At 45.1% G+C, this 55,838-nt stretch carries 65 protein-coding genes, 1 pseudogene and 1 riboswitch (2 of these 67 only partly in view); of the genes and pseudogenes, 20 read left to right on the top strand and 46 right to left on the bottom strand.

Annotation, left to right across the window (positions count from 1 at the left end):
- The 4 genes from pucB to allC form a co-directional block, all read right to left on the bottom strand.
- Positions 1–71 carry the start of a xanthine dehydrogenase accessory protein PucB gene (gene pucB, locus MOB98_RS11105; protein ID WP_268360995.1) on the bottom strand. Its footprint begins 547 nt before the window's first position, so the window shows 71 of its 618 coding nt (coding positions 1–71); the start codon lies at positions 69–71; its stop codon lies off the left edge, out of view.
- Complete coding sequence (locus MOB98_RS11100) at positions 68–1,060, bottom strand: XdhC family protein (protein WP_268360993.1); 993 nt, start codon at positions 1,058–1,060, stop codon at positions 68–70. The genes pucB and MOB98_RS11100 overlap by 4 nt, the downstream gene beginning before the upstream one ends.
- A 227-nt stretch (positions 1,061–1,287) precedes the next feature.
- Complete coding sequence (locus MOB98_RS11095; RefSeq protein WP_268360992.1) at positions 1,288–2,538, bottom strand: pyridoxal-phosphate-dependent aminotransferase family protein; 1,251 nt, start codon at positions 2,536–2,538, stop codon at positions 1,288–1,290.
- Positions 2,539–2,554: 16 nt separating this feature from the next.
- Positions 2,555–3,793: an allantoate deiminase gene (allC, locus tag MOB98_RS11090; RefSeq protein WP_268360990.1), complete on the bottom strand. Its 1,239-nt coding sequence runs from the start codon at positions 3,791–3,793 to the stop codon at positions 2,555–2,557.
- A 212-nt stretch (positions 3,794–4,005) separates the two neighbouring features.
- Here allC and MOB98_RS11085 point away from each other — a divergent pair, with 212 nt between their 5' ends.
- A complete protein-coding gene (locus MOB98_RS11085; RefSeq protein WP_268360988.1) occupies positions 4,006–4,377 on the top strand; it encodes a hypothetical protein in 372 nt (123 codons plus the stop codon).
- 98 nt (positions 4,378–4,475) lie between these two features.
- Here MOB98_RS11085 and MOB98_RS11080 read toward each other — a convergent pair whose 3' ends face one another.
- Complete coding sequence (locus tag MOB98_RS11080; RefSeq protein WP_268360986.1) at positions 4,476–4,673, bottom strand: hypothetical protein; 198 nt, start codon at positions 4,671–4,673, stop codon at positions 4,476–4,478.
- On the opposite strand from MOB98_RS11080, the gene MOB98_RS11075 reads away from it, so the two are divergent.
- Both MOB98_RS11075 and MOB98_RS11070 read left to right on the top strand, forming a co-directional pair.
- Positions 4,665–5,000 (top strand): transferase, encoded by a 336-nt coding sequence (locus MOB98_RS11075; RefSeq protein WP_311766003.1) that lies wholly within the window; start codon positions 4,665–4,667, stop codon positions 4,998–5,000. The two genes, MOB98_RS11080 and MOB98_RS11075, sit on opposite strands and share 9 nt — an antisense overlap.
- Positions 5,001–5,137: 137 nt before the next feature.
- Complete coding sequence (locus MOB98_RS11070) at positions 5,138–6,004, top strand: endonuclease I family protein (protein WP_268360984.1); 867 nt, start codon at positions 5,138–5,140, stop codon at positions 6,002–6,004.
- A gap of 32 nt (positions 6,005–6,036) precedes the next feature.
- Here the strand turns inward: MOB98_RS11070 and MOB98_RS11065 are convergent, their stop codons facing one another.
- On the bottom strand, positions 6,037–7,140 hold the full coding sequence (locus tag MOB98_RS11065; RefSeq protein WP_268360983.1) for a sn-glycerol-3-phosphate ABC transporter ATP-binding protein UgpC: 1,104 nt from the start codon (positions 7,138–7,140) through the stop codon (positions 6,037–6,039).
- A 181-nt stretch (positions 7,141–7,321) separates the two neighbouring features.
- On the opposite strand from MOB98_RS11065, the gene frlR reads away from it, so the two are divergent.
- Positions 7,322–8,050, top strand: a complete 729-nt coding sequence (gene frlR / locus MOB98_RS11060; RefSeq protein ID WP_268360982.1) for a transcriptional regulator FrlR — start codon at positions 7,322–7,324, stop codon at positions 8,048–8,050.
- A 24-nt stretch (positions 8,051–8,074) separates the two neighbouring features.
- Here the strand turns inward: frlR and frlD are convergent, their stop codons facing one another.
- From frlD to MOB98_RS11025, 7 genes are all read right to left on the bottom strand, one after another.
- Positions 8,075–8,929 carry a fructosamine kinase FrlD gene (frlD, locus tag MOB98_RS11055; protein ID WP_268360980.1) on the bottom strand — a complete coding sequence of 285 codons (855 nt, stop codon included), beginning with the start codon at positions 8,927–8,929 and terminating at the stop codon, positions 8,075–8,077.
- A 12-nt stretch (positions 8,930–8,941) separates the two neighbouring features.
- The gene (locus MOB98_RS11050; RefSeq protein ID WP_268360978.1) at positions 8,942–9,844 is read right to left on the bottom strand and encodes a carbohydrate ABC transporter permease; all 903 of its coding nucleotides are present in this window, start codon (positions 9,842–9,844) and stop codon (positions 8,942–8,944) included.
- A 3-nt stretch (positions 9,845–9,847) separates the two neighbouring features.
- Positions 9,848–10,726: a carbohydrate ABC transporter permease gene (locus MOB98_RS11045; RefSeq protein WP_268360976.1), complete on the bottom strand. Its 879-nt coding sequence runs from the start codon at positions 10,724–10,726 to the stop codon at positions 9,848–9,850.
- Between the two features lie 56 nt (positions 10,727–10,782).
- Positions 10,783–12,051, bottom strand: coding sequence for an ABC transporter substrate-binding protein (locus tag MOB98_RS11040; RefSeq protein ID WP_268360974.1), 1,269 nt, complete (start codon positions 12,049–12,051; stop codon positions 10,783–10,785).
- Positions 12,052–12,131: 80 nt separating this feature from the next.
- Complete coding sequence (frlB, locus tag MOB98_RS11035) at positions 12,132–13,118, bottom strand: fructosamine deglycase FrlB (protein ID WP_268360973.1); 987 nt, start codon at positions 13,116–13,118, stop codon at positions 12,132–12,134.
- 214 nt (positions 13,119–13,332) lie between these two features.
- On the bottom strand, positions 13,333–13,707 hold the full coding sequence (locus MOB98_RS11030) for a nucleotide excision repair endonuclease (RefSeq protein ID WP_268360971.1): 375 nt from the start codon (positions 13,705–13,707) through the stop codon (positions 13,333–13,335).
- Between the two features lie 101 nt (positions 13,708–13,808).
- A complete protein-coding gene (locus tag MOB98_RS11025; RefSeq protein ID WP_268360970.1) occupies positions 13,809–14,927 on the bottom strand; it encodes an NAD(P)/FAD-dependent oxidoreductase in 1,119 nt (372 codons plus the stop codon).
- A 158-nt stretch (positions 14,928–15,085) separates the two neighbouring features.
- Between MOB98_RS11025 and MOB98_RS11020 the strand changes: the two genes are divergently transcribed.
- Together MOB98_RS11020 and MOB98_RS11015 are read left to right on the top strand one after the other, a co-directional pair.
- Entirely contained in the window at positions 15,086–15,235 is a 150-nt protein-coding gene (locus MOB98_RS11020; RefSeq protein WP_268360968.1) for a spore protein, read from the top strand.
- Positions 15,235–15,507, top strand: a complete 273-nt coding sequence (locus tag MOB98_RS11015; RefSeq protein ID WP_268360966.1) for a hypothetical protein — start codon at positions 15,235–15,237, stop codon at positions 15,505–15,507. The genes MOB98_RS11020 and MOB98_RS11015 overlap by 1 nt, the downstream gene beginning before the upstream one ends.
- A gap of 63 nt (positions 15,508–15,570) precedes the next feature.
- On the opposite strand, the gene glxB is transcribed toward MOB98_RS11015, so the two are convergent.
- From glxB to MOB98_RS10910, 21 genes are all read right to left on the bottom strand, one after another.
- Entirely contained in the window at positions 15,571–15,954 is a 384-nt protein-coding gene (glxB, locus tag MOB98_RS11010; RefSeq protein WP_003240869.1) for a methylglyoxalase, read from the bottom strand.
- A 109-nt stretch (positions 15,955–16,063) separates the two neighbouring features.
- Positions 16,064–16,342 (bottom strand): ArsR/SmtB family transcription factor, encoded by a 279-nt coding sequence (locus MOB98_RS11005; RefSeq protein WP_268367172.1) that lies wholly within the window; start codon positions 16,340–16,342, stop codon positions 16,064–16,066.
- 267 nt (positions 16,343–16,609) lie between these two features.
- Positions 16,610–18,007, bottom strand: coding sequence for a Fe-S cluster assembly protein SufB (sufB, locus tag MOB98_RS11000; protein ID WP_003228608.1), 1,398 nt, complete (start codon positions 18,005–18,007; stop codon positions 16,610–16,612).
- A gap of 20 nt (positions 18,008–18,027) precedes the next feature.
- Positions 18,028–18,471, bottom strand: a complete 444-nt coding sequence (gene sufU / locus MOB98_RS10995; RefSeq protein WP_003222809.1) for a Fe-S cluster assembly sulfur transfer protein SufU — start codon at positions 18,469–18,471, stop codon at positions 18,028–18,030.
- Positions 18,461–19,681 carry a cysteine desulfurase SufS gene (gene sufS, locus MOB98_RS10990; protein WP_268331905.1) on the bottom strand — a complete coding sequence of 407 codons (1,221 nt, stop codon included), beginning with the start codon at positions 19,679–19,681 and terminating at the stop codon, positions 18,461–18,463. Before sufS ends, sufU begins: the two co-directional genes overlap by 11 nt.
- On the bottom strand, positions 19,681–20,994 hold the full coding sequence (gene sufD / locus MOB98_RS10985) for a Fe-S cluster assembly protein SufD (protein ID WP_268362938.1): 1,314 nt from the start codon (positions 20,992–20,994) through the stop codon (positions 19,681–19,683). The genes sufS and sufD overlap by 1 nt, the downstream gene beginning before the upstream one ends.
- Positions 20,995–21,011: 17 nt before the next feature.
- Entirely contained in the window at positions 21,012–21,797 is a 786-nt protein-coding gene (sufC, locus tag MOB98_RS10980; RefSeq protein WP_003151872.1) for a Fe-S cluster assembly ATPase SufC, read from the bottom strand.
- A 192-nt stretch (positions 21,798–21,989) separates the two neighbouring features.
- Positions 21,990–22,127 (bottom strand): hypothetical protein, encoded by a 138-nt coding sequence (locus tag MOB98_RS10975; protein ID WP_003228600.1) that lies wholly within the window; start codon positions 22,125–22,127, stop codon positions 21,990–21,992.
- 192 nt (positions 22,128–22,319) lie between these two features.
- Positions 22,320–22,697, bottom strand: a complete 378-nt coding sequence (locus tag MOB98_RS10970; protein WP_003222796.1) for a carboxymuconolactone decarboxylase family protein — start codon at positions 22,695–22,697, stop codon at positions 22,320–22,322.
- 283 nt (positions 22,698–22,980) lie between these two features.
- Positions 22,981–23,805, bottom strand: a complete 825-nt coding sequence (gene metQ, locus MOB98_RS10965; protein ID WP_268362940.1) for a methionine ABC transporter substrate-binding lipoprotein MetQ — start codon at positions 23,803–23,805, stop codon at positions 22,981–22,983.
- Between the two features lie 13 nt (positions 23,806–23,818).
- Positions 23,819–24,487 carry a methionine ABC transporter permease MetP gene (gene metP / locus MOB98_RS10960; protein WP_268367394.1) on the bottom strand — a complete coding sequence of 223 codons (669 nt, stop codon included), beginning with the start codon at positions 24,485–24,487 and terminating at the stop codon, positions 23,819–23,821.
- Positions 24,480–25,505, bottom strand: a complete 1,026-nt coding sequence (gene metN, locus MOB98_RS10955) for a methionine ABC transporter ATP-binding protein MetN (protein ID WP_268367395.1) — start codon at positions 25,503–25,505, stop codon at positions 24,480–24,482. The genes metP and metN overlap by 8 nt, the downstream gene beginning before the upstream one ends.
- Positions 25,506–25,610: 105 nt before the next feature.
- Positions 25,611–25,717: riboswitch (SAM riboswitch) on the bottom strand.
- 114 nt (positions 25,718–25,831) lie between these two features.
- Positions 25,832–26,176: an SCP2 sterol-binding domain-containing protein gene (locus MOB98_RS10950; protein WP_268361360.1), complete on the bottom strand. Its 345-nt coding sequence runs from the start codon at positions 26,174–26,176 to the stop codon at positions 25,832–25,834.
- A 107-nt stretch (positions 26,177–26,283) separates the two neighbouring features.
- Positions 26,284–26,604: a thioredoxin family protein gene (locus MOB98_RS10945; protein ID WP_003222787.1), complete on the bottom strand. Its 321-nt coding sequence runs from the start codon at positions 26,602–26,604 to the stop codon at positions 26,284–26,286.
- A 1-nt stretch (position 26,605) separates the two neighbouring features.
- A complete protein-coding gene (locus tag MOB98_RS10940; RefSeq protein ID WP_268361361.1) occupies positions 26,606–26,968 on the bottom strand; it encodes a toprim domain-containing protein in 363 nt (120 codons plus the stop codon).
- Between the two features lie 77 nt (positions 26,969–27,045).
- Entirely contained in the window at positions 27,046–27,282 is a 237-nt protein-coding gene (locus MOB98_RS10935; protein WP_268361359.1) for a YusG family protein, read from the bottom strand.
- Positions 27,283–27,338: 56 nt separating this feature from the next.
- The gene (gene gcvH, locus MOB98_RS10930; RefSeq protein ID WP_003222781.1) at positions 27,339–27,722 is read right to left on the bottom strand and encodes a glycine cleavage system protein GcvH; all 384 of its coding nucleotides are present in this window, start codon (positions 27,720–27,722) and stop codon (positions 27,339–27,341) included.
- Between the two features lie 66 nt (positions 27,723–27,788).
- Positions 27,789–28,145 (bottom strand): arsenate reductase family protein, encoded by a 357-nt coding sequence (locus MOB98_RS10925; RefSeq protein ID WP_268361357.1) that lies wholly within the window; start codon positions 28,143–28,145, stop codon positions 27,789–27,791.
- A 108-nt stretch (positions 28,146–28,253) separates the two neighbouring features.
- Positions 28,254–30,038 carry an acyl-CoA dehydrogenase FadE gene (gene fadE / locus MOB98_RS10920; protein WP_268361355.1) on the bottom strand — a complete coding sequence of 595 codons (1,785 nt, stop codon included), beginning with the start codon at positions 30,036–30,038 and terminating at the stop codon, positions 28,254–28,256.
- Between the two features lie 14 nt (positions 30,039–30,052).
- Positions 30,053–31,228 carry an acetyl-CoA C-acetyltransferase gene (locus MOB98_RS10915; protein WP_268361354.1) on the bottom strand — a complete coding sequence of 392 codons (1,176 nt, stop codon included), beginning with the start codon at positions 31,226–31,228 and terminating at the stop codon, positions 30,053–30,055.
- Positions 31,229–31,238: 10 nt separating this feature from the next.
- Positions 31,239–33,608, bottom strand: coding sequence for a 3-hydroxyacyl-CoA dehydrogenase/enoyl-CoA hydratase family protein (locus MOB98_RS10910; protein ID WP_268361353.1), 2,370 nt, complete (start codon positions 33,606–33,608; stop codon positions 31,239–31,241).
- 174 nt (positions 33,609–33,782) lie between these two features.
- Between MOB98_RS10910 and MOB98_RS10905 the strand changes: the two genes are divergently transcribed.
- Complete coding sequence (locus MOB98_RS10905) at positions 33,783–33,929, top strand: YuzL family protein (protein ID WP_003240817.1); 147 nt, start codon at positions 33,783–33,785, stop codon at positions 33,927–33,929.
- A gap of 24 nt (positions 33,930–33,953) precedes the next feature.
- On the opposite strand, the gene MOB98_RS10900 is transcribed toward MOB98_RS10905, so the two are convergent.
- The gene (locus tag MOB98_RS10900; protein ID WP_268361352.1) at positions 33,954–34,862 is read right to left on the bottom strand and encodes a proline dehydrogenase; all 909 of its coding nucleotides are present in this window, start codon (positions 34,860–34,862) and stop codon (positions 33,954–33,956) included.
- A 94-nt stretch (positions 34,863–34,956) separates the two neighbouring features.
- On the opposite strand from MOB98_RS10900, the gene MOB98_RS10895 reads away from it, so the two are divergent.
- The 4 genes from MOB98_RS10895 (at position 34,957) to mdtP (ending at position 37,795) form a co-directional block, all read left to right on the top strand.
- Positions 34,957–35,202 (top strand): hypothetical protein, encoded by a 246-nt coding sequence (locus MOB98_RS10895; protein WP_003228567.1) that lies wholly within the window; start codon positions 34,957–34,959, stop codon positions 35,200–35,202.
- A 12-nt stretch (positions 35,203–35,214) separates the two neighbouring features.
- Entirely contained in the window at positions 35,215–35,547 is a 333-nt protein-coding gene (locus MOB98_RS10890; protein WP_166848625.1) for a spore coat protein, read from the top strand.
- 159 nt (positions 35,548–35,706) lie between these two features.
- The gene (mdtR, locus tag MOB98_RS10885) at positions 35,707–36,177 is read left to right on the top strand and encodes a MarR family transcriptional regulator MdtR (protein WP_268361349.1); all 471 of its coding nucleotides are present in this window, start codon (positions 35,707–35,709) and stop codon (positions 36,175–36,177) included.
- A gap of 1 nt (position 36,178) precedes the next feature.
- Positions 36,179–37,795 (top strand): multidrug efflux MFS transporter MdtP, encoded by a 1,617-nt coding sequence (gene mdtP / locus MOB98_RS10880; protein WP_268361347.1) that lies wholly within the window; start codon positions 36,179–36,181, stop codon positions 37,793–37,795.
- 36 nt (positions 37,796–37,831) lie between these two features.
- Here the strand turns inward: mdtP and MOB98_RS10875 are convergent, their stop codons facing one another.
- Entirely contained in the window at positions 37,832–38,215 is a 384-nt protein-coding gene (locus MOB98_RS10875) for a tautomerase family protein (RefSeq protein WP_268361345.1), read from the bottom strand.
- An 18-nt stretch (positions 38,216–38,233) separates the two neighbouring features.
- The gene (locus MOB98_RS10870) at positions 38,234–38,974 is read right to left on the bottom strand and encodes an SDR family NAD(P)-dependent oxidoreductase (protein ID WP_268361343.1); all 741 of its coding nucleotides are present in this window, start codon (positions 38,972–38,974) and stop codon (positions 38,234–38,236) included.
- A 133-nt stretch (positions 38,975–39,107) separates the two neighbouring features.
- Between MOB98_RS10870 and MOB98_RS10865 the strand changes: the two genes are divergently transcribed.
- On the top strand, positions 39,108–39,995 hold the full coding sequence (locus MOB98_RS10865) for a LysR family transcriptional regulator (protein WP_268361340.1): 888 nt from the start codon (positions 39,108–39,110) through the stop codon (positions 39,993–39,995).
- A 20-nt stretch (positions 39,996–40,015) separates the two neighbouring features.
- On the opposite strand, the pseudogene MOB98_RS10860 reads toward MOB98_RS10865, so the two are convergent.
- The 4 genes and pseudogenes from MOB98_RS10860 to MOB98_RS10845 form a co-directional block, all read right to left on the bottom strand.
- Positions 40,016–40,304 (bottom strand): annotated as a pseudogene (locus MOB98_RS10860) (YusU family protein).
- A 25-nt stretch (positions 40,305–40,329) separates the two neighbouring features.
- Positions 40,330–41,157 carry an ABC transporter ATP-binding protein gene (locus MOB98_RS10855; protein ID WP_268367396.1) on the bottom strand — a complete coding sequence of 276 codons (828 nt, stop codon included), beginning with the start codon at positions 41,155–41,157 and terminating at the stop codon, positions 40,330–40,332.
- Between the two features lie 216 nt (positions 41,158–41,373).
- A complete protein-coding gene (locus MOB98_RS10850) occupies positions 41,374–41,811 on the bottom strand; it encodes a YusW family protein (protein ID WP_268361336.1) in 438 nt (145 codons plus the stop codon).
- A gap of 109 nt (positions 41,812–41,920) precedes the next feature.
- The gene (locus MOB98_RS10845) at positions 41,921–43,717 is read right to left on the bottom strand and encodes a M3 family oligoendopeptidase (protein WP_268367397.1); all 1,797 of its coding nucleotides are present in this window, start codon (positions 43,715–43,717) and stop codon (positions 41,921–41,923) included.
- 132 nt (positions 43,718–43,849) lie between these two features.
- On the opposite strand from MOB98_RS10845, the gene MOB98_RS10840 reads away from it, so the two are divergent.
- Together MOB98_RS10840 and mrgA are read left to right on the top strand one after the other, a co-directional pair.
- Positions 43,850–44,692 carry an oxidoreductase gene (locus MOB98_RS10840; RefSeq protein WP_268367399.1) on the top strand — a complete coding sequence of 281 codons (843 nt, stop codon included), beginning with the start codon at positions 43,850–43,852 and terminating at the stop codon, positions 44,690–44,692.
- An 89-nt stretch (positions 44,693–44,781) separates the two neighbouring features.
- Positions 44,782–45,243: a metalloregulation DNA-binding stress protein MgrA gene (gene mrgA, locus MOB98_RS10835; protein WP_268360766.1), complete on the top strand. Its 462-nt coding sequence runs from the start codon at positions 44,782–44,784 to the stop codon at positions 45,241–45,243.
- A gap of 42 nt (positions 45,244–45,285) precedes the next feature.
- Here mrgA and htrB read toward each other — a convergent pair whose 3' ends face one another.
- Entirely contained in the window at positions 45,286–46,659 is a 1,374-nt protein-coding gene (gene htrB / locus MOB98_RS10830; RefSeq protein ID WP_268360768.1) for a serine protease Do-like protein HtrB, read from the bottom strand.
- Positions 46,660–46,937: 278 nt separating this feature from the next.
- Between htrB and cssR the strand changes: the two genes are divergently transcribed.
- A complete protein-coding gene (gene cssR, locus MOB98_RS10825) occupies positions 46,938–47,615 on the top strand; it encodes a secretion stress-responsive two-component system response regulator CssR (protein WP_268360769.1) in 678 nt (225 codons plus the stop codon).
- Positions 47,612–48,967 carry a secretion stress-responsive two-component system sensor histidine kinase CssS gene (gene cssS / locus MOB98_RS10820; RefSeq protein WP_268360771.1) on the top strand — a complete coding sequence of 452 codons (1,356 nt, stop codon included), beginning with the start codon at positions 47,612–47,614 and terminating at the stop codon, positions 48,965–48,967. The genes cssR and cssS overlap by 4 nt, the downstream gene beginning before the upstream one ends.
- Positions 48,968–48,995: 28 nt before the next feature.
- Here the strand turns inward: cssS and spxO are convergent, their stop codons facing one another.
- The gene (gene spxO / locus MOB98_RS10815) at positions 48,996–49,160 is read right to left on the bottom strand and encodes an anti-adapter protein SpxO (protein ID WP_003221681.1); all 165 of its coding nucleotides are present in this window, start codon (positions 49,158–49,160) and stop codon (positions 48,996–48,998) included.
- 168 nt (positions 49,161–49,328) lie between these two features.
- Between spxO and MOB98_RS10810 the strand changes: the two genes are divergently transcribed.
- A complete protein-coding gene (locus tag MOB98_RS10810) occupies positions 49,329–50,204 on the top strand; it encodes a TetR/AcrR family transcriptional regulator (RefSeq protein ID WP_268360773.1) in 876 nt (291 codons plus the stop codon).
- Between the two features lie 39 nt (positions 50,205–50,243).
- On the opposite strand, the gene fumC is transcribed toward MOB98_RS10810, so the two are convergent.
- Both fumC and MOB98_RS10800 read right to left on the bottom strand, forming a co-directional pair.
- Positions 50,244–51,632 (bottom strand): class II fumarate hydratase, encoded by a 1,389-nt coding sequence (gene fumC, locus MOB98_RS10805; protein ID WP_268360775.1) that lies wholly within the window; start codon positions 51,630–51,632, stop codon positions 50,244–50,246.
- Positions 51,633–51,698: 66 nt separating this feature from the next.
- Positions 51,699–51,884, bottom strand: a complete 186-nt coding sequence (locus MOB98_RS10800; protein ID WP_003221676.1) for a YvzF family protein — start codon at positions 51,882–51,884, stop codon at positions 51,699–51,701.
- 116 nt (positions 51,885–52,000) lie between these two features.
- Here MOB98_RS10800 and gerAA point away from each other — a divergent pair, with 116 nt between their 5' ends.
- From gerAA to MOB98_RS10785, 3 genes are read left to right on the top strand one after another with little or no spacing between them, the layout of a single operon-like run.
- On the top strand, positions 52,001–53,449 hold the full coding sequence (gerAA, locus tag MOB98_RS10795; RefSeq protein ID WP_268360776.1) for a spore germination receptor protein GerAA: 1,449 nt from the start codon (positions 52,001–52,003) through the stop codon (positions 53,447–53,449).
- On the top strand, positions 53,418–54,515 hold the full coding sequence (gene gerAB, locus MOB98_RS10790; RefSeq protein WP_268367125.1) for a spore germination receptor protein GerAB: 1,098 nt from the start codon (positions 53,418–53,420) through the stop codon (positions 54,513–54,515). The genes gerAA and gerAB overlap by 32 nt, the downstream gene beginning before the upstream one ends.
- Positions 54,512–55,633 carry a Ger(x)C family spore germination protein gene (locus MOB98_RS10785; RefSeq protein WP_268360779.1) on the top strand — a complete coding sequence of 374 codons (1,122 nt, stop codon included), beginning with the start codon at positions 54,512–54,514 and terminating at the stop codon, positions 55,631–55,633. The genes gerAB and MOB98_RS10785 overlap by 4 nt, the downstream gene beginning before the upstream one ends.
- Positions 55,634–55,640: 7 nt before the next feature.
- Here the strand turns inward: MOB98_RS10785 and liaR are convergent, their stop codons facing one another.
- Positions 55,641–55,838: the 3' portion of a two-component system response regulator LiaR gene (liaR, locus tag MOB98_RS10780; protein ID WP_268360781.1), read on the bottom strand. It continues 438 nt past the right edge of the window; the window shows 198 of its 636 coding nt (coding positions 439–636); its start codon lies beyond the right edge, outside the window; the stop codon is at positions 55,641–55,643.

Genomic DNA, 55,838 nt, shown 5'->3' with positions numbered 1-55,838 from the left:
AGCTTGTTTTGGCCCATTCTTTTGCTTTTTCCGGCAGCAAGAAATACTCCGATCAAATAAGGGCTTCTCATACAACCGCCAGCCGTTTTCTTGTTTGAATGATTTCCGCGACAATGCTGACGGCAATTTCCTCGGGGCCTTCCGCACCGATTTTCAGCCCGACCGGACTGTAAAAATGAGACGGCGGCTGCTTTCCTTTCAGCAGTCTCTTCGTGCGGCTTGCTGAACCCAACAGTCCGATATAATGAAGATGTTGAGAAAATAAGAAGTTGATGATCGCTTGATCGTGCTGATAATGATGGGTTGCCACAACGGCTGCATCATGCGGAAAAAATTGAAATTTGCTGAGCATTTGTTCCGGAAAAGCGGTGATCAGCTGATCTGCTTTTGGAAAAAGAGAGGATGTACAATAAGCCGGACGCCAATCAGTGACGATAACAGAAAATCCTGTATCAGCCGCCAAATTGGCAAGCGGCACCGTATCCGGTCCCGCTCCGAACAAAATAAGACGCGGTTTCGGTTCAATTCGCTGAATAAACATGTTCGTTGATGGATCAAAATGCGGTAAATGAAGCGTTGAAGCCGTACATTGAATGTCTTGCAGAGGCACGTCAGGCCAGTTCCCGAAATGCCCACTATCTGACAGAAATATATAATGGGAGGAGTCAAGCTGCGTAACGGATGTAACAGCTTTGCCTGAATGAAGGCAGTCCCTCACTATTTTGTAGTGCCGCCTTTTTTCCTGCGTGATTCGCTCTACATAAATATGAATAATGCCGTTGCACCCCGCCCCCATGCCCCAGGAAAGATCATCCTCCGCACGCATGTCGTAGGGAATTAGCGCTGATGTCAACTGATCACCCATTTCACGAATTCTTTGGAATAAATCTTCTTCCACACACCCGCCGCTCAACAAGCCGACCCGCTCGCCATTTTTCTTAAAGAGCATAGAGGCGCCTGCTTTTCGATATGCGGAGCCTTCCACTTGAACAATTGTCGCCAGCACAGCCTCCTCACGATCTTTCAGGAGCACATCTAACATCATGTGCAAATTTTCCAATGCTGCATCCTCCTCTCAAAAATTACTGTGAGATACAATAGGTTCAGCGTGATTTTATAGGTAACTTGTATAAAGAATAGATGATGGAAGAGAAAATGACTCATGATTTGTCAGAAAATGAAACACATAGAAAGAGGATTTGTAAAAAGAGTCAAACGAAGAAAATCAAATTGGAGAAAACAAGAAATTATAACTTAAAAAGCTTGCGGAGGTCCGCAAGCTTTTCTTTACACCGCTGCCTGGCGGCCAGCGGTTTCATACACATCAAGCGCCGCCTGAAGCGCTTTCCCCACCTCAATTCCTGCGCCATGTCTCAGCAGCACAGCCTCTAAACCGGCAAGCACGAACAATACGTTTTCTTTTCTGCAGCTGTAACCCATCGTACCGATTCTCCAGATCTTCCCCGCCAGAGGCCCGAATGAGCTGGCGATTTCGATGCCGAATTGGGCCAGCAGCATGCGGCGGACAGACTCGCCGTCAATACCATCGGGGATTTCTACACAGGTGACGACAGGCATTTTGCAGCTTGCATCTCCAAACAGCTCCAGCCCCATCGCCTTAATCCCAGCTGCTAGTGCGTTCTCATGGTGGCGATGCCGTTCAAATCGGGCTTCAAGACCTTCTTCAAGCACCAGCCTGACGCCCTCACGCAAGGCGTACAGCATCGTCGTCGCTTCTGTATGATGATTGAGCCGTCTTTCGCTCCAATAATCCTCAAGCTGGCTCAAATCAAAATAATTGCTTGTGATCGGCAGGTTTCCTGAAAGTGTTGACCTGTCAGCTTGTGTTGCAATCCCGCGCTCCACTTTTTTTCGGGACGCAATCACATCCGCCACCCGCTCATTATATGTAATCGGCGCCATTCCTGATGGCACAGACAAGCATTTCTGCGTGCCGCCGATGGCCGCGTCAATTTTCCATTCATCGACTTTGACTTCGCAGCCCCCGATCGTTGCAACTGCATCGACGATAAACAATGCATCCTCGGCGCGGCAGGCTTCACCGATGGATGTCAGCGGGTGAATCCGCCCTGTCGATGTTTCTCCGTGCACCATCGCCACGATTTTTGGCTTCACTTTTTTTATTTCCTGAATAATGTCCTCCGGATCAAAGACCGTTCCCCACTCACACTCAAGTATATGAACATTCGCCCCATACCGCTCAGCGATTTCAGTCAGCAAATAACCGAAGCGGCCGTAAATCGGAATAAGCACATCATCTCCCGGCGCAATCACACTCGCCAGCACCGCTTCGATTCCCGCCCGAGAAGTGCCGTCAATCGGATATGCCCAGCGATTTTTCGTTTGAAATACCTCCCGAAGCATGTCCATCGTTTCATTCATGATATCTGTAAACGCCGGATCAAATTGGCCGAGAATCGGGGTGCTCATCACTCTTAATACACGCGGATCAACCTCAACAGGCCCCGGCGTCATAATCGTTCTTAACGGGGTACATAATTCTTTTCTGCCTGACACAGCCATTCCTCCTTTATCAGTAAGCCAGTTTGTATAATAAATCAGTCAATGCGCGGACGCCGATCTCAAGCTGTCTGGCTCTGGTATATTCCTTCGGTGAGTGGCTGATGCCGCCGCGGCTTGGCACGAACAGCATACAAGCCGGATGGCGCCTTCCGATCATTTGCGCGTCATGTCCTGCTCCGCTCACCATTTCTTCACAGCTGATGCCGTTTTCTGCCGCTGTTTCAAGAGCCGCAGCCTTCAGCCTTTCGTCCATCGGCACAGGCTCTATCCGCATATATTCATCAATTGATGCGCGAATCCCTTTTTGATGGCAAATGCTGTTAATCAGAGCAGCCATGTCTTCATGAAATTGCTCCAGCACGTGCTGATGCTGATGGCGAATATCGATTGAAAACTGTACGCGTCCCGGTATGACATTGGCCACGTTAGGCTCTGCCGTTATTTTTCCGCATGTCAGACGGAGCTCATCCGGCTGCTCTTCCGAACGCAGGAGCAGCTCGTGAATAATACGGCTGCTTGCTGCAAGCGGGTCCTTGCGCCATTTCATAGAGGTGGTTCCCGCATGGTTGCATTCCCCCTCCAGTGTGACGAGATATCGCCTTTGCCCCGCAATGCTAGTCACAATGCCAAGATCCCGTCCTGACATCTCCAATGTCTGTCCCTGTTCTATATGAAGCTCGACAAAAGCGCTGATATCTGTCCTATTCGCCGCCTGAAACATACCTTTGCCAAAACCGCACTCATACATCGCAGCTTGCAGAGAGACGCCTGTTTCATCTCTCGGTTCGACTGCATCCTGTACTGAAAAAACACCCGTCATATTTCCTGATCCCCAATAGGTCATTGGAAAACGGCTGCCCTCCTCCTCACATAAGGAGACTGCTTCGAGTGTTTTTTTCGGCGCTCCGTATGTTTCTTTAAGCTGCTTTATCGAGAGCATTGCCGCAAGAACGCCATAGGCGCCGTCATACTTCCCCCCATTGATAACAGTATCAATATGTGAACCGGTTACAATCACTTCACCCGGGGACTGAGTGCCCGAAAGCCTTCCAAACACATTGCCGACATCGTCGAATCTTGTATCAAGTCCGAATGCCGACATTTCCGTCTTCACGGCGAGCTGCGCGTCCATCCATTCTTTTGTATACAAAAGTCTCGTCACGCCGCCGTCAGCGGATGCGCCGTATTGGGCGAGCCATTCGATATAATCTGCGATGCCGCTTTTTACTGAAAGCTTCTGCTTTTCCATGTACTCCCCCCTCTGGCCGTTATGGTGACTTCATTATAGAAGGAGGAACTCGATAGTTCATTGGCAGATTAACCAAAAAAACGTTTATTTTTTAGTCACAGTATCTATCCTGTCAGCAAAGCGGCCACAAAACCTCCTACCTCTCAGTCCCCTTTTTCATGTAAAGTCAAAAGAAAACACAGCAAGGGAGAGAGCCAATATGCAGCGCCAATATGCAGCAATGGATTAAAGAAGCAGCTAGAGGAAAAAGGGGATCAAAACACCTTTCATATGAACAGGCTAAACTTGCAGGAGAGGCGATGTTCTCCGGCGAGGCAAGCGATGTGCAGATCGCGGCGTTTCTGATCGCGGAACGGATCAAAACAGAAACGTCAGACGAATTGCTTGGCATCACAGAAGCGATGCGGGCACATTCTTCGGTGCTTCAATTGCCGCCGCACATCAGCGGGCATGCCGTCGATTTTGCCGGACCTTATACTCTTTTCTCGCCACCATTCCAGTGTCTCTTTTACTCGCAGAAAGCGGCATACCGGCATTTCTTCACAGCAGCGAGGCACTTCCGCCGAAATACACAAACAACATAAAAGCCGTTTTGCGGGAGCTCGGCATTGAGACAGAAGGCACACAGGAACATATTGAAGAATTCCTCTCCGAATTACACATCGGATTTGCATCAGCCGAGTTATGATGCCGTCCATTTCAACGGCTGAAAACCATTCGTGAGGAAATGGGCGTGCGAACCGTTTTGAACACCGCAGAGAAGCTCCTGAATTATGCCGGAGCCTCTCGAATCATGATGGGCGCCTTTCACCGGACAGCCATCCAGCATATCTTTCCCGTGTTTCAAAGACTGGGCTAACAGCAGGCGTTTATCGTTCAAGGAGCAGAAGGCTCTGAGGATGTCCCTGTCCACCGCAACAGCTTCGTGTTTACGATCAATGAGAGCGAAATGGAAGCATTCATCTTAAAACCGGAGGACTATGGATTGAAAGCGGACGAAGCAGCATGGGATCAAACAATGAGTCCGGCCGGACAGGCAGAAAAAATCACGGCGATCCTCGGCGGCAGCGAGGAATCCGGATTGGACTATGAGAGAAAACAAGTCATCATGAATGCGGGACTGCGTTACTATTTATTCGGACATACCACATCAATTGAAGAAGGAGCAGACCTTGCCAAATCTCAGCTGGAGCAAAAAGGGGCCTAAAGATATTGGAACAGTGGATATCTTCCTCCCCCAAAGGAACTAATTTACAATTTTAATGAAAAATATACAAAATGACACTTCTATCCTTTATTTCAATTTTAGATAATAGACATGATCTGATAAAAGGAGGGCAAGTGATGACAAAAAAAGCAAGGTTTCTGCCGCTCGTCTGTGTGTTACTGATTTCCGGATTGTTTGCGCCTGCCGCTTCAGCAAGCGCGCAAACCGCATTGAACCTGAACGGCCGATTGGCGTCTTCCCCTTCAGGAACAGGGGGCCTTTTCTCATTAGCCGCTCCCGCTGCACCCTACGCTGACACAGATACCTATTATGAAGATGCTGAAAACAAAACAGGAGAATCGCTAAAAAGTGCCCTGCACCGCATCATCAGCGGACATACAATGCTGTCCTACAGTGAAGTATGGAACGCGCTGAAGGAAACCGATGAAGATCCGGCAAATCCGAATCATGTCATCCTGCTCTATACGAACGAATCGCGGTCAAAAAATCTGAACGGCGGAAATGTCGGCGATTGGAACCGCGAGCACGTCTGGGCGAAATCCCATGGCGATTTTGGTACGAGCAAGGGGCCTGGCACAGACATTCACCATTTGCGTCCGGCTGATGTTCAAGTGAACAGCGCCAGAGGAAATATGGATTTTGACAATGGCGGCACTGAATATGCGAAGGCACCCGGAAATTATTATGACGGTGATTCATGGGAGCCCCGTGATGATGTGAAGGGTGATGTCGCCCGCATGTTGTTTTACATGGCTGTCCGTTACGAGGGTGATGACGGCTACCCTGATCTTGAACTTAATGATAAAACTGGCAACGGCTCAGCCCCATTTCACGGAAAACAATCTGCCCTGCTCGAATGGAACAGGCAGGACCCGGTCGATGACCGCGAGCGAAAAAGAAATGAAATCATTTATGAGAAATATCAGCACAACCGCAATCCATTTATCGACCACCCTGAATGGGCAGATGAGATTTGGCCGTAAGAAAAAGGTGCTCCTCTTAAGGAGCACCTTTTCTAATACACAGCCTCTTCCGTCTCCGCATCGAAAAAGACAACGTGGTCCATTTTCACTGACAGCTGGATCGAATCGCCTGCGGCGATTCGCGTGTTTCCATCAAGGCGGACTGTGAGCCGCTCGTCCCCAGCCGTGACATGCACAATCAGCTCCGACCCCAGATTTTCACTCACTTCCACCTTCGCATTAAACACTGAATCAAACAGCTGATGACTGCCCGTCAATTGTGCCAGATGCTCCGGCCGGACGCCGGCAATCATCTGCTCTCCGGCATATCCCTTTTCCTTCAGCCGCTTCGCTTTTTCTTCAGGAATATGAAGCCGGATCGAAGGGTTTGTGAAAAACAGCTCGCCATGCTGCTCCTCAATGGTGCCTTTTAGAAAGTTCATTCCCGGGGAACCGATGAAGCCTGCGACGAATAGATTCGCAGGGTAATGATAAATGTCATGAGGTTTCGCCACTTGCTGGATTTCCCCTTCATTCATTACAACAATCCGATCGCCCATTGTCATCGCTTCGGTCTGATCATGCGTGACATAAATAATGGTTGCCTCTAAACGCTGGTGCAGCTTGCTGATTTCTGTCCGCATTGTGACTCTCAGCTTCGCATCCAGATTGGAAAGCGGCTCGTCCATTAAAAAGACCTTTGGTTCCCTCACAATCGATCTGCCAAGCGCCACCCTTTGCCGCTGCCCGCCGGAGAGCGCCTTCGGCTTTCTCTTCAGCAAATGCTCAATCTCTAAAATTCTGGCTGCCGCATGAACCCGCTCGGCAATTTCGTGTTTCGGCAACTTTCTGAGCTTTAGTCCAAACGCCATATTATCAAAAACCGTCATATGCGGATAAAGCGCATAGTTTTGAAATACCATCGCAATATCACGTTCTTTCGGCGGAAGATCATTGACCCGTTCTCCATCGATGAGGAGGTTTCCTTCAGAGATGCTTTCCAGCCCCGCCACCATCCGCAGTGTTGTCGATTTTCCGCATCCTGACGGCCCCACCAGCACCAAAAGCTCCTTATCCTTTACATCTAAATCAAAGTCCTTCACCGTTAATTGTGAGTGATATGATTTTTTGATATGCTCAAATGTTAATGAAGCCATCAGAAATGTCCCCCTATCTTTTGATCTGTTATTTCGCCACTGGAAACAACTTGGTCTTTCTGTTATTTTTAGAGTAATCGATTCCTATTTTTGCTATATTTCTAAAATAAAAAATGTAAATTTGTATTATAACGTCATAATACATTATAATATGAATAATAGGTTAAAAGGAGGCTACCCCTTGTTAAACAACGGAAGTTCTACACCTTTATACATTCAGCTAAAACAAATCATCACTGATGACATTAAAAAAGGCGTGTATTCCCCAACCGCCAAGCTGCCTACCGAAAACGAGCTTTGCAGCAAGTATAATGTCAGCCGCATTACCGTCAGGAAAGCCATTCTTGATTTAGTCGAAGAAGGCTATCTGATCAGGCAGCAGGGAAAAGGAACGTTCGTTAAAAGCCCTAAATTAAAACGAGAGCTGATCGCAGTAAACGGCTACTCAGAATTTATGGAATCAACCGGCAAAAAACCGAAGCATCAAGTGCTGTCCCATGAGATCATTCCGGCGGCAAAACCCATTGCCGAGAAGCTTCAAATCGATCCTGAGTCCCCTGTCGTTGAATTAAAACGGATTTTATATAATGATGATCAGCCGCTCTCCTTTGAAGTGACGCATTATCCGCTGGATTTGTTTCCCGGCATTGATGCCTTTATTGCTGACGGCGTATCCATGCATGATATTTTGAAACAGCAATACCAAGTTGTTCCCGCCCACAATACAAAGCTACTAAATGTTGTGTATGCCCAGCAGGAGGAAAGCAAATACCTGGATTGCGATATCGGGGATGCGCTGTTTGAAATCGATAAAACGGCTTTTACATCAAACGACCAGCCAATCTACTGCTCACTGTTTCTGATGCACACGAACCGTGTCACTTTTACGATCAACAGCCCCTACACATAACCGGCATAAAAAACGAGACACTGCTTATAGTATTCTCGTTTTTTCACTGCTTCCCCCATCCTCCAAGCGAAAAGGATGGCCATAGCCAAATGCCCCGTACACACCGCATGTTTTTGCAGCCGTTTCCGCCGCTTGGCGCAAAGCATGTGTCATGTCCTGCTTCTCGCAAAACGCTGTCAAAAAACCCGCTATAAATGAATCTCCCGCTCCAAGTGTATCTATTATATCAGTTTCCACGATCGGCTGATGATAGATTCGGTCTCCCGCAGACAGGATCGCCCCCTGGCCCCCGCGGGTCAGACAAACGAACTTTGCTCCGTACCCATGAGCTGTTTTCGCAAGCTCGCCGCATTCCGACTCACTCAAATCGCTTCCAGAAAAAAACGCATACGTCACATAAGGACAAACCCTTCTCAGATAATCATCCTTCCGATTGGTTGAAAAATCAAATGAGACCGGAAGCAGCCCGCACAGCTGCGGAAGATCATTCTCAAGCCGGCTGTACACACTCGTATGCAGCAGATCATGGCCGCTGATAAAGTCTAGATCTTTCTCCTGAAACACGAGGCGAAGCCGAGACTGAATGCCGCCTTTATTTGATCTGACAAAAATACGGTCCCCCTGTTCATCAAGGGTGACAATCGCCATTCCGTTTTCTCCGTGCGCCTGACGGATATAATCAGCATTGACCTTCTCCATTTTCAGTACGTTCAAAAGATGTGCCGCTGCTTCGTCATTGCCGACGATTCCAATATAGGAAGTCTCATGCCCGAGCCGTTTGGCCAGCACAGCAACGTTTAAGGCATTTCCACCCGGGTAGAACGTTTCTTGATCCTGATAGTAATCAACAACGTTATCTCCAACCGCAATCAATTTCATTATGCTTCCCCCTTATCCTTTTACACTTCCGCTTGCAATTCCGCGGACAAAATATTTCTGCATCAATAAAAATAGAATAATAATCGGCGCGGCTGAAATCGTTAATCCCGCCAGCAGGACGCCCCAATCTGTCTGAAGCGCGTCTCTGAACTGCATCAGCCCAGCTGGAATGGTCCGCAAATTCTCATCATCTATGAAAATAATCGCAAACATAAATTCATTCCACGTATGGTAAGCCGTCAAAATGCCGGATGTCACCAAAATCGGCACGCTCATTGGTAAGAAAATTCTGAAAAATACTCCGAAACTCGTACACCCATCTAAATAAGCCGCCTCCTCCAATTCTTTGGAAATAGAAAGAAAATAAGAGCGGATCAAAATGATGGTGAATGGGATCCGGTAAGCCGCATACGGGAGGATCAACGCCCAATACGTATTGTAAAGGCCCAGCGACTGAATAATAGAATAAAGCGGCACTAAACTGACCTGCGGCGTCAGCATCAAACCGCCAAGACAAAGCACCAAAAAGAATCCTTTTCCTTTAAACTCAAACCGGGAAAGGCCATACGCCGCCCATGCACTGATAAAGACAGTGATCACACACGTCAGCGCCGTCACGATCACACTGTTCATGAAATAAGAAGAAATTCCTTGATTCCAGGCGGACACAAAGTTTTCCGGATGCCACGAAGACGGCAGCGACCAGCTGTGCTCAAAAATATCGTCCGAGCTTTTAAAGGCGCTCATGACCATCCATAACAGCGGATAGGCAATCGCAATCAGATATAGAAACAGAAAAACCCACACAGACGTTTCCCCGATGTTCCATTTTCGTCTAGGCTTTCTTTTTACCTCAATGTGCCGGTCAGGCACAGGCTCCAATCTGAACGAATCTGTCTTCTTCTGAGGCAGCATCTGTTACTCCTCCTTTCCGGTTTTAAAGAACTTCATTTGAATGAGCGACAATGCGAGCGTAATGATTAACACCACAGTGGCAATTGCTGAAGCATAGCCCATCATATCCTTTGTAAAGGCGCTTTTATATAAAAACGTGCTTAAGACTTCTGAAGCATTTCCCGGCCCGCCGCCAGTCAATATGTACGGTTCATTAAATACCGTAAAGGCGCCGGTCAGCGTCATCACTACTGCAACAAAAGACATCTCTTTCGTCTGGGGAACGGTAATATGAAAAAACTGCTGAATTTTCCCCGCACCGTCAAGACGGGCTGCTTCATACAGTTCATCCGGTATTTTTTGAATCGACACAATGTACAGCATCGCAATATAACCGACAGACTGCCATTGAGACACAAAAATGACAGAAAGCATAGCCGTGCTGTCATCCCCGAGCCAAGCCCTTGTCAGCTGATCAAGGCCAATAGCCTGAAGCAGCTGATTCAAAAGCCCTGTCTCCGGGTTGTAAATAAAATCAAACAAAAGCGCGATCACCGTCATTGAGATGACAACCGGCAAAAAGAAAACGGTGCGAAAAAACGGCGACCATTTTCTGACCAGCTTATCCTCAAGCACCGCCGCCAAAATCAAACCGCCAAATACCTGGCATACAATTGAGATCACTGCATAAAGCACATTATTGGTAAGTGCCTGGTAGAAGACAGGATCATGAAATAATTCAACATAGTTATTTAAGCCAATAAACGTTTTTTCCGGAGAAAAAGAGCTCCACTGAAACAGGCTGAGGAAGACATTCTCAAAAATCGGGATATAAACGAAAAGTAAAAAAACGAGAGCGGGCACCAAAAACAAATAGGGGATTATCTTATTCTGGTTGACCAAGGATATCTCATCTCCTTTATAAAAAGAAAAGGTGCGAGGTTCACCTTTTCTTTGATTTATTCAGCTTGCGCCCTCACTTGCTTCGCCGCTTTTTGAACAGCTTTCATGACCTGCTCCGGTGTCATGTCGCCGCCAAGCATTTGCTGGACGCTTGTTAAGTACGCATCTGCAATTTCAACATCGACATCCATATCAAACCACGGAACCATTGATTCGGCATCAACAATTTGCTGAACTGCTTCACGCTGAATGGCTGTAGAATTTTCTTCAGTAGCCGTTCCTTGTACGGCACTATATTTCCCGACCTCTTTCACGAGCTTTTCACCCATTTTTTTCGACGTCAGAAACTGCAAAAATTCCATCGCTTCCTTCGGATGTTTTGTTCTTGAGGAAATCATGAACCCTTCCGGCGCGCCCGTTAACGCGTCTGAAGATCCTTTTTGCCCGCTGATTTCAGGGAATGGGAACATCCCCAAATTTACTGGTTCAACCAGCTTGATTTCCGCTGTTTCCGCATATATCATCGCCGACTTTCCACTCTTAAATTGCTGTCTCACATATTCGTGGTCGACGGAGTTTACATGTTTATTAAAATAAGGCATCAGCTCCTGAAGCTTTTCAAGGGCTTTTACATAGCCTTCATCAGTAAATTCACCCGTTTTGGCGTTATAGTCCTTGTCTCGCGTTTTTTCATTGACCATCCGCTGATTGAGCGTGCCGATATAGTGCGAGATTGTCCAAGTCGCCTTTGTTCCGAAGCTGATCGGTGTATAGCCGTTTTCTTTCAGCTTCTTTGACACTTCAATTAATTCATCCCATGTCTTCGGGGGATCAAGGTTCAGCTTTTGAAAAATGTCTTTATTATAGAAAAATGATTTAGCATCCATTTGCCACGGCACGCCATATTGCTTGTTTTCATAAGTGAATGGTGTAATTTGCGATTGAACGAGCTGTGATGACCAATCTGAATCATTTTTGTAGTAGGACGAGAGATCAAGGGCTTTATTGCCTCTGATAAATTTAAACGCAAACTCGTCGCTCCAAGAGAAGTAAATGTCAGGAGGGCTGGTGGTTCCCAGCATGACCTTAATTTTATCTTTATAGGAGTCATTTAAAACGGCTTCAATTTGAATGTCGATATCCGGGTGTTCTTTTTCAAATTCCTTAACAACCTCTTCAAAATAACTTTTTTCTGGCTCCTTCGGCCATCTGTGGAAAAATTTCAATGTCACCTTTCCGTCCGCCGAACTGCTTTGGCTCGAACAGCCCGCAATGGTGAGCATACTGACAGCTGCAATGATCAAAAACAACAACATTTTCTTCAAAGGGTTGGCCTCCTCTGGACATTAGACTATAATGTTATATAACATTATAGTCTAATGCATAATGGTTCCTCATTTTTAGATCAATACTCAACTTTCCACATGTATCTTCTATGAGATAAAGGATGATTTCTCGCCTCTGCCAGCGCGTCCGCATAGCTTCTCAGCACACGGTTGAGAACAAGCGGAGCAAGGTAGCCTTTAACTGAATCGTCAATTGCAGTGAAGTCATAAGTTGCGGCATCAAGCACTGTGAGCTTTTTGCCATACTTTTTCGAGAAGGTAAGCGCCCGCTCTTCAAGAGGTCTTGTTTCATCTAAACCGAGCAGGATGATAAACGGCACGGATTCATCAATAATTTCAAACGGTCCGTGAAAATATTCTCCGGCATGAATGGCGTGGGAATGAATCCATTGCATTTCCATGAGAATGCAGATGCTGTAGGAGTAAGCGACACCGTAGTTTGCACCGCTTGCCATTGTATAAATTATGCTTTCTTTTTCATGAGCTTTTGCGAATAGCTGTGCGTTGTCAGCTTCCTGCTTAAGGGCTTCTTCATACACAGCCTGTAATTGGTCTAAGCCTTCAATTGCCTGTTGGAATTTTGTGTTGTTTTCTAAAACTTGCAGGGTTCCGAAAACGATTTGATACAGAACGCCATAGTTCGTATTGATCGCAAGCGCCTCATCACCCCAATCGTACTGGGCAACATATTGCGCTTCCTGCGCTAAAGGAGACTCCGGTTTATACGTCATCGCAATTGTAAGTGCGCCTTTGCCCCTCGCAAACGCAGCAGCTTTGACTGTCTCCGGGGTATTACCCGAATGCGAGCACAAAATAACGAGAGACTTTTCACCAAGCTGAACAGGGTTCCGCTGAATAAACTCATTAGAGCTGTAAAGGTCAGAGTTCATTGATTTTGACTCCCTGTCAAACACATACTTACTCGGATACATAATGGCCGAAGACCCTCCGCATGCGACAAAGAATACATGGTCAATGGTTTTCCCTTTCAAATCCTGCAAGAAAGCTTGAACCTCACGATTAACTTTTGCTGTGGCTTGACTCAAATCCTTCACTCCTCATTTTTATTATATAACGTTATATAACGTTATATATTGTTATATTAAAGTCCACAGCCGGGATTGTCAATATTATTTTCTGAAATTTCTCAATAATTTATTTGGAAGATAGACAACGGGCTTAATGCGGAAAAATGCCCAAATCAAAAGCCAGAGCTTAACATAAGCTCTGGCCCGGCTGTTCAGTCCGCTGACTGACGTCTTATTTAAAAAATGCCTTGTCTATATTGTATTTCGAGTGCTGTGTGTTGATGATATATGTCTCGTAAATATCTCTTTCCATTGGGTCATCGACTACACACACTTCAATTTTATATACTTCGTCTCTGTGATGTTTGATCGGTGAAACAGTGTCTTCAAAATGCTTCTTAATTCTCTGTCTTAGCTTTCTGGCTTTACCGACAAACAGCAGCTCGTCATGAATGTTGTAAAACATGAAGATGCCGCCTTTATCCCGTGGTATCTGATGAAAGTCAATAAATCCGTGAATCGGCTTTATTTTCGGCTCGTTATGCGCAGCTGACTGCTGTCGTTCGGTGATGGTGACATTCGGTGCGGGTATATCAATTTTTATCAAAATCAGTTCACGTCCTCTTTTTCATTAAAGATAAATGCTAACACAGACAGAAGAGAAAAGCCACTATCGCTTTATATATTTGTTTGTTAAGCCTTTATTTATTATGCAAGCGCTCCGGCTGGATCATACGGGCCAAGGTCGATTTCCGTCTGCTTTCCGAGAACGAGCTTTGCGAGCTCTGAACCTAGGAATGGCCCCATCGTTAATCCCGAGGCGCCTAAACCGTTTGCGGCATAAAGCCCTTGGATATTCGGCACGGCGCCGACAACAGGCAGGAATCCCGGTGTAAACGGCCTAAAGCCCACTCTTGTTTCAATGGCAGCGCCATCAGCTAGACCCGGCGCAACAGCTAATGCTTTGCTCAATACTTCGAGCTGGCCTCCTGCTGTCACACGCAGATCATTGAGGTCAGCATCATTTTCGTGTGTGGCGCCGGCTACGATTCTGCCGTTATCAAAAGAAAGAATGTACTGATCGTTTGGCGGCATGACAACCGGCCATGATCCTGTATCCGTGTCTGTCATTTCAAAATGCATGATCTGCGCTTTCTGAAAGGACACTTGAAAATGAATCCCAAGGGGCTTCATAACCTCATTAGCCCAAGCCCCCGCTGTCACAATTACCGCGTCAGCCGTAAACTGCTGTGTGTCTGTTTGTACGCCGGTGACCGTTCCATTTTCAAAAAGAAGGGACGCATTTCCTTTGATGATCTTTGCGCCGCGTTTCTCTGCAGCGCTTAAAAGCGACCGGCACAGCGCTCTTCCGTTCACGCGGGCGGCACCGCTGATATGAACCGATTCATAGCCATCAGCTAAAATCGGAAACAGCTTTTTCGTTTCACTTGCAGACAAGCGGGTAATGTCGCCGATCTCCGGCGCATCCTCCCGTCTCTTATACGCCCGTTCTTCCATCTTATCAAGCTTTGACGCATCAGTATGAATACTGATTGCCCCGACACGTTTATATCCTGTATCCGTTTCTCCGTCATCTTCCAATTGATGGATTAAATCCGTATAGTACCGTGCCCCTCCCTTAGCAAGCTGATACCAATCCTGATTACGGCGCTGCGAGAGCCAAGGACAGACGATCCCCGCCGCCGCATCAGTCGCTTGTCCCGGCTCTTTCCGATCAATGACGGTAACTCGAGCGCCTGATTTGGCGAGATGATAAGCCGTCGACGCGCCGAGAATCCCTGCGCCAACGATGATGTATGATTTCATATGCAAACACCTTTTCTACTATAATGTCTATTCATTTTACCAAATAGAATGCTTTCCTTCGACCTTTTGCCCTAATGTGGAAAAACCGCGAAGTCCGTCCAATCTCTTTACTCTCCTATCGAATATCCTGTCACTATCAATAGAGAAAGGATGATACCATGAGCGAAAATCGTCATGAAAATGAAGAAAACACAGACCGCAATCCGGCAGTCGCAAAAGTCCAAAACAGCGGTAATGCAAAAGTCGTGGTCAACGTGAATACAGATCAGGATCAGGCACAGGCGCAGTCACAAGACGGAGAAGAGTAATGAACGAAAATATTATTCCTATCAACAGACATACCCAAGAGATGCCTCACAATGGATCCATGATTGAAAACAGCGGGAACTCAAAGGTCTATATCGACATTCACATTGATACAATGCCGATCGCCTTTGCTATATTATGCTCTGCATTAGCCGCAAAGCAGATGACAAAGGAAGAATTCGACACAGCCTATACACAATTACAAGAGATGAACAGGGATAACAGCAAAACATCTGTAAAGCAAATCAACAATCAGGAGATAGAAGAAGAGTAAAAAACCGCGGCCCCTCGGCCAGCGGTTTTTCTTCTGCATACAAAAAGGACGCGACTGAATCGGTTACTTCTGTACAATTTGAATAAGGTTACCGCATGTATCGTCGAAGACAGCTATTGTGACTTCGCCCATTTTTGTCGGTTCCATCGTAAACGTCACGCCTTTTTCCTTTAATCGGTTGTACTCTTTTTGAATATCTGCAACGCCAAACATTGTGGCCGGGAAGCCTTCGGAGAATATCTTCTTTTGATACTCCTTGGCGGCAGGATGTTCATTCGGTTCAAGTAAAAGCTCGGTTCCGTCTTGATCATCAGGAGAAACAAGCGTTATCCACCTGAATTTCCCCATGGGAACATCCTCCTTTTTTACAAACCCCAGTTTTTCTGTATAAAACTTCAGTGCCTTGTCTTGATCTTGCACGAATATACTGGTCACAATGATTTTCATATTGTTGTTGCCTCCTTTGATATTTATGTTGCATGGTACTATGCAAACAATCCGGCTTCAAGCAAAACAACCCAACCTTTGTCAGAAACTCAGTACTGGTTTTATAAAATTACTCTATCCATCCTTTCAGCAAATTTTTAAGTGGTTCGTTGTTAAATATAAGTACTCGATATTTTCCCTTTCGTTTTGATGTTACGAGTCCTGCATCCTCCAGTACAGAAAGGTGTTTAGCTATCGCCTGTCGCGTAATAGAAAGGTTATGCTTCGTAATGAGACGTATCGCAAGTTCATACAACGTCAGCTCGTTGCGTTCAGATAATTCGTCTAATATAAGCCGCCGAGTCGAATCGCCGAGTGCTTTGAATATAGCGTCTTTGTTCCAATTCATATATTGAGTATAAGCAACTCATTAGTTGCATGTCAAGCATAAGCAACTGTATGGTTGCGTGATATAGGAATGAATCTATCCGGCGCAGGTCTGAAATATTCTAATCGATAAGGTATTAAAACCATCAAAATAACAGTGGATATGTATCTGAAAAATAAAAGAAGACGAACTTCAAAAGTTCGTCTTCTACATCAAATTCGGCACGCTGGCCATTTTAAAATTGATAACTATCTCTAAAACCCTTGATAAACAAAGGAGTTTTCATCATTAACCGATAGAGCCTTCCATTTCGAACTTAATCAAACGGTTCATTTCAACTGCGTATTCCATTGGAAGCTCTTTTGTGAATGGCTCGATGAAGCCCATTACGATCATTTCAGTTGCTTCTTCTTCGGAAATGCCGCGGCTCATCAAGTAGAAAAGCTGCTCTTCAGATACTTTAGACACTTTCGCTTCGTGCTCCAATGAAATGTTATCATTTAAGATTTCATTGTAAGGAATTGTGTCTGAAGTTGATTTGTTATCCATAATGAGCGTATCGCACTCGATGTTAGAGCGAGCGCCTTCCGCTTTGCGTCCGAAGTGGACGATTCCGCGGTACGTTACTTTTCCGCCCTGTTTTGAAATCGATTTTGATACGATTGTAGATGATGTGTTTGGTGCAAGGTGAATCATTTTCGCACCTGCATCCTGATGCTGGCCTTTACCTGCAAGAGCGATAGAAAGCGTCATACCGCGCGCGCCTTCGCCTTTTAGGATACAAGCCGGATATTTCATTGTCAGCTTAGAACCGATGTTGCCGTCGATCCATTCCATTGTTGCGTTTTCTTCACAGACTGTACGCTTTGTTACAAGGTTGTAAACGTTGTTCGCCCAGTTTTGGATCGTTGTATAACGGCAGTAGCCGCCTTTTTTCACGATGATCTCAACAACGGCACTGTGAAGTGAGTTTGTTGTGTAAACAGGGGCAGTACAGCCTTCAACATAATGAACGCTTGCTTCTTCGTCAACGATGATCAGCGTACGTTCGAACTGACCCATGTTTTCAGAGTTGATGCGGAAGTAAGCTTGAAGCGGTGTTTCCACCTTCACGCCTTTAGGAACGTAGATGAAAGATCCGCCGGACCAAACAGCTGAGTTAAGCGCCGCGAACTTGTTATCAGTCGGCGGGATCACTTTTGCCCAGTGCTCACGGAAAATATCTTCATTCTCTTTCAGCGCGCTGTCAGTGTCTTTAAAGACGATGCCTTGCGCTTCAAGATCTTCTTTCATGTTGTGGTAAACAACCTCAGATTCGTACTGAGCAGAAACACCCGCAAGGTATTTTTGTTCAGCTTCAGGAATACCGAGCTTGTCGAATGTTTGCTTAATTTCTTCAGGAACTTCATCCCAAGAACGCTCTGAACGCTCAGACGGTTTTACGTAGTACGTAATTTCGTCAAAGTTCAGTGAGTTTAAATCTCCGCCCCATTGAGGCATCGGCATATTGTAGAAATGCTCAAGTGATTTCAAGCGGAAGTCAAGCATCCATTGAGGCTCTTCTTTCATGCGAGAAATTTCTTCTACGATTTCTTTTGTCAATCCGCGCTCTGAACGGAAAATGGAAACGTCCTTGTCGTGAAAACCATACTTGTATTCACCAATATCAGGCATTTTTTTAGCCATCCATTTTCACTCCAATCCTTTTAATTGCCGCCTTCTTCTTTCGCGACTCCTTTTTCAAGTGCTTTCCATGACAGGGTTGCACATTTGATACGGGCAGGGAATTTTGAAACGCCTTGAAGGGCTTCAATATCCCCGAGATCTATAGAATCATCATACTCTTTCCCTTGCATCATATCCGAGAAAATCTTAGACATGGAAAGGGCAGTTTCAATATCTTTCCCTTTAATCGCCTGAGTCATCATCGAAGCGGATGCCATTGAAATGGAACAGCCTTCCCCTTCAAACTTCGCATCTTCCACGATGTCTCCGTCAAGCTTCATTGTCAGTCTGATGCGGTCGCCGCATGTCGGATTGTTCATATCCACAACAATGCTGTCATTTAAAACCCCTTTATTTCGCGGGTTTTTGTAATGATCCATAATCACCTGTCTGTACAATGTATCTAAATTTGCATTAAAAGACATTTGTAAAATACTCCTTTGTCTTTTGAAGAGCTTCCACAAGCTTATCAATCTCTTCCTCTGTATTATACAGATAAAAGCTTGCTCTTGCAGTAGCAGTTACATCCAGCCATTTCATCAGCGGCTGCGCGCAATGATGGCCGGCTCTGACAGCGATTCCCTCCGCATCAAGCACAGTCGCCACATCGTGAGGATGAACATCATCAAGGTTAAATGTAACAAGCCCGGCACGCTCTTCCGGACCGTAAACCGTTACGCCGTCAAGCTGGCTGAAGCGTTCAAGCGCATAAGCTGCAAGCTTGTGCTCGTGGCGGGAAATCTCATCAAGACCAATTTCTTCAAGAAAATCAATGGCAGCACCGAGACCGATTGCTCCTGCGATAATCGGCGTGCCTGCTTCGAATTTCCACGGAAGCTCTTTCCAAGTTGATTCATAAAGTCCAACAAAGTCGATCATTTCACCGCCGAATTCGGCAGGCTCCATGTTTTCCAGCAGGGCTTTCTTTCCGTACAGCACCCCAATACCGGTAGGGCCGCACATTTTATGGGAAGAAAGCGCAAAGAAGTCACAATCGAGATCCTGCACGTCAATTTTCATGTGAGGCGTGCTTTGCGCACCGTCCACCACAATAACAGCCCCATTGTCATGGGCGATTTTCGCCATTTCTTTAATCGGGTTGATCGTGCCAAGGACGTTAGATACATGAGACACTGCAACAATTTTTGTGTTGCTTGTGACCGTTTCTCTGACGTCTTCTAAAGAAATCGTTCCGTCTTTCTGCAGCGGAATATATTTTAATGTGGCGCCAGTCGCTTTGACAGCCTGCTGCCACGGAATGATATTCGCATGATGCTCCATATAGGTGATGACCACTTCATCACCCGGTTTCAGGTTAGCGCGCGCATAGCTTAACGCCACCATATTCAGTGATGTGGTCGTGCCTTTTGTGAAAATAATCTCAGCCATTGACTTCGCGTTAATAAACTTGCGGACTTTTTCACGCGCTCCTTCATAACCGTCTGTCGCTCTGGTTCCAAGTGTATGGACGCCCCGGTGAACATTGGAATTGTATTGGTTATAATACTTATCCAGTGTTTCAATGACAGCACGCGGCTTCTGGGAAGTCGCCGCGCTATCGAGATAAACGAGATCATGTCCGTTCACTTGCTGATGAAGGATCGGGAACTGTTCACGAATATCTGTGATATTCATTACTTCACTTTCCTTTCGATTACAGAAACCAATTGTTTCTTAACGCCTTCAATCGGAAGCTCATTTACTACCGGTGCAAGGAATCCGTAAATGACTAAGCGTTCTGCTTCTTCTTTCGGAATTCCGCGGCTCATCAGGTAGTAAAGCTGAATAGGGTCTACACGGCCGACAGATGCCGCATGTCCTGCAGTTACATCGTCTTCGTCAATTAAAAGAATAGGGTTTGCGTCTCCGCGTGCTTTTTCGCTGAGCATCAGCACGCGTGATTCTTGCTCCGCATTCGCTTTAGAAGCGCCATGTTCGATTTTGCCGATTCCGTTAAAGATAGAAGAAGCGGAATCCTTCATCACACCATGCTTCAAGATATATCCTTCAGAAGCTTTACCGAAATGAATGATTTGTGTTGTGAAGTTTTCTGTTTGCTCTCCTCTTCCGACAACAACCGTTTTCGTATCGCCATATGTGCCGTCACCGTAAAGGTTTGTTGTGTTTTCGGAAATTGTGTCGCCATCGTTCATCAGGCCGAGAGCCCACTCGATTTTGCTGTCGCGTCCGCGCGCAGCGCCGCGGCGGTTCACATAAGTTGTCACACCGCTGGACAGATTATCAACCGCACCGTATGTCACGCTGGCATTATCACCTGTGATGACCTCACTGATAATATTGAATACAGCATCTTTCGGGTTTACAGTGCTGACGTAGTTTTCTACATATGTTACAGAGCTGTGGTCTTCAGCCACAATCAGCACGTGGTTGAATAGAGCTGTATCGTTGCTTTCATGGACGTAAACAGCCTGAACCGGCGTCTCCACCTGAACATTTTTCGGAACATAAAGGAATGCTCCTCCGTTAACAAGAGCCGCGTGAAGTGCAGTTAATTTATGCTCATCAACCTTCACGCCGTCCTTCATAAAGTATTTCTCCACCAAGTCGCTGTGCTCGCGTGCAGCAGTCAGAATATCAGTGAAGATGACGCCTTTGTCTTTCAATTCTTGAGAAAGAGAAAGGTATGCCGGCGTCTGGTCACGCTGTACGTATAATGTTTTATCTTCGTTTTCAACGTCGATCAGCGCTTTTGCTTCATCAGTCAAATCTTCTAATGAAGAAAGCGGTTCGTTATCAACTGTATGCTTCGCGAAATTCGTGAAGTTCCAGTTTGTGATTTTTGTTTTGTCAGGTTTCGGCATCGGCAGATCCTCAGCTTTTTCAAGAGCCTGTAAGCGCAGGTTCTTCAGCCAGGCAGGTTCTTGATGCTTTTCGGAAAAGCTTTTGAGATACTCCTGATCTACGGATAGTTTTGTACCTAGTGTCATGTTAATCCCCCTAACGCTTACGCTTCTTGGCCAACAGTTTCGTCTTCAATGCCAAGTTCTTGTTTGATCCAGTCATAACCTTCTGCTTCAAGACGCTGTGCAAGCTCTGCACCGCCGGATTTTACAACGCGGCCTTGCATCATAACGTGAACAACATCCGGAGTGATGTAGTTTAACAGGCGCTGATAGTGAGTGATCATCAGGCAGCCGAAGTTTTCGCTGCGCATTTTGTTGATCCCTTTAGATACAACTTTCAGGGCATCAATATCAAGACCTGAGTCGATTTCATCAAGGATGGCGATTTTTGGTTCAATCATCATTAATTGAAGAATTTCGTTGCGTTTTTTCTCCCCGCCTGAGAAACCTTCGTTAAGGTAGCGCTGAGCCATTTCAGGGTCCATTTCAAGAAATTCCATGTTTTCGTCCATTTTGCGGATGAATTTCATAAGAGAAATTTCATCGCCTTCTTCTCTGCGCGCATTGATTGCTGAACGAAGGAAGTCGGCATTTGTCACACCGCTGATTTCACTTGGGTACTGCATCGCAAGGAATAAGCCTGCCTGCGCACGCTCGTCCACTTCCATCTCCAGTACATCTTTGCCGTCAAGCGTGATGCTGCCTTTTGTTACTTCATATTTAGGATGCCCCATAATAGCAGCTGACAGAGTGGATTTACCAGTTCCGTTCGGTCCCATTACTGCGTGGAACTCTCCGCCTTTTATTTCAAGGTTTACACCCTTTAAGATCTCTTTTCCTTCGATTTCAACGTGAAGATCTTTGATCGTTAATGTTGAAGCAGCCATATCTATACCTCCAAAAATATATAATCATTATTCTCATTTTATTCTCATTCTAATTTTATAACAAATGAAAAGTAAATACAACTTTTTATCGTGCCTTGCACATTCATCAAGTTTAACAAAGATCAGCACTTTATTAAAGCGATTGAAAAAGAAAAAGAGTGGATTCCCACCCTTTTTTAAAGATTGATTTTCTCAATAAGCTCCCGCAGAAATCCGCTTGCTTTTTTCATAATCAAGCTCTCTCTGCCGCTCTACTTTCATTCTTGTTTCCAGCCGGCGTCCGTATTCCTCGTATCCTATTCCGTGTGACAGCTGCATCGCTTTTTCCATTTCTGACGTATAATCGAGGTCCAGTCTGTCATGGCTGCTGCAAATAATGAATCAATCCCTTCATTTATTTGCTTCTATTGTATCAGCGTCGCCATGAATGCCGCAAAAAGGATATGGCTTGAAATAGCGGCAGATGAGACGAAAGCATCCTTTCAGATCAATTGAGAATGGTTTTTCGGAATATTCCTTCTCTTAATGCGTGGTGTTTCCGAATTCCTCTATGCACTGCTGGACAACTGTCACGCCTTGGCTGAGAGCTGCGCCGCCTCCAAACGCCGCTGCCACACTGACGGCTTCGAGAATATTTTCTTCCGTCGCTCCCTCATCAAGACAGCCTTTTGTATGATAGATCATGCAATATTCGTCCTGAGCATTGATGGCGATTCCGAGGGCGATCAGCTGTTTTTCTCTTTCAGTCAGGGAATTCCCGGCAAAGCATTGTTCAGTAAACTCGTTAAACTTTCTTCCCATCAGCGGCATCTTTTGTTCAAATGTGCCTAAACCAAGTTTATATTGTTTTAGCGCGTCCTGCATGCTTCCTCTGTCTTGATTCAAAGAAAATCCCTCCATCTGTTTAACATTCCTTTTTATTATGAACAGCTTTTAGGAAAATACCCGAAAAAACCCCGGATTTATCATCCGGGGTTCACCGTGTCAGCAAACCCTCGCATTCGTTGTCAGACCTGCGCGTTGGTGCTCACGAATTGCAACATTCGCTCCGCTCCAATGCTCGGCCTTCCTAGGCTTCAAGGGTTTTCAATCACGCTGAAAAGATGACAAAGCCCCAAAACGAATATCGTTTTAGGGCTTTGTCAATAATTGAACCCCGGATTTCTCATCCGGGGTTTCAGTCTTATTCAGATACAGGGAGCACAGCTCCGTCATATTTTTTCTCGATGAAGTCTTTGATCTTTTTAGAGTGAAGAACTTCCATCAGCGCTTTGATTTTTGCAGAATCTTCTTCACCTTTTCTAACTGCGACGATGTTAGCGTATGGGTTGTTTTTCGTTGATTCTACTTCAATCGCGTCTTTTTTAGGATTTAACTTATTTTGGATCGCATAGTTTACATTGATGAAGACCGCGTCTCCTTCTTTGTTTTCATATGCTTTTGCCGTTAATTCAGGCGCTACTTTTTTGAATTCAAGGTTTTTCGGGTTTTTCTTAATGTCTTTTAAAGTTGCGTCAACTGTTTCTACTTTAGAGTCAAGTGTGATTAATCCTGCGTTTTCAAGCATTGCAAGCATACGGCCTTGTTCAGCAACGTTGTTAGTCAGGATAATTGTTGCACCGTCTGGAAGGTCTTTCAGTGATTCGTATTTTTTAGAATAAATACCAAATGGCTCTAAGTGAACAGCACCTGCATTCACAAGTTTGTAATCTGTGTTTTCTTTCATTTCTTGCTCAAGGTAAGGAATGTGCTGGAAATAGTTCGCATCCACTTCTTTATCAGCTAAAGCTTTGTTGTACATTTTGTAATCGCTTAGGACTTTCACTTTCAGCGTGTAGCCTTTTTCTTTCAGCAATGGTTCAGCTTCTTTTAAAATTTCCGCATGCGGTGTTTTCGTCGCTGCTACGACAATTTCTTTCTTGCCTGATTCAGCACCGTTATTCGAACCGCAGGCAGCCATAACTCCTGCAAATACAAGCAGTAATGCACCCAAAAATAGCTTTTTCAATGTAAATCCTCCCTTATCGTTTGTCTATAATATTTGTTATGACATCACCGATGATTTGAATAATAAATACGATGATTAAAATAAACACAGTAGCAACGAAAGTAACATCAGTATTATTAGACTGATATCCTTCTACGTACGCAAGGTTTCCAAGGCCTCCTGAACCGATGGCGCCGGCAATGGCCGTTGAGCCGATCAATGCGATGGCCGTCACCGTAATACCGGAAATCAGAGCCGGCATAGATTCTGGAAGCAGCACTTTGAAAATAATTGTAGACGTTTTAGCGCCCATTGATTTAGCGGCTTCAATGACACCTTTATCCACTTCGCGAAGCGCGATTTCAGCAAGACGCGCGTAAAACGGTGCTGAGCCGATAACCAAGGCCGGCAGCGCGGCGTTTGGCCCTAAGATCGTTCCGACTAAGAACTTCGTAAACCCCAGCAGTAAAATAATTAAAATGAGGAAGGGGATTGATCTGAATATGTTGACAACGGCCGCAATAACTGAGTTGACCGCTTTATTCTGCCAGAGGCTCCCTTTGCTTGTCAGAAAGAGCAGCAAGCCGAGAATCACCCCGATGACAAAGGCAAACAGTAAAGAAATCAGCGTCATATAAAGCGTTTCATATGTCGCATTCCACAATTCAGTTAGATCAACGTTCGGGAAGTATTTTTCAAACATTCGTGATCACCTCTGCTTTCACCTGTTTGTCATTAATAAACCGGATCACGTTTTGCACTTCTTCCTCGTCTCCGTCAATATGGATAAACAGTGAGCCATAAGCTCCATCCTTTGTCTGCGAGATTTTCCCTTGCAGAATATTGACGCTGACATTAAAGTTTCTGATCATCTCTGTAATCAGAGGCTGTTCAGCTGAATCACCGACAAATGTGAGCTGAACCGTTTTTCCTGATGCAGCTTCATCAAGAAGGTGCTGAAGCGTTTCTTTTGTTTCTTCCGGCTCTGTCACCTGCTGAACAAATCGTTTTGTCATGTCTTCCTTCGGATTTTTGAAGACATCGAGTACTTCGCCTTCTTCCACAACCTTTCCGTTTTCCATGACAGCGACTCTGTTGCAGATTTTGCGGATCACATGCATTTCGTGCGTGATCAGCACAATCGTTAAACCGAGTCTTTCATTAATATCGGACAATAGATCCAAGATTGAATCCGTTGTTTGCGGATCTAATGCTGATGTCGCTTCATCACAAAGGAGAACCTTCGGATTGTTGGCAAGCGCTCTGGCGATGCCGACACGCTGCTTCTGCCCGCCGCTCAGCTGAGACGGGTAAGATTTTTCTTTCCCTTCTAAACCTACCAGTTTAATCAGTTCATTGGCGCGCTTGATCCGCTCGCTCTTTTTCACCCCGGCAATTTCTAAAGGAAACATGATATTATCTCTGACGGTCCGCGACCAAAGCAAATTGAAGTGCTGGAAAATCATACTGATTTCATGGCGTGCTTTTCTTAAACCCCGTCCGTTTACTTCATTTATCTTCGTTCCCGCCACTTCCACGGTTCCTGAGGTTGGTTTCTCAAGGCCGTTCAGCAGACGGATTAAGGAACTTTTACCAGCTCCGCTATATCCTATAATTCCAAAAATCTCACCTTTTTTAATGGAAAGCGAGACATTTTGGACAGCATTGACATCTCCATGTTTCGACTTATAAACTTTTGAAACATTTTGAAGATTGATCAAAGCAATCACCTGCCTTAACACTATTCTAAGAAATCTTCCGGGTTTTTCTGCAAAAGAAAAGCCTTTCTGCACACTTGAGCAGAAAGGCTTATATAAAATGCCTTTCTCTCATCTTTCAAAGCTAAACGCTTCGTGTGAATTGGCACCATTTCAACAGCGTTGATGGTTGCCGGGCTTCATAGGGCACTTCCCTCCACCTCTCTTGATAAGAGAAATATATAGTCTTTTTCGTCCGGAAATTCTTAATGTAGAATAGCATGGCGAATGATTAAATGTCAATAAAATAAATGATGTCAACTTTTACTATTATAATAATTTACTATATTTTAATTATTCAAAATCCTCTGAAAAAAGCCATTCGTCAGCCAAAGTATGGCTTCTAGTTTTAACAGGGCTCTGAATGATCCCTTCACTTTCAAGCTTCCGCTCTGGATCAGGTGCTGAAGGGAAATATCTCCGTGCAGTAAATGAATGATTTCTGTTTGGTTTCCGTAAAAGGTCAGGTTGGACGTTTGGGGCGGAGAAATTTTTTTCATTTCTCCCTGATCGTTTATTGAGACGGTTAAGGCTTCTGTTTCTCCTTGGAAGGTAATGAGCAATGTTGAAGCGCTCAAAAGGGGTTTTAAAAACAGATGCTGATACTCATCTTCTAAAACTTCCGCTTTCTCCATATGTACAACCTCCTATTTGTTGGTCATACATACACATTTCTCTCTCTGCCGCAAGAACCCCTTTATAAAACGAACGACAATTTCATTGGAATATGTTGAGAAATATGTCATAAATGGGATGCAGAAGATGATTTTTGTTTGATCAGCTCATATAAATAAGAAACGGAATGAAACGCATATCCTCTTTCGACCACTTTCCCGCCTTTAAACAGCAGAAAACAAGGGACGCTTTCAATTTGATACGCTTTTGCGAATGTCGGAGAATAATTAACATTGTTTTTATAGAAGGCGACATCAGGCAGCATTTCTTTCACCACTGTCAGCATTTTGCTTGCAAGCTGGCAGGTGCCGCAAAACGGAGTATATAAATATAGGAGATACACATCATCAGCGATGTGCTCAAGCTCGTGTTCTTGGAGTTCTTTCATGCTATACACCTCGGGACTTTCTTTCAAGAAAAATAGTATGGACATTCAGATTCGCGCGCAGCAATACAGAAGCGACATGGTGTCTGGGCGCAGCGGCCACTTCCTTATAGGCTCTGTCGATATGTAAATGGCAGGCTTCGTTAAATTCTCTTTTCAGCTGTTTTCTCAATTTCTCTCCTGATTCATCAGCATCAACTAATATATACACGTCTTTATCGTAAAGTTTGTCAGCCAATTCCTCAAGCTTCAGCTGGCTGATTGTTCCGTTTGTGCAGATAATGCGAACCGGTTCATTTAGGACGCTTTCGATTTTCTCTTTATCTGATTTCCCTTCCACAATCATAACCTTTTCCAGCTCATCCATCTTCATCTTCTTCACCTGCCGCGTCAAATTTGAAACGTTCAGATTGTAAAAGAAGGCAGTGAAATTCACCGCCCACATTAACACCAGCCGTTTTCGTAGTCACAATCCACATATTTTTCGTCGTTTCCTGAGACCACATCGGCTGTCTTATAAAATTTCTCATTTTCAAAGGAATAACCTGACTTAAGCTCATATTCATTCATGCTTGTCATTTGGCCGATCATCTCATTATCATGATATAACGAGAGCCGGCCATTTTGAAAGCGGCCTGTCACATCATTTGTGACATCGAGCTTCTGTTTGCTGAAAGCCATATTGGACACCTCCCCATAACGTTAGCGTGTCCAATTGCCTTTCCAGCTATCCTGTTTTAGTCTTCTTGTGTCATCTCTTCGTATTGCTCTGCTGTCATCAGTTTTTCAATTTCAGAAGCGTCAGACGGTTCAACGACGATCATCCATGCTTTTTCGTACGGTGATTCGTTGACGAATTCCGGACTGTCATCAAGATCTTCGTTTACTTCTACGACAGTTCCGTTAATCGGTGCATAAAGCTCGGATACCGTTTTAACGGATTCTACACTGCCGAATGGCTCGTCCGCTTTGATTTCAGCGCCGACTTCAGGAAGTTCGACAAACACGATGTCGCCTAGCTCAGACTGGGCAAAATGCGTAATTCCGATTCTGGCTTTTTCTCCTTCAACTTTTACCCACTCGTGTTCTCCTGAGTAACGCAAATCTTTAGGTATGCTCAATTGAATCCCTCCATTTTTTACAGCACTACAATAAGAAGATACCACACTTTTCAAAAAAAATTTACATTAAGCCCAGTTTTCTTCAAATTGGTCTTCTTTAAAACCAACTGTCACTTTTTCGCCGTCTGTTGTAAGCGGGCGTTTGATCAGCATTCCGTCTGAGGCAAGCAGTTCAAGCTGTTCGTCCTCCGACATGTGATACAGCTTTTCCTTCAGGTTTAGCTCGCGGTATTTCATGCCGCTCGTGTTGAAAAATTTCTTGAGATCCAGCCCGCTTTTTTCATAAAGCGCTTTTAGTTCTTCTTTGCTTGGAGGCTGCTCTGCAATATGTATTTCGTTTATGTCTTTCCCATGCTCTTCAAGCCATTTCTTTGCTTTGCGGCACGTTCCGCATTTAGGGTACCAGTAAAAAGTTAACGACATCTTCTTCCCCCTCAATAAAATAATCGAGGTTATTTTAACACAGTTTGTTTTAAAAACCTAAAACAGTGCTTCTTAAAAAAGCTCCGCACACGCGGAGCTTTTGGACAATCAGACAATATATTTTTCAGCCTCAAAAACGCCCGCTGCCGCTTCGCGTTTTTTCTGAATGATGTTTTTAGGTGTTACGCGCGTCAGCTTGCGCAGAGCGGAAAGCATCATGCGGAGTGAATCTCCTTCTTCCATTGCGATGAGGGACTCCTTCGCATGCGCTTCAATTTCGTTAAAGGCTTCTTGAACGAAAATTTCTGTATACAGCACCTTTTGCGCTGCTTTTTCCTCGCCTTGCGCGGCAATGGCCTTTTCCGTTCTGAGCACGGCTGATTCCATTGCATACACATTGCTGACGATATCCGCGACGTTGACAAGTATTTCTTGTTCGCGATCGATGGCTTTTCCATACTTTTGCGCAGCGAGACCGGCGGCGAACAGGGCGATTTTTTTGGCTTGCTTGACGATATATTTCTCCTGCTCCAATACGCCGCTGCCAGGCTCTTCAGGCATAAGCATCATGAGTTCTTCCTGCAGTGACTGTGCTTTTTCAAATAGAGGCAGTTCGCCTTTGAGCGCTTTTTTCAGGAAGGTGCTTGGCACGATTAACCGGTTGATTTCGTTTGTGCCTTCAAAGATCCGATTGATCCTTGAATCCCTATAGGCCCTTTCTACCTCGTACTCCTGCATAAAGCCGTAGCCTCCATGAATTTGCACGCCTTCATCTACGATATAATCAAGCGTTTCGGAGCCGAATACTTTATTAAGAGAGCATTCGATGGCATATTCGGCAATAGACTTGGCAATTTGCCGTCCATCCTTGAGATCATCAGCCGTAAACTGGCTCATATTGTCTTCAAACAGCCCGACAGTTCTGTATACAGAGCTTTCCATTGCGTACAGCCTTGACGCCATTGTCGCTATTTTTTCTTGTGTCAGCGAAAAGGCTGCAATCGGCGTTTTAAATTGGCGGCGCTGATTTGCGTAGGCCGCAGACAGCTCGATTACCCGCTTGGACGCACCGATTGTGCCAACCGCCAGCTTGTAGCGGCCGATATTTAAAATATTGAAGGCGATGATATGCCCTTTGCCGATTTCTCCAAGCAGATTTTCTTTTGGAACTTCAGCCTGATCCAGAATGAGGGTTCTTGTCGATGATCCTTTGATCCCCATTTTCTTTTCTTCCGGGCCTGTGGATACACCAGGGAACTCTTTTTCTACAATAAAGGCTGAGAATTTTTCGCCGTCCACCTTAGCGTAAACGACAAATACATCAGCAAAGGCAGAGTTGGTAATCCACTGTTTTTCACCGGTTAATACATAATGCGTTCCCGCTTCATTCAGCACGGCTGTTGTTTTTGCTCCAAGCGCGTCAGAACCAGAGCCCGGCTCAGTCAATGCATAAGCTGCGATCTTTTCGCCTGAAGCGAGGCCGGGCAAATATTTTTTCTTTTGCTCTTCTGATCCAAAAAAGACGATCGGCAAGGAACCGATGCCGACATGCGCCCCATAAGAAAGTGAAAAGCTTCCCGCACGTGAAAATTTTTCAGTGATGAGGGCCGAGCTGATTTTATCAAGGCCGAGCCCTCCGTATTCCTCCGGTACATCAGCGCCAAGCAGCCCGAGTTCACCCGCTTTCTTCAACAGCCTGACGGAATGTTCGAATTGATGGTTTTCGATATCATCGATATGAGGGAGAACATCTTGCTCGATGTAATCCTCCGTCGTTTTCGCAATCATTTTATGCTCGTCAGTGAAATCCTCCGGTGTATACATTTGGTCATATGAGACATCCTCGATTAAGAAACCGCCGCCTTTTTGTACTTCAGCCGCTTTTTTCGCCATTTGCTTTTCCCCCTTTAGCATAATTCAAATACACCGGCCGCTCCCATCCCGCCGCCGATACACATTGTAACGACTCCAAATTGCTCGTTTCTTCGTTTCATTTCATGAATCAATGAGAGTGTAAGCTTAGTGCCCGTACAGCCAAGCGGGTGTCCAAGCGCGATTGCGCCCCCGTTGACATTCACTTTTTCTTCATCGATTCCCAGTTCCCTGATGACTTGAATGGCTTGTGATGCAAAAGCTTCGTTCAGTTCAAACAAACCGATGTCCTGCAGTTGAAGCCCCGCATGCTTCAAGGCACGCGGAATGGCTTCCACCGGTCCGATGCCCATGACTTCCGGCGGCACGCCGCCTACGGCAAAGGAGCGGAATTTGACAAGCGGGGCCAAGCCCAGCGCATCAGCCTTTTCCCGGTCCATCAGCATGACAGCCGCCGCTCCGTCACTCGTCTGGGAGGAGTTGCCCGCGGTCACCGTTCCGTCAACGGAAAAAGCTGGACGCAATGTTGCCAAAATGTCTGCAGTCGTTTGCGGGCGAACACCTTCATCCTGTGAAAACACAAACTGTTTTTCCTGCGGTTTATGGTTGTCTCCGATTTCTGTCACCGTCACTTCGACGGGTACGATCTCTTCTTTAAATTTCCCCTCTGCAAGGGCTTTTGCCGCATTTTGGTGGCTGCGGACGGCAAACGCATCCTGATCCTCGCGGGAAACGCCGTATTTTTTCGCGACTTGCTCGGCTGTGTGTCCCATGCTCATGTAATACTCTGGCGCCTTTTCTGCCAATGCAAGGTTCGGACGGGTCACATGCCCCATCATCGGAACCTGCGACATGGACTCTGCTCCGCCGGCGATCGCTGTATCGTAGGCGCCGAGCATAATCTTTTCTGCCGCATAGGCGATGGATTGAAGGCCTGAAGAGCAGTAGCGATTGACAGTAATTGCCGGGACCGTGTACGGCAGTCCCGCGAGCGCACCGATATTTCTCGCCATATTAAGCCCCTGTTCTGCTTCAGGTGTCGCACACCCGATAATCAAGTCGTCAATATTGCCTTCGTAGCCGCCTGCCCGTTTCAGTGTTTCTTTTACGCAAATCGCTCCCAGATCATCCGGTCGAACGGTGGCCAGTGATCCTTTTTTTGCTTTCCCAACCGGAGTTCTTGCACCTGATACAATGACTGCCTCTTTCATAAGCTCCCTCCTAGTTCCGTAAAGGTTTACCTTTCACAAGCATATGCTGCATTCTCGCTTGAGATTTCGCCTCTCCTGCCAAACTCAAAAACGTTTCTCTCTCGATCTCCAATAAATACTCTTCATCAACCTCTGTACCGAACGGCACTTTTCCGCCGGCAATGACATAAGCAAGTTTTTTCGCGATCTTGAAATCATGCTCAGATATATAGCCGGATAGCTTCATCTGCTCAGCGCCAAGCAAGAGTGCCGCATAACCGGTTTCTCCCGGCACCTTGACCTTTTCTTTTACAGGCGGCCGCCAGCCTCTATCGTATAAAGATGCGGCAAGCTGCTTTGCATCGTGCAGCAGGTGGTCCTGATTCATGCTAGTGTGATCCGTTTCCTTTAAGATGTTCATCTCACGGGCCTCTTGAGCGGAAGCTGACACTTTCGCCATTGCAATCGTTTCAAACGTTTTCATAGCTGCATTCATCGGATCAAGGCCGCGGCGAAGATGGTTGATGTACAGCTCTTTGTTTCCTCCTCCGCCAGGGATAAGGCCGACACCGGATTCCACAAGCCCCATATAGGCTTCGCTTGCTGCTTGGATGCGCGCAGCAGGCAGGCATACCTCCGTTCCTCCGCCGAGCGTCATGCCAAATGGAGCGGCGACAACCGGTTTCGCACTGTATTTGATCTTCATCATCGTTTCCTGGAAACGGCGTATCACAAAATCTACTTCTAAAAAGTTATCATCTTGGACTTCCATTAGGATCATGGCGAGATTCGCGCCGACGCAGAAATTTTTCCCTTGATTCCCGATGACAAGGCCTTTATAGTTTCGCTCTGTTTCCTCTAACGCTTTGTTGATCATTTGAATGATATCGAGGCCGATTGCATTTCTTTTCGAATGAAATTCAAGCAGGGCCACATCATCTCCAAGGTCAATCAGGCTTGCTCCGCTGTTTTTCGCAATCACGCCTTTTGTTTCTTTAAGTGCTTGTAAATGAATCCGTTTTTTGTTTTCTTTCACGGCCCTGTATTCACCGCGGTCATAATAAAATACCGTTCCGTTCTCTTTGATGTAGAAGGTTTCATTTCCTTTGTCCAGCATGTCTTTGACCCAACCAGGTATATCCGCTCCATGCTGTTCAAGCTTTTCCGCCGACTGTCTGAGGCCGATGGCGTCCCACATTTCAAATGGGCCCAGCTCCCAGCCGAATCCCCACTTCATGGCTTGGTCAATTGCATGAATATCATCTGCAATCTCACCAAGCAGTTCAGCTGAGTAAAGAAGGGTTTGAGATGTGATATTCCATAGCAGACTGCCCGCTCTGTCATCCGAGTAAATAAGCGCTTTCATTTTGGATTTTGTGCCTTTTGCCTGTTTTGCTGCTTCCAGTGACGGTGCTTTCATTTTTGACCGCTCGCCATAAGTAAGCGTCACTGGATCAAGCTCATAAATCGTTTTTCCCTCTTTTTTATAAAAGCCTTGGCCGGCCTTGCTTCCGATCCACCCTTTTTCCAGCATATCGTTCATGAAGCCTGGCAAGCGAAACACGTCTTTCTCATTGCCATCCGCTTTGTCATACACATTTCGGGCAACGTGGGCAAATGTATCGAGCCCGACCACATCAAGCGTTCTGAAGGTCGCGCTTTTCGGCCTGCCGATTAGCGGTCCTGTGATCGAATCGACCTCTCCAACCTGATAGCCGCCTTTCAGCATTTCTTGGACTGTGACAAGAAGCCCATACGTTCCGATGCGGTTTGCAATAAAGTTCGGTGTGTCCTTTGCTGTGACAACTCCTTTACCGAGGACATTTTCACCGAAGGATGTCATAAACTCTAAAATATCAGGGTCGGTTTCCTTAATCGGAATGATCTCCAGCAGCTTTAAATAGCGAGCGGGATTAAAAAAGTGCGTTCCAAGAAAATGGGCTTTAAAATCATCCGACCGGCCTTCAGCCATTTCCTGCACGGATATGCCGGATGTGTTGCTTGAGACGATGCTTCCTGGCTTTCGATGTTCATCCACAAGAGCGAAAATCTGCTTTTTGACGTCTAGGTTTTCGACTACGACCTCAATAATCCAATCTGCTTCTTTCAGTTTTTTAGCATCATCCTCCAGATTGCCCGGTGTGATATAGGAGGTATTTTTCGCTGATGTGAGGGGAGCGGGCTTTTGTTTCAGCAGTTTTTTCACCGCCTGCCGGCTCAGCCTGCTGCGCACCTCCGGACTCTCCTTCGTCAGCCCCTTTTTTTCCTCTTCCTTTGTCAAATCGTTCGGCACAATATCTAGCAGCAGGACAGGAATTCCGATGTTAGCCAAATGCGCCGCAATACCGGATCCCATTACCCCCGATCCTAAAACGGCTGCCTTCCGAATGTGTTTGTGCATGAGATATCCCCCTTGAACATTGAATGAATAGTCATTCATTTTTTAGCCAAAAAAAATGAAACCCGTTTCTTCTTTCATCTTAAAAGATTTCCGGTTCGACTTCAATAGCTAATTTGTTATTTTTTTGTATGAAGCCTATAAAAGACGGGAAACTTAAGCCCGGAGGTGAAGGGAATGGTGCGAGAGAAAAAAAATCCGTCTTCAGCGGCAGTCAGCGCAGCGAGCGTAAAGGGAGATGCCGGTCCGACTCAGCATTACGGCGGCGGAAAACGGACGAGTCAAAATCAGCAGTATAAAAAACATAACATGGAACAATCATAATGCAGCTGCTTCCAGCGGCTGCTTTCACTTTTTCAAAATTCCTTTTAGCACAAACGCTGCATTGGCGGGCCGTTCGGCAATTCTTCTCATAAAGTAGCTGAACCAATCCGTTCCGTATGGGACATAGACACGCATTCTATAGCCTTCTTTGGCGAGTTCCTTTTGCCGCTCCGGCCTGATGCCGTATAGCATTTGAAATTCAAATTGCGACGCGGGGATTTGATGTTTGGCGACGAGCTGTTTCGTAAATGCAATGATGTCATCGTCATGTGTGGCGACCGCCGTGTAGTTTCCGCTTAACAGCTGCAGCTTTATTAAGCTCTGAAAATGAAGGTCTGTTCCTTTTTTGTCAGGAAACGCTACAGCCGCAGATTCTTTATAAGCGCCTTTTACAAGTCTGAGATTCGGCTTTAAGTCGCGCATATTTCTGATATCTTCTGCGGCCCGGTACAGATACGCCTGAATGACCGTGCCGAGCTTCTCAAACTCCTGTTTGCATTGCCTGTAAATAGAAAGTGTCTGTTCATAATGAGAATAGTCTTCCATATCAATGGTCACAGCAACATCATATTGCTTTGCAACGGAAAGAATGGCACGCAAATGTGAAAGAGCAAGTTCTTCTGAAAGATCAAGCCCGATTGAGGTCAGCTTAAGTGAAAGCTCTGAATCCAATTGGTGTTCGGCAATGGCCTGAATGGCTTTTTTGCATTCCTCTGCGACTTGATTCGCTTCTTTTTCCGAAGCTGCATACTCGCCCAAATAATCAATTGTGGCGCATAAACCGGATTGGTTTAGCCTTTTGACGGTCTTAACCGCCGATTCAATCGTATCCCCTGCGACAAACCTTCGTGCTCCAAGCCGCGTTCCGTATGCTTTTGCGAACTTGGTAAGTGTTTTATTTTGAGATAAGAATAAAAATACATGTCTCAACATCCGACTCCCTCCTGCCGTCATCTTCAAAATCACCTGTATATAACTCCCAGACTGAAGGAAACTATACATGAACAGAAATCAAAGGAGGATCACAATGGACAATCAGCAGCAATCCCAAATGCCGCCTTCCGTTATTTCGACAAAGGACCATTTGTATCTCAATGACATGCTGAACTGGAATTTGCTCGCGATGAAAAAAGCGCATTTCATGGCGCAGCAGTGCCAGGATCAAACGTTAAAGCAAGAACTCGACCGCGTCGGACACATGCATCATGATCACTATCAAAGAATATTAAAGCACCTGCAGCCAGGCCAGCAGCAGTCCGGCTACATCCAATAAGGAGGCGCCAGAATGAATCAGCAAAATCAAAAAATCAGCAATCCGCAGACACCTGTACCGACAACTTCGGAGATGAATGACAGAGATTTCGTCAATGAACTGCTGACAACAGAAAAATACATGACAACAGCTTATTGCACAGCCTTGCACGAATTTAGCCACGAGTCTCTTTATCAGGATATTCAATCCATTTTTGATGAGTCACAAAAAGCGCAAAGAAAACTGTATGACCTCATGTTCCAATATGGATGGTATTCTGTTGAAGCGGAGGATGCCCAAAAACTGCAGCAGTCTTATCAAAAATTCCAGAAGACCATTCAGCAGCAGTCTCCTTATCAGCAATAAAAATATCAGCAAAAGGGATACGATGTTCCTTCCGGACATCTATCCTTTTTTTGTGTAAAATCAGTTGACTTTTCATTTACGCTTATTTATATTTAATAAGCATTAACTATTTTGTTATCAAAATATATATACAGTGTATGTAACAGAGGGGAAATGAATATGAAGAGTGCGGATCAGTTAATGTCCGATATTCAATTATCGCTTCAGGCGCTCTTTCAAAAGATACAGCCTGAAATGCTAGAAAGCATGGAGAAACATGGTGTCACTCCAGCACAGTTGTTTGTGCTGGCCAGCTTAAAGAAACACGGCAGCCTCAAAATTTCTGAAATTGCCGAGCGCATGGAGGTTAAGCCAAGCGCGGTGACGTTAATGGCAGATCGACTTGAACAAAAAAATCTCATCGCCAGAACACACAACACGAAAGACAGACGAGTGATTGATATCAGTCTTACTGACGAAGGAGACAGAAAGTTCGAGGAGGTTTTGGCGGGCAGAAAAGCGATTATGGCGCGGTACCTTTCCTTCTTGACGGAGGAAGAAATGCGACAAGCGGCGCATATTACAGAAAAGCTCGCACAGGCAGCAGCGGAAACTGATGAAAAGCAAAACATGAAAAGAGGAAACGGATGAAATGAGTAGTGAAGGCAAACAATCAAAACGAACGTTATTAATCACAGGCTTAATTATTGCCATGTTTTTTTCAGCCCTTGACGGTACCATTGTCGGAACGGCCATGCCGAAAATTGTCGGTGATCTGGGCGGTTTGAGCATGATGACCTGGCTGACAACTGCCTATTTGTTAACATCAACAACGATTGTTCCAATTGCCGGTAAACTGGCTGATTTATTGGGACGCCGGATTGTTTATGTATCAGGTTTGATTATTTTTATGGCAGCTTCCGCACTATGCGGAATGGCCAACAACATGACAGAGCTAATTATCTTCCGGGGACTGCAGGGAATCGGCGGAGGCATCATGATGCCGATGGCGATGATTGTTATCGGTGACTTATTTACAGGAAAACAGCGTGCTAAATTCCAAGGGGTGTTTGGCGCGATTTACGGGCTAGCTTCAGTGATCGGGCCGCAAATCGGCGGCTGGATCGTAGACTCGCTAAACTGGAAATGGGTGTTCTATATTAACCTTCCAGTCGGAATTATTGCGGTTATTTTTATTGCCAGAGGATTGCAGGGCCGCCAGCAGACCGGCCCGATCAATTTCGATATCGCTGGTATTTTCACGATGATTGTCGGGGTTGTCAGCCTCCTTCTCGCCTTAAGCTTTGGCGGAAAAGATTATGCATGGGGTTCATGGCAGATCCTTGGCTTGTTCGCTCTTGCACTGATCGGCATTATCAGCTTTATCATCGTAGAATCAAAAGCAAAAGAGCCAATCCTGCCAATGTATTTGTTTAAAAACAGAACGTTTACATTTCTAAACTTGATCGGCTTCTTTATGAGTATCGGCATGTTTGGTGCCATTACATTTGTTCCTTTCTTTATGCAGGGAATTGTCGGTGTAAGTGCGTCTGAATCGGGTACAATTATGACACCGATGATGATTTCTATGATTATTACAAGCATCATCGGCGGCCAGCTTGTTTACAAAATCGGCATTAAACCGCAAATCATTGCAGGCATGCTGGTTATGGCCGGCGGATTCCTGCTGTTAACGACATTGGATCTTGACACGAGCAAGCTTGTCGCTACATCTTTTATGGCGATTATTGGACTGGGAATGGGCCTTGTTATGCCGATTCTAACATTGGCATTACAGGAAAGCTTTTCAAAGGAGGAGCTTGGGGTTGTCACCTCATCCAGCCAATTCTTCCGTTCTATCGGCGGAACATTCGGCATTACCATGCTGGGAGCCGTCATGAATGCAAGATCAGGAAATCTATTAACAGATAAATTGGTGCCGTATTTAGACTCTCTTCCGGCACAGGCAAGCTCGTTTGCCGCCCAGCTAAAGGGTATGATTGATACCAATCCGCAAGGGCTGCTGCAATCACTGTTCAGTCCGGACGCAGTCAAACAAATCCCTGCGGCTTTCTCATCCCATATTGTGCCGATTTTAAAAACATCGTTGATGGATTCGCTCCACAGCGTGTTTTATACGGGCTTGATCTTTATCGCAGTCGGAGCTGTATTCACCTTGTTCTTAAAACCTATCAAGTTATCAAATAAGAAAACGGGAGAACAAGAAAAAGAGAAAGCGGCACAAGCCGTTGAATCACCTTCCCATTAATAGAGCACCCCGCGGGTACCAAACCGCGGGGTATTTTTATTCGATCATCTGAGCCCCTCCATTCCCGAAGGACCAATCCTCATCCTGATTTCCGGCCAGCATGATAAACACATCTTCTTTTCTTACACCAAGCTCGGAATGTAACCGGGCTGCGATTGAGCGGTAAAGCGCTTTTTTCTGTTCAGTTGTTCTTGACTGTTTCAACGTAAAATGAATGTATATCAGGTCATCGGTACGCTCGACATGGAGATAAAAGGGATCATAAAAAAATTCACTTTTTTCATATTGCCTGATGACTTGAAAATAGTCATCTTCCGGCACATTAATTTCTTCGATCATTGATTGGTGGATGGTCCTGCTGAGTTTTTGAAGCCACACTTCGCTTCTCCCCGCCCGCAAATGAATTTGTACAAATGGCATCCCATGCATCTCCTCTCTTTACAGCGTCTGTCCGCTGTCAATTGTGATGATTTGGCCTGTGAGTGATTCCTGTTCGAACAGTGAACAGATCAATTTGGCAATATCATCCGGTTCAGCAATACATCGCAGCGGCAAAGAGCCGATCATGCTTTTCATTTTTTCTTCCCGTCCAGCCCACCATCTTGTTGCAACAGCTCCTGGTGCTACACCGCTCACCCTGATTTCAGGCGCTAAGGCATGGGCCAATGATTTTGTTAAACCGTGCACCGCTGATTTTGACACTGCGTAAGGCATAGATGAGCCCGCCCCTGTTATCCCTGCGATGCTGCCGACGTTTACAATCGCTCCAGTTTTGCTTTTTTTCATGAACGGCGCCACTGCCCGCGCGCAGAAAAACATCCCTTTTACATTGACAGCGTACAGCTCATCCCAGACGTCTTCTGTCGCAGCTTCAAGATCATCCATTGGAATATGCCGTGTGATACTGGCATTGTTGACTAAAACATCAATCGTCCCGTATATTTTCACGATCGATTGAACCATGTCCTGCACTTCGCTGTTTTTTGATACATCAGCTTTGATGGCGAAGGCTTGCCCGCCAGCCTTTTTAATCATTTCCACTGTTTCCTCCGCTTCGGATTGCGAACGTGAATAATTCACTGCAACAATCGCTCCGCGTTTAGCCAATTCCATACTGGCTGCTCTTCCGATTCCTGTACCGCCCCCCGTTACGAGAGCTACTTTGTTCATGACCTTCATTGCCGCCACTCCTTGCTGTTGCTTCATATATCTTGCTGATTCCATTGTAATCCAGGTTTGGTGTTACGTATAATGATTGTTAAAGATACTTGATATCATTCAGATTGATAGCAAACGAGCGGAGGAATTCAAAATGGAAAGCGGAGATCTACGTGTGTTTCAAATGGTAGCCCGTGAAGGCTCAATTACGAAAGCAGCCCTGCAGCTTGGCTATGTGCAATCAAATGTCACAGCCAGAATTCAGCAATTAGAAGCTGAGCTGGGCACTACTCTGTTTTTGCGCCATAATCGCGGCATGACACTTTCTGCAAGCGGAAAACTGCTGCTGGACTACGCAAATAAAATTATCGGCCTGATGGATGAAGCGGCTAAAGCACTCTCATCCTCTGTCGAACCAAGCGGGCCGCTTATGATCGGCTCTACTCAGACAACAGCCGCGGTAAGGCTTCCGAAGCTTCTGGCTTCTTATTATGAAGAATATCCAAACGTGCAGCTGTCTTTAACCACAGGGCATACCCAATTTCTCATTGATAAAGTACTTCGTTATGAATTGGATGGCGCGTTTATCGGATGCGAATGCAATCATCCTGAGGTTGAATCCTATCCGGCATTTGAGGAAGAACCAGTGGTTGTTTCGGCTGCTTCCGTGACCGATGTTGAGGAAGCCATCACAAAGCCGATTCTCGTTTACAGCACAGGCTGTTCATATCGAGTAACACTTGAAAAATGGCTGCGCTCCGTCGGCGTCACACAGCCTGTTATTATGGAATTTGGCACGCTTGAGGCGATTATCGGCGGGGTTACAGCAGGTCTTGGCATCTCATTGCTGCCGAGAACGGTTGTGCAGAAACACGAGTCTGAAGGATCAATTCGATTGTACCCGCTGCCTGAAGCCCTCAGACAGATGAAAACGGAATTTATTGTCCGGAAAGATTCGTTTATCAGCAGTGCACTGCGAACCTTTATGGACTCCTTTGCGCCAGATAAAACGGCGGCATCACAAAAAAGCAGTCTGCCGTGATTGGCAGACTGCTTTATTAGCTATTGTTTGTTTCGATGTGCTTCATTTAATTCCTTAATATGCTGAATGATATCTTTAATGCCCTGCTTTGCGTCAGGATATGTCGCATTCCAATGCTTAGCGAGCGGCGGCATGCTTTTGGCTATATGCGTGTACAAAATCCATTGCTTCACTTCTTCTTTCAGCTCATTGTTTGATTCACCAAGCAGAAGCTCAGTATACTTCTCCAGCAATCCATCCAACTGCTCCTGAAGTTTTTGTTCCATTTTCCATCTTCCTTTCGGTAAAAACAGCAAGGAGCTTTCTCAGGGAAAGCTCCTTTCGCTGGCGTTATTTATCCATGTGATGTGAAAGCCGCTTCCTGGACAATGCATCGGCCCCTGCCATGAGGGATGCAAAGAGGCGTTCCGAACAGCGGATCCTGCGTGACCTGACAGTTCATAGAAAACACATTTTGCACAAGATCACAAGTGATGACCTCTTCCGGACGGCCTTCAGCATAAATGCGTTTATCTTTGATTGCCACAAGATGATGCGCATAGCGGCATGCCAAGTTTAAGTCATGGAGAACCATAACAATCGTCCGCTCTTCCTTCTCATTCAGCTCAAACAGCAAATCAAGAATTTCAATTTGGTGCGTCATGTCTAAATACGTTGTCGGCTCGTCTAGAAGGATGATATCCGTTTCCTGTGCAAGCGTCATCGCGATCCAAGCCCGCTGGCGCTGTCCGCCTGACAAAGAATCGACGGCACGGTCAGCCAAGTCCTCAAGCTTTGTTGCTTTAAGCGCTCTCTCAACCGCTGCCTCATCCTCTTTTGACCACTGTTTCAGCCAGTTTTGGTAAGGATATCTTCCTTGCTTCACCAGCTGATGCACTGTCAGACCTTCTGGAGCCGAAGGGCCCTGAGGCAGGATTGCGAGCTCCTTTGCAACTTCCTTCGTGGGAAGCTTGGCAATCGCTCTTCCTTCCAGCAGCACTGAACCGCCTCTCGGCTTCATCAGCCGGGCTAATGAACGTAAAAGTGTCGATTTTCCGCAGCCGTTGCTGCCAATAAATACGGTAATTTCACCTTTTGGAATGGTTAAATTCAACTCGTCAATAATAACGGCATCCCCGTATCCTAAGCTCAGCGTATCTGTAGAAATAGCACTCATACCCATAACCGCTCCTTTTTGCTGGCTTTTTAGCAGCACTATGTATTGCACGTTTTCTATATACATGCGTTAAAGTCAATTGTCATCAATGCAAGTGATTCGATATTCAGCCATTTGATATGGTCATATATCCCTCATTGTAGCAGAAAACAATGACTTTGAAAATCATTTTCAATTAGTTTTTTGGACATAATTGGCGTTTATGGGTTTTTTATCACAAGATTATTTCTTAATTTCTCTGACTGAGCCGTTCTTCAGCTTCACCTTTAAGTCTATATGATCATAATGGCTGTCCAAATTAAACGCTGCCAGCACACTGTGTATCACTTCTGTTTCCGCCATTTGGTCTGTCACGGAAAGCTCGCTCAGAATCATTTTCATCTCATCCAATGCTTCTTCCCCTTCCTGATTGACACCAGAAAGTTTATCCTGTATTTCCGCTGTTTCATGCGTTCCGTTTTTTGTATATATGCCTTCATAACGATTGTGCTCACCGTCTCCGTAGCTCACACGAAGCGAGAAATTGCTGTAAGGAACGGACTTCAGTCGGGTGACGGCTGTATTTTCTCCTTCTGCCTGCTGCTGGTCTTCATTGAGACGGCAGCCCGTTATCAGAACCACAGCGAGACAAACAGCCCCGGCTGCTCTGATCAAATGCATATGTTTCCCCCCTGTAGGATTCCATTTGTTTTTAGGTATGTCCAGAGAATGGAATCCTCATTCAGGGAAGAATTGAAAAAGCCGAGGCAACTAACGCCGCGGCTCTTCTTTAAGATTCAGTCATTTGCAAAAAGGCTTCCGCATCCCGAACGGCCAGCTTGATGGCATTCTCCCAGAAATCGCGCTTCGTAATATCAGCGCCCAAATGCTTCATTGCCAAATCTTCAACGGTCATAGAAGCCGTATCGCGCAATAACGCGATATACTTCTCTTCGAACGCATTCTTTTCCTCAAGCGCCAATGCGTAAATGCCGAGAGAAAACAGGTAGCCGAACGTATAAGGAAAATTGTAAAATGGCACCCTCGTAATATGAAAGTGAAGCTTTGATGCCCAAAAGAGCGGATGATACTCTCCTAACGCATTGCAATATGCCTCTTTTTGCGCCTCTTCCATCAGCTCATTCAAACGAGCGGCCGGGACAGCTCCCCGCTTTCGTTCTTCATAAAATCTCGTTTCGAATAGGAATCTAGCGTGGATATTCATGAAGAACGCAACGCTTCTTTGCACTTTATCCTCCAGAAGGACAAGCTTTTCTTCCTTCGTCTCCGCCTGCTGGACAGTCGCGTCTGCCACAATCATCTCTGCGAACGTTGAGGCTGTTTCCGCGACGTTCATGGCGTAGGAACGGTTTAACGGCCTGACATTGAGCATCGCTTCCTGATGGAATGCGTGTCCGAGCTCATGTGCAAGCGTAGAGACATTTGAGGCACTTCCCGAAAACGTCATAAAAATCCGTGATTCACCGCTGTCCGGAAAGCTCGTGCAAAAGCCGCCGACTCTTTTTCCGCTTCTGTCTTCTGCTTCAATCCAGCGGTCCCGAAATGCTTTTTCAGTAAAAGAGGACAGCTTTTTGCCAAACGTTGAAAACTGGCTGACGATGATATTTGCGGCTTCATCATATGAATAGGCCTTTCCCTCAGAACCGATCGGTGCCTCGACATCGTACCAGCTGAGTTTTTCAAGGCCGAGCATAGATGCTTTCCGGTTCAAAAACTGAACGAACGGCTTTTTGTTTTCAGTGATGACCTGCCACATCGTATCAAGTGTTTCTTTTTTCATTCTATTGATTTGCAGCGGTTCCTTCAGGATATTCTCCCAGCCGCGCGCTTTATAGGTTTCAAGCCGGAATCCTGCTAAATGATTCAGTGTGCTGCTGAACACATCCTGCTTGCTCTCCCAGGCTTGATGCAAGCGTTCATATATTGTTTTTCTGACAGCGCGGTCTTGGTGGGCCATCACATTTTCAGCCTGGCCGACAGACAACTGCTTGTTCTCACCGTTTTCCTCATACGGTATCGTCATTTTCCCGACAAACATATTGTATAAGTCACTCCAAGCGTGATACCCGTCCACCGCAAGGTTTCCAATCAGTTTTTCTTTACCCGGGCTGAGCTTCTCAGCAACCCTTTGCCTTCTTTCGTTTAATATGTACGATACATCGCGTAATCCCGGCTTTGTTAACAATTCATTCCACACGTCTTGATCAATGGCCACAAGTTTATGATCTAAAGTCACAAGAGATGATTGAAAATCTGCTGAAAGCCGATTCATGAGTGACTGATGCTCAATAGCCTTTTGATCACTGATATTCTGGGCCATAAGGCAAGCGACAAAAGCGCCGGCCTGCTGAAGCTTGACAGATGTCTGTTCAAATACATCAAGCAATGCCGTCAGCTCCCCAGCCTCTTCAGGCGACTCAGGCACCTGAAACGTATCCGTCATATCGTGAAATGCACGCAGACTTTGTGACAGTTTGTCGATATATCTTTTGAATTCTTCTGACTGGCTTCCGCCCTTAAAAAATGAATCAAGATCCCATCTTTGGTTTACCCCTTGCAGCGCCATCACACAAAACCCCTTTCCTTCTTTCATTTTATTATAGAACAATTCTGAATTATTGTATAAAAAATTCTTTCAGCGGCGTTTTTTTCCGTTCATGATTGTACAATAGCTGTAGAGTTAAATAGGAGGAATTTGATGAATAAAAAAATTGCGATTGTTACAGGAGCGTCAAAAGGCTTTGGCCAGCTGGCAGCCGTGAAGCTCGCCAAGTCTTTTTTCGTGATTGCCACAACAAGACAGCCTGATAAAGCAGAACAGCTACGAGAATTAGCCGCAGCACACAATGTGGCTGATTCCATTCACATTACCGCTCTTGATGTCACCGATGAGCAATCAATTGCCTCATTCGGGAAAGCCGTTAGCACTTACGCTCCCATTGATATTCTCGTCAACAACGCCGGAACGGCTTATGGAGGTTTTGTCGAGGATGTGCCGATGGAACATTTCAGACAACAGTTTGAAACAAATGTCTTCGGATTGATTCATGTGACAAAAACCGTTTTGCCTTACATAAGAAAGCATAGCGGCGCAAAGATTATAAACGTGAGCAGTATCAGCGGCCTGACCGGATTCCCTGCTCTGTCGCCATATGCAGCTTCCAAGCATGCATTGGAGGGTTTTTCTGAAAGTCTGCGCATGGAGCTGCTTCCGTTCGGAATCGAAACCGCTTTGATCGAGCCGGGCTCATACAAGACATCAATCTGGTCAACATCATTATCAAATTATATGTCGGTGCCTGCTGACGATTCAGCTTATTATCGATACTATAAAAAGATCCTTTCCTACGTTGAAAAGAACGCAGATGATAGCGGAGACCCCCAAGAGGTTGCCGATCTCATTTATCAATTAGCAACGAAACAGCACATAAAGAAATTGCGGTATCCGATCGGAAAAGGCGTCAGGCTCACCCTGCTATTCCGATCGCTTTTTCCTTGGTCTGCGTGGGAATCTATCCTGAAGAAAAAGCTATTCAGATGACCTAAATTATAATTATTATAATTTAGTATTGATTTTTATTTAGTATATGATATAATTAAATCAACAGATCACAAGGAGGACGTTATCTTATGAAAACTGAAAACGCAAAAACAAACCAAACATTAGTTGAGAATTCAATGAACACACAAATATCAAACTGGTTTCTTTTATATTCTAAGCTCCACCGCTTCCATTGGTATGTGAAAGGGCCGCATTTCTTTACATTACATGAGAAATTTGAGGAACTGTATGACCATGCGGCGGAAACAGTCGATACCATCGCTGAGCGCCTGCTGGCGATCGGCGGACAGCCTGTTGCCACATTGAAGGAATACACTGAGCATGCGTCTATTACTGACGGCGGAAACGAAACATCAGCGTCAGAAATGGTACAAGCATTGATAAACGACTACAAACAAATCAGCAGCGAATCTAAATTCGTGATCGGCCTGGCTGAAGAAAATCAAGACAATGCAACAGCGGACTTGTTTGTCGGATTAATTGATGAGGTTGAAAAGCAAGTGTGGATGCTTTCCGCTTACTTAGGATAAAAAAAGCTGAACCCTTTTTGGGTTCAGCTTTTTCATTACCGTTTAGCTTGTGCTGCTTTCTGTCTGCTTGGTCAGCGCCACGTTCAAGGTTTTCGTTTTTCCGTTTCGAAGCACCTGGATTGTCGTTTTATCTCCGACTTTCAAGTCTTTGTAAAGGATCTGGCGGATATCAGCACTGCTTTCCACGTCTTTGCCGTTTAGTTTGACAATGACATCCTCTGATTTCACACCGGCTTTTGCTGCAGGTGAATTTGCTTGAACTTCTTTTACATAAACACCTTTGCCTAATTGATCTCCAAACAGGCCAAGCGTATTTTCCTGATACGTTTCAGGAACTTGCGACATGTCAATCATTTGCACGCCTAAAAACGGGCGGTCTACTTTTCCGTTTTCCAGCAGCTGGTCAACAATCGGCTCTACATCATTGCTTGGGATCGCAAATCCAAGTGACTCCACGCCGCTTTCGCTCACCTTCAAACTGTTGATGCCGATGACCTGGCCGCTTGCATTGATTAATGGTCCTCCGCTGTTCCCCGGATTGATCGCTGCGTCAGTCTGCAGCACGTTCATTTCCACCGTACCCTGTGTTGTATCCACATCAATCGTCCGGTTCAATCCGCTGATGATGCCCTGTGTCACCGTACCGGAAAATTGCTGTCCGAGCGGGTTCCCGATAGCGATTACCTTTTCGCCCGTACGCAGCTGTGAAGAGTCACCGAAGCTCGCCACTTTTTTGACGTTCTTGCTGCTGATTTCCAGAACAGCCAAATCTGTTATGGTATCGCTGCCGACAAGCTTGGCCGTCTCCGTTTCTCCGTTGTATAACGTGACAGTCAGCTTATTCGCGCCTTCAACGACATGGTTGTTTGTAATGATATACGCTTTATTGCTGTCTTTTTTGAAAATCACGCCTGACCCGGTTCCGCTTTCACTTTCTGAGCTGGAACCGCCTCCCGTGCCGAATGTGTTATTTTGAGAGGTTTGGATATTGGAGATGCCGACAATCGTCGGCTCTAAATCCTCTACCATATCAGCGACGTTTGAAGCGTTCGTAATCGGTGTCGTTGTAAAATTATCTGACTGCACCTGTTTATTTGCGGAAACGGTCTCGGTCTGATCATGGTCTGATGGCAGATAAGGCGCGATGCCGAGCATCAGGCCCCCGCCGATAATTCCACCTAAAATCGGGCTCAGCCATGCGGCTCTCCGTTTTTTTTCTTTTTTCACAGCCGTTTCTTTCTTTTCCATTTCTATAGCAGAAGCCGTTTCTTGCCGCCCCGTTCCATACGAAACAGGCGCGTCAAGCAATTCCTGTTCAGGATGTTCAATCAGCTTCCGGTTTTCTGAATTCTGATGTTCTGTATGTGAAGATTCTGTCTGATGTTGATCATTCTGGTCATCACGTCGATAATCCATCTTCTTACACTCCTTCAAACGGTTTTTCATTTATCGTTACATTTTCATCGCATGTACAAGTTCAATTGTCCCAATAATGAGGAGAAAAGCAAAGCACCAAAATAGAATATGTTTGATCATCCTGCATCTTCCTCGCTCTTTTTCTCTTCCTTTCTTCCCTTATACATATCATAAACAAACATTGTGGGATAAAAATGAAAAGAATATGTGAAATTATGAAAATTGCCTGCCATATGTTAAAACTAGTTTATAATGACGTTGAAAGGATGTGAAGAGCCTTGTCATACACCATTTATCTAGTTGAAGATGAGGATAATCTGAATGAACTGCTGACGAAGTATTTAGAGAATGAAGGCTGGAACATTACATCTTTTACGAAAGGTGAAGACGCCAGAAAGAAAATGACGCCGTCTCCTCACCTTTGGATTCTCGATATCATGCTGCCGGATACTGACGGCTATACATTAATAAAAGAAATCAAAGAGAAAGACCCTGACGTGCCGGTCATTTTTATTTCTGCCCGGGACGCAGATATTGACAGAGTGCTTGGCTTAGAGCTTGGCAGCAATGACTATATTTCAAAGCCATTTCTGCCGCGGGAGCTGATTATACGTGTGCAAAAGCTTCTTCAGCTCGTCTATAAAGAAGCCCCGCCTGTACAAAAAAATGAGATCGCTGTTTCCTCTTACCGTGTCGCTGAAGACGCCCGCGAGGTTTATGATGAAAACGGCAATATCATCAATTTGACGTCGAAGGAATTTGATCTGCTGCTCTTATTTATCCATCATAAAGGACATCCATACTCTCGTGAGGATATTCTCGTAAAAGTGTGGGGGCATGACTACTTTGGAACGGATCGGGTCGTCGATGATCTCGTCCGGAGACTGCGCAAAAAGATGCCAGAATTGAAGGTTGAAACGATTTACGGGTTCGGCTACAGGATGATGTCATCATGAAAAACAAGCCGCTCGCGTTTCAAATATGGGTTGTCATATCCGGCATCCTGTTAGCGATTTCCATTTTGCTGCTAGTGTTATTTTCAAACACGCTGCGCGATTTCTTTACCAATGAAACGTATACGACGATTGAAAATGAGCAGCATGTTCTGACGGAGTACCGCCTGCCGGGTTCAATTGAAAGGCGCTATTACAGCGAGGAAGCTACGGCGCCTACAACTGTCCGCTCCGTACAGCACGTGCTCCTGCCTGAAAATGAAGCTGCTTCTTCTGACAGGGATTTGAGCATTCTGTCGTCTTCATTTATCCATAAGGTGTACAAGCTGGCTGATAAGCAGGATGCCAAAAAGAAACGGTACAGCGCCGACGTCAATGGAGAGAAAGTGTTTTTTGTCATTAAAAAGGGGCTTTCTGTCAATGGACAACCTGCTATGATGCTCTCCTACGCGCTTGATTCATATCGGGACGATTTGGCCTATACGCTATTCAAACAGCTTCTGTTTATTATAGCTGTTGTCATTTTATTAAGCTGGATCCCGGCCATTTGGCTTGCAAAATATTTATCAAGGCCTCTCGTGTCATTTGAAAAGCACGTCAAACGAATTTCCGAACAGGATTGGGATGACCCAGTGAAAGTGGATCGGAAAGATGAGATCGGCAAATTGGGTAATACCATCGAAGAAATGCGTCAAAAGCTTGTGCAAAAAGATGAAACAGAAAGAACCCTATTGCAAAATATTTCTCACGATCTAAAAACGCCGGTCATGGTCATCAGAGGATATACGCAATCGATTAAAGACGGGATTTTTCCAAAAGGAGATCTTGAAAATACAGTAGATGTCATTGAAGGCGAAGCCCTTAAGCTGGAGAAAAAAATAAAGGATTTATTATATTTAACGAAGCTGGATTATTTAGCGAAGCAAAAAGTGCAGCACGACACGTTCAGTATTGTGGAAGTGACAGAGGAAGTCATCGAAAGACTGAAGTGGGCACGGAAAGAATTATCGTGGGAAATTGATGTAGAAGAAGACATTCTGATGCCGGGTGATCCTGAGCAATGGAACAAGCTACTCGAGAATATTCTGGAAAATCAAATCCGCTATGCTGCGACAAAGATAGAAATCAGCATGAAACAAGATGATCGGAATATCATGATCACCATTAGAAATGACGGACCGCATATTGAAGATGAGATGCTATCCAGCCTCTATGAGCCTTTTAATAAAGGGAAGAAAGGCGAATTCGGCATTGGTCTCAGCATCGTAAAACGAATTTTAACTCTTCATAAGGCGTCTATCTCAATTGAAAATGACAAAACGGGTGTAACATACCGCATAGCAGTGCCAAAATAGACTGTAGAGTTTTTGCAGTCTATTTTTTTTATGTGAAAGAATAGCCGTTAAAGTCTCTGTAATTTGTTTTAAGCGGCTGTTTGCATTGATGAACCCATTTTTTCTCTGACAAGGTCTGCTTCGGATACTTGACTTTCTCCACTTTGATTCCTCTGTTTCGCAAGCGGCTGATCATTTCGTCCAATTCTCTCATTCTAGATTCACCCTTTCGCTTGAGCTTTGACCGTTCGGTCATCTCAATTTATAATATAAATAATACATGATAAAAAAACAAGTTACAATAAGGTTAATTTTATAACAGAAGGTGTGACTATATGGTCATATCCTATGCAGGCCTCCGGGCTCCGAAAGGGTGGAACCATTGAAGGAAAAAGAAAAGCTGATTATTGAAACAGCCTTAAAACTATTTGCCCAAAAAGGATACAACTCAACATCAGTTCAGGAAATCGCAAAAGAATGCAAAATATCAAAAGGCGCTTTTTATATTTATTTTCCTTCGAAAGAAGCGCTTCTTCTGTCTATGCTGAACTACTATTATGATAAAACGTTTACCCGAATTTTAAATATTAAAACGAAGGGCGACAGCCCCAGAACGGCTTACCGGAAACAGCTGACCGTGCTCTATGAAAATATCCTTGAACACAAGGATTTTATCAGCATGCAGATGAAGGAAGGCTCTCTGCCTTACACAGAGGAAGTGGAACAATGCGCAAAAAAAATCCGCCAGTCCTCTCTTCAATTTCATATCGACAGCCTGCTGAACATTTATGGAAAAAAAGCGGAACCATATACTGCAGAGCTTTGTTTTTTAATAGAGGGCATCAGCCAGATTTACCTGGAAAGCATGATTTTGCTCGGCTACACTGTGAAGCCGGACCAATTAGCTGATCTCATTATGAATCGAATTGATGATATGGTAAAAGGCATGTCTGAACGGAATGATAAGCCTTTCATTACATTGGAAGAGGCAAGCTCTTTATTTGGGCCTCTTTCGCATGGACAGCCTGACCCGCTGACTGAATCCATTGTGAAAAGCCTTCGTGACAAAATTAACCGCTTAAACACAAACTCCTCTCTTGAATTATCGGAGAGCCTGGACATACTTGAAGCAGAAATGAAGAAAAAAACACCGAAGCTGGCAATCATAAAAGGAATGATCCATAATCTGACGGAGTCTGAAGCGCTCGCAAAAGATGCGGAGCAGCTTAAATATCTATTAAAACAGCAATATATTTAGAAGAACGGCTGCTTAAAAAGCAGCCGTTTTTTCTTTCTATTACGCCTTTGGTTTTACCATATCTTCCGGCTTAACCATTTCGTTAAATTGCTCCTCTGTCAGCAATTCAAGCTTCAAAGCCGCTTCTTTCAGCGTTAATCCCTCTTTGTGAGCAAGCTTGGCGATTTTCGCCGCGTTTTCATATCCGATATGCGGGTTCAGCGCCGTAACAAGCATTAATGAATTTGACAGGTTTTCCTGAATGGTTTCTTTGTTAGGCTCAATACCGACAGCACATTTATCATGGAAGGAATTCATGCCGTCACTCAGCAGCTGTACAGACTGCAGGAAGTTGTAAATAATCACAGGCTTAAACACGTTCAGTTCAAAATTCCCCTGACTCGCCGCAAAGCCGATTGTCGCATCATTCCCCATGATTTGCGCTGCGATCATTGTTAATGCTTCACTTTGTGTCGGATTGACTTTACCAGGCATGATGGAGCTGCCCGGCTCATTTTCAGGGATGACAATTTCCCCGATGCCGCAGCGAGGCCCGCTTGCAAGCCATCTGACATCATTCGCGATTTTCATTAAATCAGCCGCAAGCGCTTTTAATGCACCATGCGCATAAGTGATTTCGTCATGGCTTGTCAGCGCGTGGAATTTATTCGGCGAGCTGCTGAACGTTTGGCCGGTCAGTTTTGTGATCTCTTCTGAAACAAGCTCTCCAAACTCTGGATGGGCATTGATTCCCGTTCCGACAGCCGTACCACCGATTGCAAGCGCACGCATTTTATCTGTCGCTTCTAAAATCATTTCCTTCGAACGGTCCAGCATGTACACCCATCCGCTGATTTCCTGTCCGAGCGTCAGTGGCGTAGCATCCTGAAGGTGCGTGCGTCCGATTTTAACAATATCGCTGTATGCTTTCGCTTTTTCATCCAGTGTATTGCGAAGCTGGTCAAGCGCCGGCACAAGCTGCTCATAAACAGCCAATACAGCGGCAACATGCATCGCAGTCGGGAATGTGTCGTTGGAGCTTTGGCTGCGGTTCACGTCGTCATTTGGATGAATCGTTTTGTCAGAGTTCTTTTCTTTTAATAAAGCAGTCGCGCGGTTGGCTACCACTTCGTTCATGTTCATGTTGCTTTGTGTGCCGCTTCCGGTCTGCCATACGACAAGCGGGAAGTTGTCATCGTATTTGCCTTTGAGCACATCATCACAAACTGCTGCAATCGCTTCTGCTTTTTCCGCGTCCAGATTGCCGAGGCGCTTATTGGCAAGCGCTGTGCTTCGTTTTAATATTGCAAACGCCTTCACAACACGCATCGGCATTTTTTCAGAACCGATCTTAAAGTTCTCTTTGCTTCGCTGTGTTTGGGCGCCCCAAAATTTATCAGCAGGAACTTTTACTTCTCCCATGGTGTCTCGTTCAATTCTGTATTCCATTTATGTATCCCTCCATAACGGTTGCTTCATTAGATCATAATTCGCCAGTGATATAAAAAATCCTTTTTATTTTTCGATCTTGGCAGATTTTAATTTTAATTCAAGATATACGCGGGAATCCTTTGAATATTTGTACTTTGGATTCGTCCTGCCGTACTCCTTTGATGTATAGGAGACATCATAATGCTTTTCAAATGATCTGATGAGCTGTTCGATTTCTTCTTGTTTTCCTGCTAGCCTTACCTGTGCCACTTCATATCCTCCGCTTTCATAAAAAACTTCTGCCATGAAATACTGTAACACAGTATATCATTTTTTTAACAGGAAAAGATAACCTCTACTAAGGTTTTGGATAAGAGGTGACCTCATTGGAACAAACAGAATTCAAAGAATATATACACGATAATTTAGCACTGGTGCTTCCAAAATTAAAAGAAAACGATGATCTCGTAAAAAACAAAAAAATGCTCTCCAACGGGCTTGTTTTTTACTTTCTCTATTTTAGTGAACTGAATGACCAGAAGAAGGTTTCAGAATCGATTAAAACCTTACTCAAGGATCAGGATACGCTCACGCTTGACCAAGTCAAAAAACGCCTTGACCAGCTTGACGCAAGTCCCGTTGAAACCGCGGAAAAAACGGTCGAGTCCATTCTCAACGGCAATTGCGCTGTGTTTGTCAACGGATTGGACAAAGTCTATATTCTGTCTACAGAAAAGAAAAAAACAAGAAGCCTGCAAGAGCCGACAACTGAAAAAGTGGTTCGCGGCCCAAAGGTTGCGTTTGTAGAGGATATCGATACAAATCTCGCTCTGATCAGACAAAGAACCTCTCATCCGAAATTGATCACCAAAAAAATCATGATCGGCGAAAACAAGCTGAAGCCTGCAGCCATTATGTACATTGAAGGCAAAGCAAAAAAGTCCGTCATAAAAGAAGTGAAAGCACGGCTTGAAAATATCCAGCTGGAGGATATCCAGGACAGCGGAACGCTCGAGGAGCTCATTGAAGATAATAAATATTCACCATTTCCACAGATTCAAAATACGGAAAGACCTGACAAGGTATCGTCAGCCCTGTTTAACGGCCGTGTGGCCATTTTGGTCGACAGTTCACCATTTGTGCTGCTGGTGCCGGTTTCTCTCGGGATCCTGATGCAGTCTCCGGATGACTACTATGAACGCTGGATTTCAGCATCTCTTATCCGGTCGCTGCGCTTTGCTTCTATCTTCATCACCTTGTTTTTGTCATCGATTTATATTGCACTCGTTTCCTTCCATCAAGGGCTGCTGCCGACCGCGCTTGCCGTCACGATTTCGGCAAACAGGGAAAACGTGCCGTTCCCGCCAATATTTGAAGCCCTGCTGATGGAAGTAACCATCGAGCTGCTGAGAGAAGCCGGACTGCGTCTTCCCAATCCGCTCGGACAGACGATCGGCCTCGTCGGGGGCGTAGTGATTGGACAGGCAGCGGTAGAAGCGAATCTCGTCAGTTCGATTATGGTCATTGTCGTCAGTGTCATTGCCCTGGCATCCTTTACCGTTCCCCAATACGGAATGGGGCTGTCTTTCCGGGTGCTGCGTTTTATTTCAATGTTTTCTGCAGCTATTCTAGGGCTGTATGGAATTATTTTATTTATGCTTGTCGTTTATACGCACTTAACGAGACAAACGAGCTTTGGGTCTCCGTATTTTTCGCCAAACGGTTTCTTCAGCCTGAAAAATAAGGATGACTCCATTATCCGTCTCCCCATTAAAAACAAACCAAAAGAGGCGAATAATCCAAATGAGCCAAAAACAGACTCCACTAAAACTTAATACCTTTCAAGGTATTTCTATTGTTGCGAATACAATGCTTGGGGCCGGTCTTTTAACATTGCCGAGAGCTCTGACCACTAAGGCTAATACGCCTGACGGCTGGATCACGCTGATATTAGAAGGTTTCATTTTTATTTTCTTCATTTATTTAAATACGCTCATTCAAAAAAAACATCAATACCCTTCACTCTTTGATTATTTGCAAGAAGGGTTGGGGAAATGGTTCGGCAGCTTGATCGGCCTGTTGATCTCCTGCTATTTCCTCGGCGTTGCCAGCTTCGAGACTCGGGCGATGGCTGAAATGGTGAAGTTTTTCCTGCTGGAGAGAACGCCAATTCAGATCATTATTTTAACGTTTATTTGCTGCGGTATTTATTTAATGATTGGAGGGTTAAGTGATGTGTCGCGACTGTTTCCCTTTTACTTGACGGTTACGATCATTATTTTGCTGATTGTGTTCGGGATCAGTTTTAAAATTTTTGACATTAATAGTTTGCGCCCTGTTTTAGGCGAAGGCCTTGGACCCGTTGCAAACTCCCTTACTGTCGTTTCCATCTCTTTTTTAGGAATGGAAGTGATGCTGTTTCTTCCTGAACATATGAAGAATAAGAAATACACATTCAGATATGCATCTATAGGATTTTTGATTCCGATTATTTTATATATCCTTACGTATATTATCGTCGTCGGGGCTTTGACCGCTCCCGAGGTGAAAACGCTGATCTGGCCGACCATTTCTCTCTTTCAGTCCTTTGAGCTTAAAGGCATATTCATTGAAAGATTTGAATCATTTTTACTGGTCGTCTGGATTATCCAATTTTTCACAACGTTTGTCATTTACGGCTATTTTGCCGCTAACGGGCTAAAGAAGACGTTCGGATTATCAACTAAAAAAAGTATGGTGATCATCGGGATCATTGTCTATTATTTTTCTCTCTGGCCGGATGACGCTAACCAGGTCATGATGTACAGCGATTATCTCGGGTACATTTTCGTCTGCCTTTTTCTGCTTCCCTTCATTCTCTTTTTCATTGTCGCTCTCAAAAGGAGGATTACAGCAAAATGAAAACCCGGATTTTAAGTATATTTATATGCACCCTATTGCTGTCCGGATGCTGGGACAGCCAGAATATCGAGGAATTAAGCTTGGTGATCGGTGTTGGCTTAGACAAGCCGGATGATAAAAATTTAGAACTTACACAGCAGATTCTCGTACCGAAACAAATCAGCTCCAAGGAAGGCTCTTCATCTGACCCGACACAGCTTTCTATCACAAAGGGTGAAACTGTCCATCAAATGATGAGAACATCTGCGTTAAAGCATAACCCCACGTTTTCCCAGCATTTGCGTCTCATTCTGCTTTCCAAAAGCGTAATTGCGGATCAGATCGGAATTGACGCGATCATTAACCAGTTTGTCAGAGACAACGGGACAAGGAGAAGTTCGTACGTTTTTGTCACCGATGGCAAAACTAAGGATATCTTTAAAATGAATGATCAAGGCGAGCCCGCATCCAATGTGATTTATGATCTGACAGAGAATAATACGGTGACGATCAGAATGATGCAGCCTGTTACACTGGGGGAAATCTCAGAACACTTGACCTCTGACGATTCGTTCCTCATCCCTCATGTCGGTGAGGAAAACGGCAAACTCGTGATAAACGGTGCTTCCGTCATCAAAGACAAAATATGGACTAGGGATCTCACCCCGATTGAGGTTCAAAACATCAACTTATTTACAGGCACTGTCGAAGGTGGCGTTATTGACTTGAAGCGCGACGGCCATCTCTTTTCTTATGAAGTGTATTCAAGCAATCGAAAGATCAAGACGGCCTACAAGGACGGAAAATTCAAATTCACCGTCACACGCAATATTGAAGGTCGTCTATCTGAGGACTGGAATCCCAATGAAGTTTCGTTTAAGGATTCATATATCAAAGATATTGAAAGGACAGTAGAAAAACGATTACACAAAACAGTAACCGCTTTTATTACAGAGAGGCTGCAGAAGGAAATCAAAGCGGATGTGACCGGGTTAGGAAACCAAGTCAGAATCCATTATCCTCGGAAATGGAAAAAGATTTCAAGAAAATGGGATGATGAGTATTTCAGCAAAGCGGAAATAGATTACAGAGTCAATGTCGTTGTCAGAGACTTCGGGACGAAAGGCGCAAACAAATAGTGAACGCCTATTTTACGAGGTGATTCCGATGTGCGTACACCGCTGCCTGGGTTCGGTCACTGACATCCAGTTTTGATAAAATATTTGTGATATGGGTTTTCACTGTTTTAATGGTGATAAACAGTTCTTCGCCTATTTCTTTATTTGTTTTTCCTTCTGCGATCAGGCAAAGAATTTCGAGCTCCCGTTTCGTAAGTGATTCATG

It is taken from the genome of Bacillus sp. N13C7, assembly GCF_026790065.1.
In the GTDB taxonomy this organism is placed as follows: Bacteria; Bacillota; Bacilli; order Bacillales; family Bacillaceae; genus Bacillus.
Note: the sequence above shows the minus strand (reverse complement) of the source record. Positions and strands in the feature narration are given on the sequence as shown.

What these genes read in the sequence shown, in the direction of transcription:
- allC (WP_268360990.1), bottom strand. Translation starts at nt 3,793, where the DNA reads ATGGAAAAGCAGAAGCTTTCAGTAAAAAGCGGCATCGCAGATTATATC.
- MOB98_RS11085 (WP_268360988.1), top strand. Translation starts at nt 4,006, where the DNA reads ATGCAGCAATGGATTAAAGAAGCAGCTAGAGGAAAAAGGGGATCAAAA.
- MOB98_RS11070 (WP_268360984.1), top strand. Translation starts at nt 5,138, where the DNA reads ATGACAAAAAAAGCAAGGTTTCTGCCGCTCGTCTGTGTGTTACTGATT.
- MOB98_RS11065 (WP_268360983.1), bottom strand. Translation starts at nt 7,140, where the DNA reads ATGGCTTCATTAACATTTGAGCATATCAAAAAATCATATCACTCACAA.
- frlD (WP_268360980.1), bottom strand. Translation starts at nt 8,929, where the DNA reads ATGAAATTGATTGCGGTTGGAGATAACGTTGTTGATTACTATCAGGAT.
- MOB98_RS11050 (WP_268360978.1), bottom strand. Translation starts at nt 9,844, where the DNA reads ATGCTGCCTCAGAAGAAGACAGATTCGTTCAGATTGGAGCCTGTGCCT.
- MOB98_RS11025 (WP_268360970.1), bottom strand. Translation starts at nt 14,927, where the DNA reads ATGAAATCATACATCATCGTTGGCGCAGGGATTCTCGGCGCGTCGACG.
- MOB98_RS11020 (WP_268360968.1), top strand. Translation starts at nt 15,086, where the DNA reads ATGAGCGAAAATCGTCATGAAAATGAAGAAAACACAGACCGCAATCCG.
- MOB98_RS11015 (WP_268360966.1), top strand. Translation starts at nt 15,235, where the DNA reads ATGAACGAAAATATTATTCCTATCAACAGACATACCCAAGAGATGCCT.
- glxB (WP_003240869.1), bottom strand. Translation starts at nt 15,954, where the DNA reads ATGAAAATCATTGTGACCAGTATATTCGTGCAAGATCAAGACAAGGCA.
- MOB98_RS11005 (WP_268367172.1), bottom strand. Translation starts at nt 16,342, where the DNA reads ATGAATTGGAACAAAGACGCTATATTCAAAGCACTCGGCGATTCGACT.
- sufB (WP_003228608.1), bottom strand. Translation starts at nt 18,007, where the DNA reads ATGGCTAAAAAAATGCCTGATATTGGTGAATACAAGTATGGTTTTCAC.
- sufU (WP_003222809.1), bottom strand. Translation starts at nt 18,471, where the DNA reads ATGTCTTTTAATGCAAATTTAGATACATTGTACAGACAGGTGATTATG.
- sufS (WP_268331905.1), bottom strand. Translation starts at nt 19,681, where the DNA reads ATGAATATCACAGATATTCGTGAACAGTTCCCGATCCTTCATCAGCAA.
- sufD (WP_268362938.1), bottom strand. Translation starts at nt 20,994, where the DNA reads ATGACACTAGGTACAAAACTATCCGTAGATCAGGAGTATCTCAAAAGC.
- sufC (WP_003151872.1), bottom strand. Translation starts at nt 21,797, where the DNA reads ATGGCTGCTTCAACATTAACGATCAAAGATCTTCACGTTGAAATCGAA.
- MOB98_RS10975 (WP_003228600.1), bottom strand. Translation starts at nt 22,127, where the DNA reads ATGGAAAAAGCGATGCAGCTGTCACACGGAATAGGATACGAGGAATAC.
- MOB98_RS10970 (WP_003222796.1), bottom strand. Translation starts at nt 22,697, where the DNA reads ATGGAGGGATTTTCTTTGAATCAAGACAGAGGAAGCATGCAGGACGCG.
- metP (WP_268367394.1), bottom strand. Translation starts at nt 24,487, where the DNA reads ATGTTTGAAAAATACTTCCCGAACGTTGATCTAACTGAATTGTGGAAT.
- MOB98_RS10950 (WP_268361360.1), bottom strand. Translation starts at nt 26,176, where the DNA reads ATGGAGAAAGCGGAAGTTTTAGAAGATGAGTATCAGCATCTGTTTTTA.
- MOB98_RS10945 (WP_003222787.1), bottom strand. Translation starts at nt 26,604, where the DNA reads ATGAAAGAACTCCAAGAACACGAGCTTGAGCACATCGCTGATGATGTG.
- MOB98_RS10940 (WP_268361361.1), bottom strand. Translation starts at nt 26,968, where the DNA reads ATGGATGAGCTGGAAAAGGTTATGATTGTGGAAGGGAAATCAGATAAA.
- MOB98_RS10935 (WP_268361359.1), bottom strand. Translation starts at nt 27,282, where the DNA reads ATGGCTTTCAGCAAACAGAAGCTCGATGTCACAAATGATGTGACAGGC.
- MOB98_RS10925 (WP_268361357.1), bottom strand. Translation starts at nt 28,145, where the DNA reads ATGTCGTTAACTTTTTACTGGTACCCTAAATGCGGAACGTGCCGCAAA.
- fadE (WP_268361355.1), bottom strand. Translation starts at nt 30,038, where the DNA reads ATGGCGAAAAAAGCGGCTGAAGTACAAAAAGGCGGCGGTTTCTTAATC.
- MOB98_RS10915 (WP_268361354.1), bottom strand. Translation starts at nt 31,228, where the DNA reads ATGAAAGAGGCAGTCATTGTATCAGGTGCAAGAACTCCGGTTGGGAAA.
- MOB98_RS10910 (WP_268361353.1), bottom strand. Translation starts at nt 33,608, where the DNA reads ATGCACAAACACATTCGGAAGGCAGCCGTTTTAGGATCGGGGGTAATG.
- MOB98_RS10905 (WP_003240817.1), top strand. Translation starts at nt 33,783, where the DNA reads ATGGTGCGAGAGAAAAAAAATCCGTCTTCAGCGGCAGTCAGCGCAGCG.
- MOB98_RS10900 (WP_268361352.1), bottom strand. Translation starts at nt 34,862, where the DNA reads ATGTTGAGACATGTATTTTTATTCTTATCTCAAAATAAAACACTTACC.
- MOB98_RS10895 (WP_003228567.1), top strand. Translation starts at nt 34,957, where the DNA reads ATGGACAATCAGCAGCAATCCCAAATGCCGCCTTCCGTTATTTCGACA.
- MOB98_RS10890 (WP_166848625.1), top strand. Translation starts at nt 35,215, where the DNA reads ATGAATCAGCAAAATCAAAAAATCAGCAATCCGCAGACACCTGTACCG.
- mdtR (WP_268361349.1), top strand. Translation starts at nt 35,707, where the DNA reads ATGAAGAGTGCGGATCAGTTAATGTCCGATATTCAATTATCGCTTCAG.
- mdtP (WP_268361347.1), top strand. Translation starts at nt 36,179, where the DNA reads ATGAGTAGTGAAGGCAAACAATCAAAACGAACGTTATTAATCACAGGC.
- MOB98_RS10875 (WP_268361345.1), bottom strand. Translation starts at nt 38,215, where the DNA reads ATGCCATTTGTACAAATTCATTTGCGGGCGGGGAGAAGCGAAGTGTGG.
- MOB98_RS10870 (WP_268361343.1), bottom strand. Translation starts at nt 38,974, where the DNA reads ATGAAGGTCATGAACAAAGTAGCTCTCGTAACGGGGGGCGGTACAGGA.
- MOB98_RS10865 (WP_268361340.1), top strand. Translation starts at nt 39,108, where the DNA reads ATGGAAAGCGGAGATCTACGTGTGTTTCAAATGGTAGCCCGTGAAGGC.
- MOB98_RS10855 (WP_268367396.1), bottom strand. Translation starts at nt 41,157, where the DNA reads ATGGGTATGAGTGCTATTTCTACAGATACGCTGAGCTTAGGATACGGG.
- MOB98_RS10850 (WP_268361336.1), bottom strand. Translation starts at nt 41,811, where the DNA reads ATGCATTTGATCAGAGCAGCCGGGGCTGTTTGTCTCGCTGTGGTTCTG.
- MOB98_RS10845 (WP_268367397.1), bottom strand. Translation starts at nt 43,717, where the DNA reads ATGGCGCTGCAAGGGGTAAACCAAAGATGGGATCTTGATTCATTTTTT.
- MOB98_RS10840 (WP_268367399.1), top strand. Translation starts at nt 43,850, where the DNA reads ATGAATAAAAAAATTGCGATTGTTACAGGAGCGTCAAAAGGCTTTGGC.
- mrgA (WP_268360766.1), top strand. Translation starts at nt 44,782, where the DNA reads ATGAAAACTGAAAACGCAAAAACAAACCAAACATTAGTTGAGAATTCA.
- htrB (WP_268360768.1), bottom strand. Translation starts at nt 46,659, where the DNA reads ATGGATTATCGACGTGATGACCAGAATGATCAACATCAGACAGAATCT.
- cssS (WP_268360771.1), top strand. Translation starts at nt 47,612, where the DNA reads ATGAAAAACAAGCCGCTCGCGTTTCAAATATGGGTTGTCATATCCGGC.
- spxO (WP_003221681.1), bottom strand. Translation starts at nt 49,160, where the DNA reads ATGAGAGAATTGGACGAAATGATCAGCCGCTTGCGAAACAGAGGAATC.
- fumC (WP_268360775.1), bottom strand. Translation starts at nt 51,632, where the DNA reads ATGGAATACAGAATTGAACGAGACACCATGGGAGAAGTAAAAGTTCCT.
- gerAB (WP_268367125.1), top strand. Translation starts at nt 53,418, where the DNA reads ATGAGCCAAAAACAGACTCCACTAAAACTTAATACCTTTCAAGGTATT.
- MOB98_RS10785 (WP_268360779.1), top strand. Translation starts at nt 54,512, where the DNA reads ATGAAAACCCGGATTTTAAGTATATTTATATGCACCCTATTGCTGTCC.